The sequence below is a fragment of the Acidovorax sp. LjRoot74 genome (assembly GCF_964254355.1).
Classification (GTDB): domain Bacteria; phylum Pseudomonadota; class Gammaproteobacteria; order Burkholderiales; family Burkholderiaceae_C; genus Acidovorax.
On record NZ_CAXUTI020000001.1, the window covers coordinates 612,872 to 667,709 of the forward strand.

Here is a 54,838-nt window from a genome sequence, read left to right on the forward strand (position 1 = left end):
CCAGGTCAAACGCCAGGTGTGCGGCCGAGGGGTAGCGGCTGGCGGCCTCGGGCTCCAGGCAGCGCAGGATGACCTCTTGCAGCCAGGGCGGGATGTCGGCGCGGTGCTTGCGCGGCGGCGCGGGCGTCATCCACAGGCGCTGGCGCATGCCGCCGCTGGTGGTGGGGGCGCCAAAGGGCAGCTCGCCCGTGGCCAGCTCGTACAGCATCACGCCGATGGCAAAGATGTCGCTGCGCGGGTCGCCGCGCACGCCTACCACCTGTTCGGGCGCAATCCAGGCGGGTGAGCCCACGGCCTGGCGCATTTCCTCGGCCAGCAGGTCGGGGTAGTGGGCGTGGCACGAGAGGCCAAAGTCCAGCAGCACGGCGGTGCCATCGTCTTTGATGAGCACGTTGGCGGGTTTGAGGTCCAGGTGGCACACGTTCTGCTGGTGCAGGCTGTGCGCCGCATGGGCCGTGGCCGCGCCTAGGCGGGCTATGGTTGCGATGTCGCAGCGGCCGGGCGCATCCAGCCAGTGCTGCAGCGTCTCGCCGGGGATGTACTCCATGACCAGATAGGGCAGCCGCACCAGGTCGCCCGCCGCCACAAAACGCGGCACATGCGGGCCGCTGAGCACGGGCAGGATCTGCAGCTCCACCTCGAAGCTCACGATGTTCTCGGCCCCGTCGCCCGCCGTCATGCGCGGGATCTTCATCGCCATGGCAAAGCCGGGGCTGCGGTCGGCCTGGGCGTATTCCACCGCGTAGATGTGGGCCATGCCGCCGGCGTGGATGCAGTCCACCACGCGGAAGCCGTCGATCTCGGTGCCGGGCTCCAGCAGCTTCATGTCACTGGCCCTTTTCCAAGCGGTCGGCATAGAAGCTGGGCAGGCCTGCCGCGCGGATGGCGGCGGCGGCGGCCAGGTGGTCGTAGGGCACGCGGTAGAAGGTGATCTGCTTGGCGGTGTCGTCGAACAGCGCGTACATGGCGCGCGCATCGCCGTCGCGCGGCTGGCCCACCGAGCCCACGATGCCCAGCCACTGGCGGTGCGTTGGCACGGGCACCGGCACGCCGGGCTCGGGCGCAAAGCGCATCAGCTTGGCGGTGGGCGTGAGGAAGTACAGCACCTGCTCGTGCACATGGCCACAGAACACGTAGCGGATGGCGGGGTCCATGCCCTGCGCGGCGGTCATGCTGCGCTCGGCGGCGTTGGAGTCTTCCACGTACCGCCACTGTGCGGGCATGTCGGCGCTGGCGTGCACCAGCAGCGCGCTGGTGCCCAGCCGTGCGGTGAGCGGCAGCGACTGAAAAAAGGCGATGTGGTTGTTGCCGAGCTGGTCGTGTGTCCACTGCGCGCCCAGCTCGCTGCGGTTGCGCGGGTTGGCGGGGGGCGCCAGGGCCATGGCGTCGTGGTTGCCCAGCACGCACAGGGCACCTTGCTGGGCCAGGTCGCGCACTTGTTCTACCACGGCCACGGGCTCGCCACCGTAGCCGACCAGGTCGCCCAGCAACGCAAACTGTTCGGCGCCCTGGGCACGGGCGTGTTGCAGGCAGGCGTCCAGAGCCTGTCGGTTGGCGTGGATGTCGGACAGCAGAGCGATTTTCATGTTGTTGTCTCCAACCCCATCATCGCGCGTGTCGCTGAATGCCAGCTTGCAGGTGGGCAGTGCCTGCGTGGATTCAAAGCAAAAATAGCTGCTACCGCCCCTCTGTAGGGCGGTAGCAGCTATGTATTTGATAGCTCAGAGGCTACGCTGCGTGGCGGGTGCTTTGTCCAGCGCCAGCACCAGGCCCAGCGCGATGATTGCGGGCAGCGCCTGGCTGAAGAAGATCTTGGGCGCTGCGGTGGCGGCGCCAAATACCCCGGCCACGATCACGCAGGCCAGGAAGAAGATCTTGAACACCCGGTTGCCGGTAAACAGCCCAAAGAACAGGCCCGCCGCCAGAAACCCGTTGTACAGCCCCTGGTTGGCCGCCAGCGTGGTGGTGGCGTCGGCCAACTCCTGGGTCAGGTTGAAGGTCTTCATGCCCAGCGGCTTGTTCCAGAAGAACATTTCGAGCACGAGGATGTACACATGCTCGATGGCCACCAGGGCCACCGCGATGCGGGGAAGCAGCTGGCGGCCCATCGCTTAGACGATCGTGATGGTCACGTCGATGTTGCCGCGCGTGGCGTTGGAGTAGGGGCAGACCTGGTGGGCTGCGTCCACCAGCTTCTGGGCCGTGGCCTTGTCCATACCCGGCAGGCTGATGGCCAGGCGGGCAGCGATGCCGTAGGCGTTCGGGATGGGGCCCAGGTCCACTTCGGCGTCGATGGACACGTCTTGTGGCACGGGGATGCCGATCTTGCCGCCCACAGCCTTCATCGCGCCGATGAAGCAGGCTGCGTAGCCGGAGGCAAACAGCTGCTCGGGGTTGGTGCCGGTGCCTGAGGTGCCGGGCGAGGACAGCTTGACTTCCAGGCGGCCGTCATCGGTCTTGGCGGCGCCATCGCGGCCACCGGTCACGTGCGACTTGGCGGTGTACAGGACTTTTTCGAGCTTGGTCATGGTGTCTTCCTTGCGGTTGTTGCCCACGGTGGGCGGTGGAGGGAATCGGTTCTTGCAATGTCGTTGCGTGTTTCTGCAGGCCGTCAGCGTTGCTCGCTGAGCCGGTCCCGCAGTTGCTTGAGTTCGGTGGTCAGGGCGGTCAGCTCGGCAATCGAGCACTGGCTGCTTTGCAGCACGCATTGCGGGATGGCCTCGGCCTGATCGCGCAGCGCACGGCCTTGCGACGTGAGGGTGATGCGCACGCGGCGCTCGTCCTGCACATCGCGCAGCCGGGCAATCTGGCCCTGCGCCTCCAGGCGCTTGAGCAGCGGCGTGAGCGTGCCGGAGTCGAGAAACAGGCGCTCGCCCAGCTCGGACACGGTCACGCCGTCCTGCTCCCACAGCACCAGCATTACGAGGTACTGCGGGTAGGTCAGGCCGATGCGGTCGAGCAGGGGCTTGTACAGCTTGGTCATCGCCAGCGAGGCGGAATACAGCGCAAAGCAGACCTGGTTGTCCAGCCGCAGGATGGCGGGGCTGGGAGTGATAGGGGTGCTGGGGCTGGGCATGGGGTGAATTGTGGCGGGTTATTAAATTGCATGCAATTGAATTTTGTAAAACCTTGTTGCATGCGCGGATGGACTGGATGGGGAAGCGCGGAGGCTCGGCCGGTGATAGACGCGCGCCTGCGCAGGGCCAGGCTTCGCCATGATTGCTATATTTTCAATAGCTTATTAGGCATGATGGACGGGCGGAAACGGCTATTTTTGCTTGAAATTAGCCTCGCCTACGCGCGAGACCCCTGCCGACCCGGCCCGAAAAGATGGGTCCGGGTTGGAGGGGCGGATCGCCTGGCAGGGCCCGCAGCCGCGCCCCGCTCAGCGCCCGCTGAACTGCGCCGGTCGCCGCTCGATAAAAGCGCGCACGCCTTCGGCTGCGTCTTCGCTGTTGGCCAGCTGCTTTTGCACGGGGATGAACTCTGCCACCGCAGCCGCCTGTCCCTGCTCAATGGCCTTGAGCACGTTGAGCCGCGTGGCCACCACAGCCAGCGGCGCCTGGGCTTCGATGCGCTGGGCAATCTGCAGCGCTTCCTGCAGCTCCTGGCCTGCGGGCACCACCTTCTGCACAAAGTTCAGCCGGTACGCCTCGGCGCTGCCGAACTCGTCGGCCGTGAGCAGGTGCAGCAGCGCATTGCCCGTGCCCGCGCGCTCGGCCATGCGCAGCGTGGCGCCGCCCGTGGCCATGATGCCGCGCTGCACCTCCATCTGCGAGAAGCGGCAGTTGTCGGCCGCCACCACGATGTCGGCGCCCAGCATCAACTCGATGCCCACAGTGAAGCAGATGCCCTTGACCGCCACCACCATGGGCTTGGTGCGGCGCCGGTAGCCAGGCAGGCCGTAGTCGTGCGGCTCCACCAGGCCTTCGGGGATGGCTTTTTCGCCGCGCTGCATGTAAGCGCTCACGGCGGGCAGGTCAAGCCCGGCGGTGAAGTGGTCGCCAAACGCATGCAGCACGCCCACGCGCAGGGCGGGGTCGTCGTCGAGCCGGGTGTAGGCCTCGGCCAGCTGGCGGAACATGGGGGGCGTCCAGCCATTGCGCTTGGCAGGCCGGTTGATGCCGATCAGCAGCACATGGCCGATGACCTGGGTGTCGATGTTGCCCTCGGGTGGGGGCGTGGTGGGGGTGATGTTTGTCATGGGCGCAGGTCTCCTGGCCCATGATTGAAAACGCTTCAAGCGCTGCGCGCCGTCTCAATCGAGACAGCGCAGCCGATTAAGGCAAGCGGCCTCCAAAACCGGCGCGGCGACTTACCAGTGCCCCCGCGCAAGGGCCGCCCCGCCGCGCTGGGGGCGTCCCCCTGGGGGGGAGGCGCGAAGCGCCTCAGGGGGGTTAGTAGGAATACACGCCCTGGCCCGTCTTGCGGCCCAGGCGGCCTGCAGCCACCATTTCCTTGAGCAGTGGGCAGGGGCGGTACTTGCTGTCGCCAAACTCGGTCAGGTACACATCCATCACCGCCAGGCACACATCCAGGCCGATCATGTCGGCCAGCGCCAGCGGGCCGATGGGCTGGTTGCAACCCAGCTTCATGCCCGCGTCGATGTCCTCGGGCGTGGCCAGGCCCTCGGCCAACACGAAGAAAGCCTCGTTGATCATGGGCACCAGGATGCGGTTGACCACAAAGCCGGGCGCGTTCTTCACGGTGATGGGGCTCTTGCCCAGCGCCTCGGCCAGGGCCTTCACGGCGTCGTGGGTGGCGTCGCTGGTCTGCAGGCCGCGAATGATCTCCACCAGCGCCATCATGGGCACGGGGTTGAAGAAGTGCATGCCGATGAACTTGTCGGCGCGGCTGGTGGCGGCAGCCAGCTTGGTGATGGAGATCGAAGACGTGTTCGATGCGATCAGCACCTCGGGCGCCACGATGGCATCCACCTGCTTGAGGATCTTGAGCTTGAGTTCGTAGTTTTCGGTGGCGGCTTCTATCACGAGCTGCGCGGTCTTCAGGTCGTCATAGCTGGTGGAGGTCTTGATGCGCGCCAGGGCGGCCGCCTTGTCGGCTTCGCTGATCTTTTCCTTCTTGATCAGGCGGTCCAGGCTGCCGGCCACGGTGGCCAGGCCTTTTTGCACTGCAGCATCCGAGATATCAACCATCACCACGTTGATGCCCGACACCGCACAGGCCTGTGCAATGCCGTTGCCCATGGTGCCTGCGCCGATGATGCCTACGGTCTGAATCGTCATATAGAGAGCCCTCTTCAAAGTGAAACGGATGGACGGAATGGTAAGGGGAATCGCACGACCGTTCGGTTATCGTGCGTCAAACCTGAACCAACAAGCCGCTGCGCAGCATGGCGGAGGAGACACCACAACATGTTCGACTACATCGTGATCGGCGGCGGCTCGGCAGGCTCCGTGCTGGCTGGCCGCCTGACAGAGAACCCCGCCGTGCGCGTGTGCCTGTTGGAGGCGGGGCCTGCCGACAACAGCGTGCTCATCCACTGCCCGGCCGGGCTGGCCGTGATGGCCAAGTTCGAGCTGAACGGCTGGGGCTTCAATACCACTCCGCAGGCGGCGCTGAACAACCGGCGCGGCTACCAACCCCGTGGCAAGGTGCTGGGGGGCTCCAGTTCCATCAACGCCATGGTCTACATCCGGGGCCAGCATGCGGACTACGACCACTGGGCCGCGCAGGGCAACCCGGGCTGGGGCTGGGAAGATGTGAAGCCGTACTTTCTGCGCGCCGAGAACAACGAGCGCGGGGCCAACGACTGGCACGGCCGGGGCGGCCCCTTCAACGTGGCGGATCTGCGTGCGCCCAACCGGTTCAGCCAGTATTTCACCGACGCAGGTGTGCAGGCCGGGCACCCGCACAACACCGACTTCAATGGCGCCACGCAGGAAGGCGTGGGCTTGTACCAGGTCACGCACAAGAACGGCGAGCGCCACAGCGCGGCCAAGGGCTACCTCACGCCCCACCTGGCGCGGCCCAACCTGCAGGTCATTACCGGTGCGCATGCCACGCGCATCCTGTTCGACGGCACGCGCGCCGTGGGTGTGGAATATCGCCAGGGTGGCGCGATCAAGCAGGTCCGCGCCGGGCGCGAGGTGCTGCTGAGTGCGGGCGCGCTGCTGTCGCCGCAACTGCTGATGCTGTCGGGCGTGGGGCCTGCCGCGCATTTGCAGCAACACGGCATCCCGGTGCTGCACGACCTGCCCGGCGTGGGCCAGCATCTTCACGACCACCCCGATGTGGTGCAGGTGCTGGACGCCCCTGAGCTCAAGGACCTGTTCGGCCTCTCGTTGTCGGGCATGGCGCAGACCGTGCGCGGCATCATCGAATGGCGCAAGCACCGCACCGGCATGTTGACCACCAACTTCGCCGAGGCGGGCGGCTTCATCAAGAGCGATCCGTACGAGGCTGCGCCCGATCTGCAATTGCACTTTGTGATCGGCAAGCTGGTGGACCATGGCCGCAAGACCGTGTTCGGCCACGGCTACTCGGCCCATGTGTGCCTGCTGCAGCCCAAGAGCCGGGGCTCGGTCACGCTGGCCAGCCGTGACTCTATGGCCTTGCCTTTGGTCGATCCGAACTTTCTGGCGGACCCCGACGACATGGCGCGCATGGTGCGTGGCTTCAAGCGCACGCGCGAGATCCTGATGCAACCGGCGCTCGCGAAGTTCGGCGCCAAGGAGCTGGCGGCCTCGGCCAGTGCGCGCACCGATGCCGAGATCGAGCAGTTCATCCGCCAGTACGCCGACACCATCTACCACCCCGTGGGCACCTGCCGCATGGGACCTGGGTCCATGGACGTGGTGGATGCCGAACTGCGCGTGCATGGCCTCGCGGGCCTGCGTGTGGTGGATGCGTCCATCATGCCGCGCATCGTGAGCGGCAACACCAATGCGCCCACGGTGATGATTGCGGAAAAAGCGGTGGACCTGCTGCGCGCCGCGCCGTGAACGATTTCACGTTTGGCGCCCGGAACGCGATTTTTAAGGTTTTCAAAGGGTCTGTTTAAGGAGTTTTTAACAGGCAAAAACGCGGCGAATTTCTAGACTTCTTGGCATGGAAGCGGGTGCATGGTGCACCCGGCCCGGCGCCCAAAAAAAAGGCGCTGAAAGAGCCCAACGAGGCCATGAAAGAACGTGATGAAGATTGATGCCCGCGAAATTGCCGCACTGACCCAAGCCCAACCCGCCGCCCCCCGCATGGACATGTACGCCAGCATCCACAAGGCGCTGCGCGCCTTCATGGCCGACACGCTGCTGGGCCTGGGCCGCATGGATGTGGACGACGACCTGGAGTTTGCCCAGACCTGCGACCGTGTGATGCAGCTACTGGACCTGTGCCGCGCGCACCTGCACCACGAGAACCAGTTCGTGCACGCCGCCATGGAGGCGCGCCAGCCTGGCTCCAGCCAGAGCATTGTCGGTGAACATGTGGAGCACGAACAGGCCATCACGGCCCTGGCCGACGGGGTGAACCACCTGATGGCCTGCGCCAAGCCCGCACGCCCGGCCGCCACCCTGGCCCTGTACCGCCAGCTGGCGCTGTTTGTGGCGCACAACTTCGAGCACATGCATGAGGAAGAAACCGCCCACAACCGCGTGCTGTGGCAGTGCTACACCGACGCCGAACTGGCGGGCGTGCACGATGCGCTGGTGGCCTCGATCCCGCCGCACGAAATGATGGTGGTGGCCCGCTGGATGGTGCCCTACATGTCACCCGCCGAGCGCACGGCCATGCTGTCGGACATGCAGCAGCATGCGCCTGCTCCTGTGTTGGCCGCAGTGCTGGCGCAGGTGCAGCCGCACCTCACGCAGCCCGAGTGGACCAAGCTGATGCGCAGCCTGGGCCTGCCGGTGGTGCCGGGTCTGGTGCACTGACTTTGAGAAATCAGTGGCGTGAAGGCGTCAGGCGTCTTCCAGCACCACGGGGCGCAGTACGCACAGCCGAAAGCGCCCGCGCCCTGTTTTTTCGATGTGGATGTGCGGGCAGTTCTCCTGCAGGCGGCGCTGCAGCAACAGCAGGCGGGCCTCCAGGTTGTCGGCCACATCGGGCAGGCGCAGGGCGGGGTCCAGCCGCAATTCGCGGTTGGTGAAGTCCATGCGCCCGGTGTGCTGGTGGTCGCGCAGCAGCTTCCAGACAATGGCGCCCGCCACGCCCTTGATCAGGTAGTCGTCGTTGATGAACACGCTGTCGTTGGCCGCAAAGTGGCGCACCCGCAGCGCGCTGCCGCTCACCGGCGGTGCCGTCGTAGGAGTAGGCAGCGGCTCGGGCGCATCGGGCGCGGCCTGCAGCAGGTCGATGGCGGCGGCCAGCTGGCCCGCAATGGCCACCAGCAGGTCTTCGTCCTCGAAACCAAAGCGCATGTCCTCGGGGCTCTCGGCAAACAGCACGCCCAGCAGACGCCCGGCCGACAGCAGGGGCACCGCCACCTGGCTGTGCGGTTCCGGCAGGCCGGGGTAGGGGATGTCCAGGCCCCGCAGCGGGGGCGCATCGGGCGCGGCATGCGCGTCCATGCTCTCGCGGATGGCGTGGCTGTACAGGGCGGCGTGCGTCATGTGGCTGATGCGCACCGGCGTGCGCTCGCGCGCGGCCATGCCGATCACGCCCTGGCCCAGGCGGATCTCGGAGCCCACCCCTGATGTGGCGTAGCCGCAGCTGGCCACCGTGTAGAGCTGCTGGGCGCTGGCGTCCAGCATCAGCACCATGGCGTGCTCGATGCCCAGTTTGTCCTGCAGGCCCTGCAGCGCGCCTTGCAGCAATTCGTCCAGCCCCGTGCAGCGCGCGATGCCTTCGCTGCACAGGCGCAGCGTGTGCAAGAGCCCGGAGCGCGGCGCGGGTGCTGGCAGGCCTTCGCCCGCTACCGATTCGATGCGCTCCACGGCGTAGATGTCGGCCCCCTTGAGTTCAAACACCTCGGCCATGCCCGCATGCGACGCAATGCCCGCCAGTTGTGCGCGCATGCTCTCGAACACCGGGCCGCTGTCCTCGGTGCGTTCATACAGCAGGTGCAGGCGGTAGAAATGGGCGGTGAGCGGGTCTAGCACCAGCACCGACGCGCGCGGGTTACGCAGGATGTTCTGGCGGGTCTTGTTGAAGAACTGGAACGACAGCGCTACATGCGCCGCATCCACATAGACCACCTGCGAGATGTAGGCCACGTTGGGCGTGCCGTCGGGGTCGCAGGTGGCCATGATGGCGGGAATCGCACCCTCCAGGCAGGGGCGGATGCTGTGCAGGGACGGCGCTGCGGTGCTCATGGCTGCGGCGTAGGTGGTGAGGGTGACGTCGGCGGCGAACACAACTCCGCGCCAGCGCGCGGGCCCGGCGTCTGGTCGAACGCGCTGGTGGGCGTGAAGCTCACGGCCACCACATCGTGCAGCGGCGCTGCCAGCATGGCGCCCACATACTGCGGCCCGTAGCCGACCTGGCCCACCTCCTGCACCATGGACTGCAGGTAGGCCTGCAACACGGGCAAGTCGCCGTCATGGGCCGGGCGCTGCGTGGCCCGGCGGGCCTTGAGCTGCAGCGTCTGGTGGGTGGACGGAACGCTGAAGACCACGGCAATCTCGCCGGTGTGCGCAATGTCCTGCAGCAACTGCTCGGACTGGCTGCGTCGCAGGTACACCGTGACCTCCTGCCCATCGCCGCTGATGTGACTGCCCACCGCCCGCATGATGCTCGGGCGCAGGGCCGCATCGCGGGACGCCACGATGGCCGATACGCCCTTGGCCACCATGGCGATATGGCTGGGGCCGAGCAGCACGGTGGTCATGCCTTGAAGCGCTTGCGTGTCAGGGCCAGGGCCACCCAGAAGGCCACCACGGTGGTCACCACCAGCACCAGGCCATGGCGCAGGGGGTGGGCGGGCCACTGGTCCATGAACAGCGGGCGCACCAGCTCGACCGCGTTGGTCAGCGGCAGCCAGTCGGAGATGGCGCGCACGATGGGCGGCAGCTGCTCGCGCGGGAAGAACACGCCCGAGAGAAACATCATCGGCGTGAGCACCAGCGTGAAGTAGTAAGTAAAAAAGTCATACCCCTTGGCCAGCGCGTTGAAGATGAGCGCAATGCTGGAGAACATGATGCCCACGAACAGCAGCACCGGCCAGGCCACCAGCAGCTTGGGGCTGTGGCTGATGCCCAGTGCCAGCATCACGCCCAGGATGGCGGTGACGGTGAACAGTGCTTTGAACGCCGCCCAGAGCATCTCGGCCAGCACTACGTCGTCCAGGCTCACCGGCGCGTTCATGATGCCGTCCCAGGTCTTTTGCACATGCATGCGCGAGAAGGCCGAGTACAGCGCCTCGAAGCTGGCCGCGTTCATGGCGCTCATGCAGATGGAGCCGCTGGCCAGGAACAGGATGTAGGGCACCTTGGTGTCGCCCGCCGCCCCGCCCACGCTCACTTGCCCCACCAGTGCGCCCATGCCGTAGCCAAAGGCCACCAGCCACATCAGCGGCTCGGCAATGTTGCCCACCAGGCTGGGGATGGCCAGCTTGCGCCAAACCAGCAGGTTGCGCATGAACACGGGCCACCAGCGCACGGACAGGCTGGGCGGGCGCCACACCGACGGCGGGGGCGGGGCCACAGAGGCCACGGAGGACGGGGTAACGGTTTGCATCCGCTTATTGTGCGATGTTGGCGGGCGGACGCACAGCCCCTGGCGTGCCTGCCTGGGTGGGTCGTCCCGCCAGCTGGGCACGCCCATTGCTTGAGCAACGCCATGCCCACTCATGTCCTGAACCTGCCTGCCGGTGCCAGCGCCCTCTGGCAAAACCGCCTCGGGCTGCTGCTGGAGTCCACGGGGGAGGGCGTGTTCGGCATCGACCTGGCCGGCAACTGCGTGTTCATCAACCGGGCGGGCGCACAGATGCTGGGCTTTGCGGCCGAAGAGGTGATGGGGCGCAACATGCACGCGCTCACCCACCACAGCCACCCTGACGGCAGCCCTTACGCCGACAGCGACTGCCCCATCTTCAACGCCTTCCGCCAGGGCCTGCCCTGCCGGGTGGACACCGAGGTGTTCTGGCGCCAAGACGGTTCGGCGTTTGCCGTGGAGTATTCCAGCCACCCCATCCTGGAGGGCGAGCAGGTGCACGGCGCTGTGATCGCGTTTGTGGACATCACCAGCCGCAAGCGCGCCGCCGACGAACTGCAGCGCGCGCACGACGACCTGGCCCGCGCCAATGACGAGCTGGAGCGCCGCGTGGCCGCGCGCACCCAGGAGCTGTCGCAGGCGCTGGCGCAGCTGCGGGAGCTGTCCGCCTACTCAGAGCAGGTGCGGGAGGACGAACGCACCCGCATCGCCCGCGAGGTGCACGATGAGCTGGGCAGCCTGCTGGTGGCGCTGAAGATGGATGTCAACTGGCTGCACAAGCGCCTGGGCGAGCAGGGTGAGCGCACGCCCGAGGCCGCGGGCGACATGCGCACCCAGATGCGGTGCAAATGCCAGAACATGAGCCGCCTGATCGAAAACGCCGTGGACAACGTGGGCCGCATCATCACCGACCTGCGCCCCAGCATCCTGGACCACCAGGGCCTGTGGGCGGCGCTGGAGTGGCAGGCGCAGGAGTTTGTGCAGTCGGCCGAACTGGAGCTGGCGTGGCACATGGACGTGCCCGCCACCCTGCACTTGCCTGAGCCCGCCGCCATCGCCGTGTTCCGCATCTTCCAGGAGATGCTGAGCAATGTGGGCCGCCACGCACAGGCCAGCGCCATCGACATTGCCATCGACGTGCAGGACGATGTGCTGCAACTGCGTGTGCGCGACAACGGCGTGGGCGCTACCCGCCAGGCGCTGGAGGCGCCCACTGCTTATGGGGTGATGGGCATGCGCGAGCGGGCGCGGCAGCTGGGAGGCCAGCTGACCATCACCAGCGAGCTGGGGCAGGGCTCGTGCCTGCAATTGCTGATTCCTCTGGAGCTGTCATGAATTCCGTGGTTCGCGTGTTGATCGGGGATGACCACCGCATCGTGCGGGAGGGGCTCAAGCAGGTGCTGGGCGACCCCGCCAACGGCGCGCCCGAGATCACCGTGGTGGCCGAGGCCACCCAGGGCAGCGAGGTGCTGGAGCAGGTCATTGCACTGCAAGGGCCTACGGGTGCGCTGGGCGTAGACCTGGTGTTGCTGGACATCGCCATGCCGGGCATGGACGGCCTTGAAGTGCTGCAGGCGCTGCGCAAGACCTGGCCCGCGCTGCCGGTGCTGATGCTCAGCACCTACCCCGAGCGGCAATATGCGGTGCGCTGCATCCAGATGGGCGCGGCGGGCTACCTGCACAAAAGCGCCGACCCCGACGACATGGTGGCGGCCGTGCGCAAGGTGGCGGCGGGCGGCCGCTACCTGACCGAGGCCACGGCGCAAGCCCTGGCGGGCGCGGTGGAACGCACCGGCGTGGTGCGCGCAGCGCAACAGGGCGCGCCCGCTGGAGTAGACGCGCTCTCCTATCGAGAGCACCAGGTGTTTCGTCTGCTAACGGCCGGGCAGAGCGTGAGCGAAATTGGTGCGCAGCTCAAGCTCGCGCCCAACACCGTGAGCACCTACCGCGCCCGCATCCTCGAAAAGACCGGCGCGCGCAATGACGTGGAGCTGGCGCTGCTGGCGCGCGGCGCGCCTGCCGAGTGATTTGCGGGCGCTGCATGCCCGATTTGTAGTGCTGGCCCTACACGCTGTAGACACCACACCCACGAATTCATGACAGAGGGCCGGCACCGGCAAAAACTGGCCCGCGCTTTGCGTAACGCCTGGCACCAACTTCTTCGAGGTGTGCCATGTCCGAATTCTTCTCGCCCTACGATGCCGACCGCCCGTTGATGCTGAAATGCAGCTGTGGCCGCGACCACACGGTGGCCGACCACCATGCCGAGGCCTCGGCTGATGCCGCTGCTGCCACCTTGCGCCAGCGCAGCGAGACCCGCGAGTTCGAGCTTTACAGCAACGAGTTCATCGAAGCCACGCTGGTCAAGGCGCTGTTTCCGCAAGACGCGGTGCGACGCCGCTTCATCAAGGCCGTGGGCAAGGGCACGGCCATGGCGGCCATTGCCAGTGTGTTGCCCGTGGCCAGCCTGCAGGCCATGGCGCAAGAGAAGCAAGGCGCGCTGGAGAAGACCAACCTCAAGATCGGCTTCATCCCGATCACCTGCGCCACGCCGCTCATCATGGCCCACCCGCTGGGCTTTTATAGCAAGCAGGGCCTTAACGTGGAGGTCACCAAGACAGCAGGCTGGGCGCTGATCCGCGACAAGATGATGAACAAGGAGTATGACGCCACGCACTTCTTGAGCCCCATGCCGCTGGCGATCTCGATGGGGGTGGGCTCCAACGCCGTGCCGATGAAGGTGGCGACCATCCAGAACACCAACGGGCAGGCGATCACGCTGGCCAACAAGCACAAGGACAAGCGCGATCCCAAGCAGTGGAAGGGGTTCAAGTTTGCAGTGCCGTTCGAGTTCAGCATGCACAACTTTCTGCTGCGTTACTACGTGGCCGAGCATGGTCTGAACCCCGACACCGACATCCAGATCCGTGTGGTGCCACCGCCCGAGATGGTGGCCAACCTGCGCGCGGGCAACATCGACGGCTACCTGGGCCCCGACCCGTTCAACCAGCGCGCAGTGTATGAGGAGATCGGCTTTTTGCACATCCTGACCAAGGAGCTGTGGGATGGCCACCCCTGCTGCGCGTTCGGCACCAGTGCGGAATTCATCCAGCAGAACCCCAACACGTTTGCCGCGTTGTACCGCGCCGTGCTCACGTCGGCCGCCATGGCGCGCAAGCCCGAAAACCGCGAGCTGATCGCCAAGGTGATTGCGCCCGCGCAATACCTCAACCAGCCCGAGACCGTGCTCACACAGGTGCTCACGGGCCGCTTTGCCGATGGGCTGGGCAAGATCCAGTCGGTGCCCGACCGCGCCGACTTCGACCCCATGCCCTGGCAAAGCATGGCCGTGTGGATGCTCACGCAGATGCAGCGCTGGGGTTACGTCAAGGGCGATGTGAACTACCAGCAGATCGCCGAGCAGGTGTTTTTGCTCACCGACGCCAAGAAGCACATGAAGGCGCTGGACCAGAAGGTGCCCGACGGCGCGTACCCCAAGTTCAAGATCATGGGCCGCGAGTTCGATGCGGCGAAGGCGGCCGAGTACGCCAAGAGCTTCCCCATCCGCAAGGCGGCTTGAAATGACTGCCGCCAAGAACCTCAACCTGCGCGCGGGCCTGCTGTCCGTGCTCATCTTCCTCACGCTGCTGGGCATCTGGTACATCGCCACGGCGCCCTCGGGCGCCAGCAGCGGCACCGCAGGCATGACGGTCGAGCAGATCGAGTACGCCAAGATGATGGGCAAGGACCCGGGCGCGCCCAAGAGCGGTGGCTTTCCCACGCTGGGCGCCATGGGCAGCACGGTGTGGGGCCACCTCTCCAACCCGTTCTACGACAACGGTCCCAACGACAAGGGCATCGCCATCCAGCTGGCGCACTCGTTGGGCCGCGTGGCGCTGGGCTTTGGTCTGGCCTGCCTGGTGGCGATTCCGCTGGGGTTTGTCATCGGCATGTCGCCGCTGCTGCGCCGCGCGTTCGACCCGTTCATCCAGGTGCTCAAGCCCATCAGCCCGCTGGCGTGGATGCCGCTCGCGCTCTACACCATCAAGGACTCATCCATCTCGGGCATCTTCGTGATCTTCATCTGCTCGGTGTGGCCCATGCTGGTGAACACGGCGTTTGGTGTGGCCTCGGTCAAGCGAGACTGGCTCAACGTGTCGGCCACGCTGGAGGTGAACCCGCTGCGCAAGGCCTTCCTGGTGATCTTGCCCGCCGCAGCGCCCACCATCCTCACGGGCATGCGCATCAGCATGGGCATTGCGTGGCTGGTGATTGTGGCCGCCGAGATGCTGGTGGGCGGCACCGGCATCGGCTACTTCGTGTGGAACGAGTGGAACAACCTGTCGCTCACCAACGTGATCTTCGCCATCCTGGTGATCGGCGTGGTGGGCATGTTGCTCGACCTGGCGTTTGGCCAGCTGCAGAAGGTGGTGACCTATGTGGAGTGATGTTGCCCAACGCCCGGCTGTTCCAGCCCCTCTTGCCACTGACGCACCGCAACGAAAGGCCTCTGCCGTGACCCAAGGCTTCCTCCAGATCGACCGGCTGAGCAAGGCCTTTGTACCCGCCAAACCGGTGTTTGCTGATGTGTCGTTCATGCTCGACAAGGGCGAATTCGTCTGCATCATCGGTCACTCGGGCTGTGGCAAGACCACCATCCTGAACGTGCTGGCGGGGCTGGACACCGCCACCTCGGGCACCGTCATCATGGACGGGCGCGAAGTGGCCGGCCCCAGCCTGGACCGGGGCGTGGTGTTCCAGAGCCATGCGCTCATGCCCTGGCTCACGGTGCGCCAGAACATCGCGTTTGCCGTGAAGTCGCGCTGGCCCGACTGGAAGAAGGCCCAAGTCGATGCGCACGTGGAGAAGTTCGTGGCGCTGGTGGGCCTGAGCCCTGCCATCGACAAGAAGCCATCGCAACTCTCGGGCGGCATGAAGCAGCGCGTGGGCATTGCGCGCGCGTTCTCCATCCAGCCCAAGATGCTGCTGCTGGACGAGCCCTTTGGCGCGCTGGATGCGCTCACGCGCGGCACCATCCAGGATGAGCTGATGACCATCGTGCGCCAGACGCAGCAGACGGTGTTCATGATCACGCACGATGTGGACGAATCCATCTTGCTGGCCGACCGCATCCTGCTCATGAGCAACGGCAACGAGACGCCCGAGGGCTATCGCCCCGGTGGCATCGCCGAGGTGGTGGTGAACCCGCTGCCGCGCGAACGCACGCGCACCAGCCTGCACCACCTGGACGGCTACTACGCGCTGCGCAACCACATCGTGGACTTCCTGGTGACACGCGCGAAAGCGTGAACACCCCCTGAGTCGCTTCGCGCCTTCCCCCTAAGGGGGACGCCGCCCGTGCGGCGGGGCGGCCCTTGCACGGCGGCCCTGGCCTGGATCGCGCCGGTTTCAATCCCTGTAGGCAAAGCGCAACCGAATCGCGCCCATTTCTAACCTCTCTTTATCAAGGAGCCATCACCATGAACCGCAACGACGTTACCGAAAAGATCATCAGCACCAAGGTCGCCAAGGGCCTGCAATGGGAGGCCATTGCCAAGAAGGTTGGTCAGTCCAAGGAATGGACCACCGCCCTGTGCCTGGGCCAGATGACCGCCACACCCGAGCAGGCCAAGATCGTCGGCAAGATCTTCGGCCTGACTGCCGATGAGCAGAAGTGGCTGCAGGTGGTTCCCTACAAGGGCTCGCTGCCCACACCTGTGCCCACGGACCCGCTGATTTACCGCTGGTACGAGGTGGTGAGCGTGTACGGCACCACCATCAAGGAACTGATCCACGAAGAGTTTGGCGACGGCATCATGAGCGCCATCGACTTCAGCATGGACATCCAGCGCGAAGCCAATCCCAATGGCGACCGCGTGAATGTGGTGCTGTCGGGCAAATTCCTGCCGTATAAACAGTACTAACCCCCTGAGGCGCTTTGCGCCTTCCCCCTTTCTCGCGAATTGCTGCGCAATTCGGGAAGGGGGACACCGCCAGCGCCCGCCAGCGAAGCGCCGCCTGTGCGGCTTGGCGGCCCTTGCGCGGCGGTCGCTGGTATGGGGCGCTCCCCCTCTCGGCGGCGGTCAGAGCACTTTGACGGCGCGGCCGATGAACTGAATGGGCCCCGTGGGCTTGCCAATCGGCGAGCCTGTCGGCGGCTCCAGCGTCAGCTCGAACAATTGGTTGGGCTGCAGCGGCGGCAGCTTGTCCAGCGGGATCTGCAGGGGCTGACCAGGCTGCACCAGGCCCAGCGACACGGGGCCACTCCAGCCGTCGGCCTTGGTCCAGAACTCCAGGGCCTTGTCGGCGGGGACTTCGGCCATACCCAGCGGAATCAGGCTGATCTGCCGGGGCGAGCTGGCCTGCACCACCCAGCCAGGGGCCTTGTCTTGCGGCGCGACCAGCACCACCATGAACTGCGGCGGCGCGGCCACGGGTGCGGTGCGCGTGACGAGCACCGCCGCGAGCACCGCCGCCATGGCAAAGCCCGAGCCGGCGAGGGCCCGCCACAGGCCCAGGTGGTCCCACCAGCGCACAGGCGGCTTGCGCTCGGTGTTGGCGCGGGGTGGTGCGGCAACCGGTGCCGCAGTGTGCTCCAGGCTGGCTGCTTGCAGCGATTGATCGATGCGCGCCCACAAGGCAGCGGGCGGCGTGATGGGCTCGGCCAGCTGGGTCAGCGGCAGCAGGCGGGCGTCCCACTCAGCCACCGCCTGTTGCAGTGCTTGGTCACCGGGCAGGCGTTGCTGCAGGGCTTGGCGCTCAGCAGCGGGCAGGGTGCCCAGCACGTACTCGCCAGCCAGCACATGGAGGTCTTCCGGCGAGGGCGTGGTTGGTGTGTTGCGCACATCGGTCATGCCATGCACTCCCGCAGCGATACCAGGCTGCGCCGGATCCACGCCTTCACGGTGCCCAGCGGGGCGCCCAGGCGCTCGGCAATTTCGCCGTGCGAGCAGCCGTCCACATAGGCGTGCAGCACGCAGCTGCGCCGGGCGGGGTCCAGGGCCTCCAGGCAATGCTGCAGGCGGCCCAGGCTGGCGTTGAGTTCAAAGGTTTCCTCGACCTCGTGGTGGGCCTGCACAGACATGTCGGCCTCCAGGGCTTGGGTGGTGGTGTCGTCCACATCCACGTGGCGGCTACCGTCGCGCACGGCGTTCAGGGCCAGGTTGCGCGCCACGCTGTAGATCCAGCCGCGCGCACTGCCCCGGCTCGCGTCGTAGCTGGCGGCGCGGGTCCAGATGTTCACGCAGGCATCATGCACGATGTCTTCGGCCAGCGCGCGCTGGCGCACGATGCGCAGCGCAATCCCCAGCAGCCGCGCACCCTCCTGTTGGTACAGGCGGTGCATGGCCTGCCGGTCACCTGCTGCGCAGGCGGCCAGAGTGGCTTCGTAGTCGAAATCGCCAGGGGTGTCGGGCACGGTGTGCAGGCAGCGAGGCAGTGGCTGAAGGGTGGGCGCATCGTAGCCGCAAACCCGTCACCGCCCCGGTGGTAGCCCCCGCTGCGCAGGGGATTGCGCGGGCGTGGTTTACGCGGCTTTCCAGAAGATGTAGTCGGCCTGGTACTTCACGATCTGGCGCTCGCCCTTGTTGGCGGTGGTGCAGGCGGCAGCGGGTGCCACGCCGCCCTTGAGGGCCACGCGCTGGATGAAGGTCACGCCGGTCATGGCGCCCGAGCCCATGGCGGGGTTGGCCTTGACGAGCTGGTAGGGCAGGTTGCCCGTGCCCGATGGCGCCACGGCCAGCTGGGTGGCTGTCAGCTTGGACCCATCGCTCGACTCCCAGGTGGCGGGCGGGCCGTAGTAGGTGCCCACTTGTTTGCCGCTGCGGTCATTCAGCACGGCCTTCGGGCCCACGAACACCCATTCGGTCTGGCCGGGGGCATTGGCCTTGTCGCGGCATTCGTAGGTGATCTCGCCCACGCCCACGGTTTCCATCGCGACCTTGTTGCCGGCGGGCACCTTGATGCTGTCGGGCAGGCTGTCCTGCGAGAACGCCGGCTTGGGCGACGACATCATCGAGCCGCAGGCGCTGAGCAGCACGGCGGCGGCAACGGCGCCCGTCAGGGGCAGCAGGCGGGAGATGGGGGACGTGTGGAAGGTCATGGCGTTTCTCTCTGGTCTGTGGGTTGATAGGACAGCAGCAACAAGATGCGCTGCTGGAGGTACTACCCACGAAAACACCGTTTGGATGCAGTGGATGCAAAAAATATTTGGCAGTGCAACCACTGCCCCATGTTGATCCCGTGGTCCGCAGGCCCAGGATGGCTGCCATGAGGGCATGGATCCCGGGGCGGGTTCCGTGCCGGGTTGGATTACAGTCGTCGCCACCTCTTCTTCTTTACGGCTTTTGCAGAAAGCACAACCCATGACCACCCTCGGAACGCCCTTGTCCCCCCACGCCACCAAAGTCATGCTGCTGGGATCGGGCGAGCTGGGCAAGGAAGTACTGATTGCCTTGCAGCGCCTGGGCGTGGAAACCATCGCCGTGGACCGCTACGACAACGCCCCCGGCCAGCAGGTGGCCCACCACGCGCGCACCATCACCATGAGCGACCCGGCCCAGCTCAAGGCGCTGATCGAAGCCGAACGACCCCACCTGGTCGTCCCCGAGATCGAAGCCATCGCCACCCCCATGCTGGAAGAGCTGGAAGCCGCGGGCACCGTGCGCGTGATCCCCACGGCCCGCGCGGCGCGCCTGACCATGGACCGCGAAGGCATCCGCGTGCTGGCCGCCGAAACGCTGGGTCTGCCCACCAGCCCCTACAAATTCTGTAACTCGCTGGAAGAGCTGCAGGCAGCGATTGATAGCGGGATTGGCTATCCCTGCATCGTCAAACCCGTGATGAGCAGCTCGGGCAAAGGCCAGAGCAAGATCGACGGCCCGGACGACGTGCAAAAGGCCTGGGACTACGCCATGGCGGGCGGCCGCGTGAGCCACGGCCGCGTGATCGTCGAGGGCTTTATCGACTTTGACTACGAAATCACCCAGCTCACCGTGCGTTCGGTGGGGGCGGACGGCCAGATCGCCACCAGCTTTTGCGACCCCATCGGCCATGTGCAGGTCAGCGGCGACTATGTGGAAAGCTGGCAGCCCCACCCCATGCACCCCGCCGCGCTGGAGAAGTCTCGCCAGATCGCCAAGGCCGTGACCGATAACCTGGGCGGCCAGGGCCTGTTCGGCGTGGAGCTGTTTGTGAAGGGCGAGAACGTCTGGTTCAGCGAGGTGAGCCCACGCCCGCACGACACCGGCCTGGTCACCTTGTGCACACAGCACCAGAGCGAGTTTGAGCTGCACGCCCGCGCCATCCTGGGCCTGCCGGTGGACACCAGCCTGCGCAACCCCGGCGCCAGCGCCGTGATCTACGGCGGCGTGGAGGCTCAGGGCATTGTGTTCGACGGCGTGGATGAGGCGCTGCGCGTGCCGGGCACCGACCTGCGCCTGTTCGGAAAGCCAGAGAGTTTTGCCAAGCGCCGCATGGGCGTGGCGCTGGCGCGTGCCGAAGATGTGGACACCGCGCGCCGCAACGCCAAGCTCGCGGCGGGCAAGGTCACGCCCCGGAAGGCATAAACTTCAAGTAAAAATGGCCTTCTCCGCCTGATAGGTAAGCGATTTAAGCTATTGTTTTAATAGCGTTTTCGGCTGGCGCTGCCAGTGGGCGGCACGCCAGCAGTCACCAGCGCTCAGCCATCCTCGCGGATCTGGCGGCCTGTGAGTTTGAGGAACAGGTCTTCCAGATTTGCTGGCCGGTGCAAGGTGCGCAGGTGCCCATGCTGGCCCAGGGCCTGCAGCAGCGGCTGGGCGTTCTGGGTGTAGAAGAACACCGTCTCGCCGCTGATCTCTACGCGCGCCGCCAGTGCGCGCAGTGCGGCGTCTCCCGCCAGGGCCTTGGCGCCCACGCCAAACACTTCCACCACATCGGGCTCCAGGTGCTGCGCGATCAGCTCGCGCGGGCGGCCTTCGGCGATTTTTTTGCCATGGTCCAGCACCAGCAGGCGCGAGCACAGGCGCTCGGCCTCGTCCATGAAGTGGGTGGTCAGCAGGATGGACTTGCCTTGCTGCAGCAGCAGTTGCAGCCGCTCCCACATCAGGTGGCGCGCCTGCGGGTCCAGACCGGTGGTGGGTTCGTCCAGTAGCAGCAGGCGCGGGTTGTTGACCAGGGCCCGCGCCAGCGACAGGCGCCGCTTCATGCCGCCTGACAACTCGCCGGGCTTGGCATCGGCCTTGTGGGACAGCGCCGCAAACTCCAGCAACTGCGGCACGCGCTCGTCCATCACCGCGCCCTTGAGGCCAAAGTAGCGGCCAAACACACGCAGGTTCTCGGCGCAGGTGAAGTCCGGGTCCAGCGTGTCGAACTGCGTGACCACGCCCAGCTGTGCCTTGATGGCCAGCGCGTCGCGTGGCATGTGCAGGGGCGGCGTGCCAGGTGTGGGCGTGAAATGCACGGCTCCCCCATCGGGCGCCGTGAGGCCCAGGCACATGCGGATGGTGGTGGTCTTGCCAGCGCCGTTGGGGCCGATGACTCCCAGGCATTCGCCGGGGGCAATGGCAAACGACACGTCATCCACCACGGTGGTCTCGCCGTAGCGCTTGCGCAGGTGCAGGGCTTCAAAAAGTGCGGTCATGGGTTGATTGTGTGCGAATCCATGACCGCCAGTATTTTTTGATAGCTGCTCGTTATATGCGCTGGCGCCGCCAGGTGCTAGCCTTGAGTGGCCATGAACACAAACCCATCCATCCGGTCGATTGCTGGCTATGCCGAATTGCCCCTGGGCACGCTGGACGCCGAAAAAATCGAGGCTGTGTGGTGCTACACCCCACTGGCCGAGGGGCGGCAACTGGTGTTGCCAGACGGGCGCATGGATCTGGTGGTGCACTGCGTGGTGATGCCGCAAGGCATTGCAAAACCCGTCTTGCTGGTGATTGCGGGGCCGACACAGACGCCTACAGTGGTTGCGCTTCGCCCGCAGACGGTCATTCTCGGAGTGCGGTTTCATATCGGTTGGGGCGGTGCGTGCCTGGGCATTGCGCCGAGCGCGGTGCGCAATCGCACGGTGGTCGGCAGCGAGGTGGAGCGGTGTCTGGGCTTCCTGGCGCGGGAGATCCTCGTGCAAAACACGTTGCTCGGTGTGGAGAGTGCTTTGCGCTCCGTGGCTGGGGCGCTGGCGTCGCGTGCGCGTGCAGCGCCAGCCCATGGGCGGGTGCTTCACGTCCTTGACTGCATGCAACGTGGTACCGAAGGCGAGGGAGTGGCCACTTCGTGGGGGCCACCCTCTGCCCGCACGCTACGCCGCGACATGATGGCGGTCGTGGGCCTGCCCTTGCGCACTCTGGCAGGCATATTGCGTTTTCAGCGCGCTATGGCTCTGCTGGTCACCGGCACCGCATCGATTGGCGAGGTCGCCATTGCTGCAGGGTATGCAGACCAATCCCATATGACCCGGGAATTCCGGCGATTTGGCGGTTTCACACCTGCGGTGCCAACGCCAGCGCCCCTGGTCCGCCTGGCACCGTCGCCCGCTTGAGCGTGTCCGAACTGTTCAAGACACCTCTCGGCAGATGGGCCAGACTGCGGCTGTATGTGCAACAGGCATCTTCGGTCCGTCTATGTATACCCAACCCCTTTTTCAGCCAGAAGACTCTGGCGAGTGCCACCGCCTCATGCGTGCCTACCCGCTTGCCACTGTGGTGGCCACGACAGAGCAGGGGCTGGAGGCCAACTTGCTGCCGCTGGAGTGGGTGGCGCACGGCGTCTGCGGTCAATTGAAAGGGCATGTCGCTCGTGCGCACACGCTGCACCGGTCACTGCGTGACGGCGGGCAGGTGCTTGTGGTTTTTCAGAGCCCCAACGCCTATATTTCACCGCGCTGGTACGTCAGCGGCCAGCGGAGCGGGCGCCTTGCCCCGAGCTGGAACTACGCGGCGGTGCAAGCTCGCGGTGCAATTCGCTTCACAGACGACAGCCAGTGGATGCATGCCCATCTACAGGCACTCACCCGTTCACAAGAAGAGCGCCGCACATTGCCCTGGTCTTTGCAGGATGCATCCCCTTCGTTTGTGGAAGACGCAGCCCGCCGACTGGTGGGGTTTGAGATCGACATCGAGCACCTGAGTGGCAAGCGATTTCTGTCACAGCAGCGCACAGCTGAAGATAGACACAGTCTGGTCAAACACCTTCTTCTGGAGCCTGCCGGTGCGGCGCGTGATGTGGGGGCGATGATCGTTCCGTAAGCCCTCAGAACAGGTTCTCAGGGCATCCAGATGCTGGCGAGTGGCGTCAGCTGGCAGCCACCAGCCGCCCCCGGCCTGCCGCCTTGGCTTCGTACAGCGCACGGTCTGCCCGTGCCATCAGCGCCGCCAGATCGGTTTCGCCAAGCTCGGGTGTTGCCAGCCCGGCGCTGTAGTCCAGCGCAAAGCCCAGTTCGGCCACGCTCGCGGCATGCAGCCGCCGGCGCAGTCGCCGGTCAAACGCCATGCCGGCCGGGGCGCTGTTGTGCAGCAGCAGCAGGCCAAACTCCTCGCCACCCAGCCGTCCGATCAGGTCGCCGCTGCGGCAGGTGTCGCCGAGCAGCCGTGCAAACAGCTGCAGCGCACGGTCGCCCGCTTCGTGCCCCCGGGTGTCGTTGATCTGCTTGAAGTGGTCCACATCCAGCATCAATGCCGTCACGGGCAGCTGGTGGCGCGCGGCGTGGGCCAGCAGGCTGGCGCCCTGCTGGGCAAAGCTGCGTTGGTTGAGAAGGCCCGTGAGGCCATCGGTCATGGCCAGGGTGCGCAGTTTCTGTTCGGCCTCGGCGCGCCACGCGACCAGCAGGGCCACAGTGCCCAGCACCAGGCTCACGTTGGTGGCCATGGCTGCGGCCAGGTTCACGGGGTGGGGCGTGCGAAAGCTCGGGTACTGGTCGGTAAAGGCGCCCAGCATGCCGCGCGCCAGAGTGAAGGCGGCCGAAGTGAGCAGGCAGCCCAGCAGCAGGCTGCGCCAGCGCAGGTTGGACGCGACCACAGGCGCCAGGGTAGCGCGCGCCACGATGCACAGGATGGCAGCCATCAGAAAGTTGGCCCAGCCCACGCGCCATGCGTAGTGACCAAAGCCCAGCGTGTAGCCCAGCGGCGCGGCAATCACCAGCGCCAGCAGCACGCGGCGCAGGGGGCGAGGGCCCAGCCATTCCTCCAGCGCGCGGTACAGCATCCACTGCGCGGCCGCATTGCAGGCAATCGACAGGGTGGAGAGGGCTTGGTCCCACAGGGTGGATGAGGCAATGATGGCTGCCCAGGCCACCGCCTGCAGCAGCATGCTGGCCTGCACATGGCGGGCCGCACGGCTCACGTCCCGGCCCATGATCAGCGGCAGCGCGGCCGAGATCATGAACAGGTTGGCCGCCATGACCGTCATCAGGGTGAGGAAATCCAGTGGCATGCGCGGCGGCCCCGGGGGCGGTTTACTGAAACGCGACCTCGGCAAAGCTGCGCAGCTTGCGGCTGTGCAGACGGTCCACGCCGCCATTGCGCAGGATCTCGATGGCGCGCATGCCGATGCGCAGATGCTGGTCCACGCGCTCGCGGTAGAAGTGGTTGGCCATGCCGGGCAGCTTGATTTCGCCATGCAGGGGCTTGTCGCTCACGCACAGCAGGGTGCCGTAGGGCACGCGAAAGCGGAAGCCGTTGGCGGCGATGGTGGCGCTCTCCATGTCCAGCGCCACGGCGCGGCTCTGGCTGAAACGGCGCTGGGGGGTGTTGTCGGGCAGCAGCTCCCAGTTGCGGTTGTCGGTGCTGGCCACGGTGCCGGTGCGCATCACGCGCTTCAGGTCTGCGCCGCTGATCTGCGTGACATCGGCCACGGCCTGCTGCAGCGCGAGCTGGATCTCAGCCAGCGCCGGGATGGGCACCCACAGTGGCAGGTCTTCGTCCAGCACATGGTCTTCGCGCACATAGGCGTGGGCCAGCACGTAGTCGCCCAGCTGCTGGCTGTTGCGCAAGCCCGCGCAGTGGCCCAGCATCATCCAGGCGTGCGGGCGCAGCACGGCGATGTGGTCGGTGATGGTCTTGGCGTTGGCGGGGCCCACGCCGATGTTGACCATGGTGATGCCGCTCGCGTCCTTGCGCACCAGGTGGTAGGCGGGCATCTGCGGCAGGCGGGGGGGGGCGGCGCCCAGCTCGTCGCCGGCCTCGGCGCTCAGGCCCACGCGGCGCGTGACCACGTTGCCGGGCTCGATGAAGGCGATGTATTCGCTGTCGGGCTTGGCCATCTCGGCGTGGCCCAGGCGCACGAATTCGTCGATGTAGAACTGGTAGTTGGTGAACAGCACAAAGTTCTGGAACCACTCGGGCGCTGTGCCCGTGTAGTGGCGCAGGCGGTGCAGCGAGTAGTCCACGCGCGGCGCGGTGAACAGCGACAGCGGCTGCGCCTCGCCCGGCGCGGCCTGCCAGGTGCCGTTGGCGATGCCGTCGTCCATGGCGGCCAGGTCGGGCAGGTCGAACACGTCGCGCATCAGCATGCGGCGGGCCTGGGTCAGCGTGCCTTCGATGTGATCGTGTTCGGCAAACGAGAAGTGGATCGGGATCGGGTGGGTGCTGGTGCCCACTTCCAGCTCCACGTTGTGGCTGGCGCGCAGCAGGCGGAACTGCTCGGCGTAGTAGTTGGCAAACAGGTCGGGCCGGGTCAGCGTCGTTTCATACCGCCCGGGGCCCTCCACAAAACCGTAGGCCAGCTTGGTGTCGGCCCGCGCCACGGTGGTGGTGTGCACCCGCACAAACGGGTAGAAGGCGCGCACAGGGCCCTCGGGCGTCTCGCCCGCCACAAAACGCTGCATGGCGTCGCGCAGGTGTCCGATCTGTTGTTGGTAGATGCGCTGCACCTGGGCCAGGGCGTCGGCGGGGTCGGTGTGGCGGGTGGGTGCGATGAAGTCGGGGATGAGGGGCATTCCCCTATTGTCCACAAGCCAGACGACAAAATCGGACGAAAAGCGCGCTTACCGGCGCAACCAGCGCTCCGTGGCCTCGGCGTCCAAGGGGGCAGACACCACAAACCCCTGGATCAAGTCGCACCCCAGCTCCGCCAGCAGGTCAATCTGCGCCTGTGTCTCCACCCCTTCGGCCACGGTTTTGAGCTGCAGGCTGCGGCCCATCTGGATGATGGCGGTGACGATGGCTACGTCGTCGGAGTTGCCGGGGGTGTCGGCCACGAAGGAGCGGTCGATCTTAAGCTTGTCGATGGGGTAGCGCTTGAGGTAGGCCAGCGATGAATACCCTGTTCCGAAGTCGTCGATGGAGATGCCCACTCCCAAAGCCTTGAGGGCGTTGAGGGTGCCCAGCACCTGGCCGGTCTGGTGCATGAGCACGGACTCCGTCAGCTCGATCTCCAGGTATTGAGGGGCAAGGCCGGTTTCGAGCAGGACGGCGGCGATTTCGGCGGCCACGTCGCGCTGACGGAATTCGAGGGCCGAGAAGTTCACGGCCATGGGCACCAGGGCCAGGCCCTGGTCCTGCCAGGCCTTGAGCTGGCGGCAGGCCTCGCGCATCACCCAGCGGCCGATGGGGGTGATGAGGCCGCGGGACTCCGAGAAGGTGATGAACTCGTCCGGGCCCACCAGTCCCCGTTCGGGGTGGCGCCAGCGCACCAGGGCTTCCAGGCCTTGCAGCGTGCCGTCGGCCAGGCAAATCTGGGGCTGGTAGTGCAGAACGAAGTGGTTGTGGGCAATGGCCTCGCGCAGCTGGCGCTCTTGCTGCAGCACGTCCAGGGCACTGGCGTCCATGCTGGAGACATAGAACTGGCGGTTGCCGCGCCCGCTTTCCTTGGCGTGGTGCATGGCTGCATCGGCGCAGCGCAGCAGCATATCGGCGCTGCCGCCGTGGTCCGGAAACAGGCTGATGCCAATGGAAGGCGAGATGGTGAGCGGCAGCTGGTCTACCGTGAACACCCCGTGCATGGAGGCCAGCAGCTTGTCGGCCACCATGGCCACGTCGTCCTGGTTCTGCACATCGGTCAGCACCACCACAAACTCGTCGCCACCCAGCCGTGCCACCACATCGGCATCGCGCACGCCCTGACGCAAGCGCTCGGCCACGTTGCGCAGCAGCTGGTCGCCCGCGTGGTGGCCCAGCGAGTCGTTCACGGTCTTGAAATGGTCCAGGTTCACAAACAGCACGGCCGCACGGCCGTGGCGCCTGCGCGCGAGCGACAGCACCTGCGACAGCTGCTCCATCAGGAAATGCCGGTTGGGCAACTGCGTGAGGGTGTCGTGCAGCGCGATGAAGGCCTCGCGCTCCTGCGCCTGCTTGCGTGCGGTGATGTCGCGCACCACCACGATGCGGTAGTCCGCATGGTGCAGCGGCATGGTCTTGCCGACCACCTCGACCGGAATGGCGTGGCCGTCCTTGTGGCGGATGGTGACCTCGTAGGGGTCTTCGCGGCCGCTGCGGGTGTATTCGAGCGCCGTGGCGCGCCATTCGGGGCTGATGAAGTTGAAGATCGACAGGCCCAGCACCTCGTGCAGGGCATAGCCCGTGAGCCGGTACAGCGCCTCGTTGCCGTCGGTGATCAGACCGTCGCGGTGGAACACGATGGCCTCGTCCGTGGCCTCGGTGAACTTGCGCATGCGCTCTTCGCTCTGGCGCACCTCGCGTTCAGCGCGCCAGCGCTCGGTGATGTCGGTGATGAGCACGAAGGAGCCAAGCTGTTGCCTTGCGTCGCCAAAATGCGGGATCAGGTTGACCTCGATCATCCGCACCTCTCCATTGGGCAGGGTCTGTTCGCGGGTGTATTTCACGCGCTCGCCCTGCGTACAGCGCTCCACATGCGGCTCGATCGCCTGCCAGGCCTTGTCGCCAATGGCCTGCTGCACGGTCAGGCCCAGGATGGATTCGGTGCTGTGGCCGTTGTAGGCGGCGTAACCCTGGTTGGCGAACTGGCAGCGCAGGCCCGGCAGGTCGTAGTAGGCCATCAGGGCCGGCACCGAGTCGGCAATCAGGCGCAGCAGCGAGTCGCTGGAGCCTCCCTGGCCCGGGGGGTTGGCTGCGTTGGATGAATCTGGCATGTCCCACTCGGTGCGTGTCTGATGGTTATAGCCTATACCCCTGACGGAGCGTAAGGTAGTTGCCCGGATACCCCGGGCCGGATAATCGGGCCATGACCTCCAAAGAAACCCCCGCCAGCACCGATTTCCGCACGCTGGCCCTGAGCCCCGCTACGCTGGCCAATCTGCAGCAGCTGGGCTACACCACGATGACCCCCATCCAGGCCGCCAGCCTGCCGCCCGCCTTGCTGGGCAAGGACCTGATCGCCCAAGCCAGCACCGGCAGCGGTAAGACCGCCGCGTTTGCCCTGGCCCTGCTGGCCAACCTCAACCCCCGCCGTTTTGCCGTGCAGGCCCTGGTGCTGTGCCCCACGCGCGAGCTGGCCGACCAGGTGACCACCGAGATCCGCCGCCTGGCGCGCGCCGAAGAAAACATCAAGGTCGTGACCCTGTGCGGCGGTGTGCCGCTGCGTGGCCAGATGCTGAGCCTGGAGCACGGCGCCCACATCGTGGTGGGCACGCCCGGCCGGGTGATGGACCACCTGGAGCGCCAGCACCTCACGCTCGAAGCGCTCAACACCCTGGTGCTGGATGAAGCCGACCGCATGCTGGACATGGGCTTCTTCGACGACATCGTGACCGTGGCGCGCCAGTGCCCGAAGGAGCGCCAGACCCTGCTGTTCTCGGCCACCTACCCAGAGGGCATCGCCAAGCTCAGTGCGCAGTTCATGAAGTCGCCCGAGCAGATCACGGTGCAGGTGCAGCACGCCGAAGGCAAGATCGAGCAGCGCTGGTATGAGGTGAAGAACAGCGAACGCCTGCATGGGGTGTCGCTGCTGCTCAACCACTTCCGGCCCGATTCGTCGATTGCGTTCTGCAACACCAAGCAGCAGTGCCGCGACCTGGTGGGCGTGCTGCAGGCCCAGGGCTTCAGCGCGCTGGCGCTGTTTGGCGAGCTGGAGCAGCGCGAGCGCGACCAGGTGCTGGTGCAGTTTGCCAACAAGAGCTGCTCGGTGCTGGTGGCCACCGACGTGGCCGCACGCGGCCTCGATATTGCCAACCTGGCCGCCGTCATCAACGTGGACGTGACGCCCGACCCCGAGGTGCACATCCACCGCATCGGCCGCACCGGCCGGGGCGATGCCGAAGGCCTGGCGCTGAACCTGGCGAGCATGGATGAGATGGGCAGCGTGGGCAAGATCGAGCAGCTGCAGGGCCGTGAGTCGCGCTGGTTCCCGCTGGCGGACCTCACGCCCACGGGCAGCGGCCCGCTGGTGCCGCCCATGGTCACCCTCCAGATCATCGGCGGCCGCAAGGAGAAGATCCGCGCGGGCGACGTGCTGGGCGCGCTGACCGGCGACATGGGCTACACCCGCGAGCAGGTCGGCAAGATCAATGTGAACGACTTTTCCACCTACGTCGCGGTGGACCGCGCGATTGGCGCCCAGGCCGTGCAGCGGCTCAACAGCGGGCGCGTCAAAGGCAAGAGCGTGAAAGCGCGGCTGGTGTCGGGTAACGAAGAAAATTTCGAATGAAATTGGCCGTTTCCGCGCATCCAGTAAGCGCGAGTAGCTATTAATTTGATACTGATTGGGTGGGGCACGCAACCCAGCGGTTGACTGGTGGGCTGGACGCGCCCGGGGGCGTGTCGGGTTAGGCCCTGCGGGCAAAGCGACACCCTCGCCAACCCGGACGCCTCATTTGGCCGCGCTAGCCGTCTGCAGCATCTGCACCATGGCGCTGTAGCCGCGCTGGCGCGCCAGCTGCAGGGGCGTGTTGCCCTGCCGGTCGGTCAGTGCCTGGCTGGCGCCGGCCTTGAGCAGGGCCTGCAGCGTGGCCTGGTGGCGCGGGCCGCCATTGCCCAGCACGATGGATTCGATCAGTGCCGTCCAGTGCAGGTTGTTCACATGGTCCAGCGGCGCCCCGGCGGCGATCAGCTGGCGCACCACGCCGTCGTGCCCCAGGTGGGCGGCGGCGATCAGGGCCGTGCCGTCGTAGCGGCTGGTCACCTGTTGGGCGCTGGCGCCCAGTTGCAGCAGCAGGCGCAGCGTGGCCTCGTCATCGGCCACCGCGGCAATGGTGATGGCGTCGTAGCGGTCGTTTTCCAGCGCGTTCAGGTCGGCGCCTGCTTGCGTCAGGGCGCGGATCGCGTCGGCCTGCCGGGCAAAGGTGGCCACATGCAGCGGCGTGCGGCCGTAGCCATCGCGGGCATTCACATCGGCCCGTGCTGCGATCAGTTTGGAGAGTGCTGGCAGCTCGCCCCGCGCCGCAGCCGCATGCAGGCCCTGGTAGGCTGCTGTTTCAGCCGCCGAGGGAGGCACCTGGGCCTGGGCCGGGGTGGCGCAGGCCAGCGCTGCGGCCAGGGCGAAAACAAGGTTCCAGGGCTTCATGGGGCCTCCGATGGCGTGCGTTGCGGGTGAGGATGGGTGATTACTTCAGCAGATCCTGCACCTTGGCGATGCCCGCCACGGCGCATTGCTCGTCCAGGTGGCCGCCGGGCGCACCGCCCACGCCCACGGCGCCGATCACTTCATTGCCCACCTTCACGGGCACGCCGCCGCCCAGCAACAGGTAGCCGGGGATGTTCACCAGGTTGGCGGCAGCGGGGTTCTTCTGTGCGCCTTCCATCATGGCCAGCGTGGTGTTCTTGGCAGATGCCGAGGTGTAGGCCTTGAGGCGGCTGGCTTCCAGCGTGTGGGGGCCGGCGTTGTCGGCGCGCTGCACGGCGCGCACGGTGCCTGCGCGGTCCACCACCGTGGCCGTCACGGCGTAGCCGTTGGCGGTGCAGGTGGCCACGGTCTGGGCGGCGATCTGCGTGGCCAGGTCCAGCGACATGTTCTTCTCGGTGCGCACGCCTTCGGCGCTGGCGGCGGTGGCGATCAGGGACAGGGTGATGGCGGCGGCTTTGACGAGGGTGCTTTGCATGGTGTTCTCCGGTGTTTTGGTTCGGTGCCACCCTTTGTGGCGCCGTGGGAGAACTGTAAAAATTGCCGCCGTTTTCAGCCATTCGGGCGGCTACGCGCGGGCCTCCGTAGAACTACGGAAGGCCTTTGCAGGCCGATTCAAGATGCGGCATCCACCAGCGCCGCATACCGCCGGATCAGTTGCGCCAGCGACTCTGCCCCCAGCTTGGCGAACAGGTTGGCGCGGTGCGTTTCCACCGTGCGCGGGGAGAGTTCGAGCGCCCGGCCGATTTCCTTGTTGGTCAGCCCCTCCACGATCAGCCCCAGCACCTCGCGCTCGCGGGCCGAGAGCTGCGCAAAACGCTCGCGCGCCTGCTGGTCGGCCTGGTGGCGCTCGCGCGAGCGCACATGCTGGCGCACGGCGTTTTGCAGGGCCTCGATCAGTACCTCGTCGTCCACCGGCTTTTCCAGAAACTCGGCCGCGCCGGTCTTGAACGCGCGGCGGCACATCTCCACCGTGCCGTGGCCGGTGAGCAAAATCACGGGCTGGTCAACGCCCTGCGCCAGCAGCTGCTCCAGCACCGTGAGGCCACTGATGCCGGGCATGCGCACATCCAGCACGATGGCGCCGATGCTGGCGCGGTCAAACCCGGCCATGAAGGACTGCGGGTCGGCCCAGGTCTGCACGCGCAGGCCCACGGTGCTGATGAGCAGGGCAAGGCCCTCGCGCACGGCGGCATCGTCGTCCACCAGGTGGATCAGGGGCGAGAGGGAGGGGGCGCTATCGGTCATCGGTGGGTGGTGCGGCTTGCAGGGTCAGCACAAACTCGGCGCCCCGCTGTGCTGCGGACGGGGGCGTGGCTTCGGGCGCCAGGGCGAGCTGCGCGCCCATGGCCTGCGCCAGGCTCTCGCACAGCGTGAGGCCCAGGCCCAGCCCGCCGGTGCGCGTGGTGTAGAAGGGCTCGAACAGGTGCTGGCGCGCCTCGGGCGGGATGCCGGGGCCGTGGTCGCGAACCGACAGGGTCACCCGCCCACTTTCCGCGCGCGCCATGCTCAGGCGCAGCTGGCGTTCTGCGGGCGGCACCTGCTCCAGCGCCTGCAGGGCGTTCATCAGCAGGTTGTGGACGATCTGCTGCAGGGCCACGGGTTCGGCCCGCACCGGGGGCAAGTCTGCTGCGGCAGACACCTCGGGCACCACGCCGCGCTGCGCCAGTTCGGGCTCCAGCAGATGCAGCACGTCTTGCACGGCGGTGGGCAGTGCCAGGGGCTGGGCCTGGCCTGCCAGGTCGGGCCGCTCCACCAGGCGGCGCAGGCGGCCCACCACGGTGGATGCGCGGCGCGCCTGTTCCACGGCGCGGGCCATGGCGGTCTGTGCGGTGTCGAGGTCGGGCGGGTCGTCGGCCAGCAGGCGCTGGGCGGCCTGCGTGCTGGAGAGCAGTGCCGTGAGCGGCTGGTTCAGCTCGTGGGCCATGCCGGCGGCCAGCTCGCCCAGGGTGTTCAGCCGCGCCACCTGGCCCAGGCGCAGCAGCTCTTCAGCCCGCTGGCGCGCCACGCGCTGGCGCCACAGTGCGCGGCCTGCCGCCCACAGCGCTGCGGTCAGCAGGCACCAGCCCAGCATGCGCCACCAGGGTAGTTCGTGCAGGCTCACACTGCGGCGGGCCACCACGTCCAGCGGCTGGCTGGCGGCGGCCAACAGTTTGTGAAAGTCGTAGGCGCGGATGCCGTTGCCCCGGTCGGCCTGGCCGGGCTGCACCACAAAGGCCGTGCCGCTTTGCTCCAGCGTCACGCGCACCGGGCTGGTGGCCATGTCCATGGGCCACTCGTCGATGGGGATGGCGGCGCGCAGGTCGATGTGCAGCGCGTAGCTGGCCGGTGTGCCCGCCAGCACCAGGTAGAAGCGGCCTGCGGGCAGGTTCAGCCCCGCCATCGCGGCGTGGCCGGTGCGCCGTGATGTGGCCTCTGCCGCTGCCAGCTCGGCCTGCAGCGTAGGCGGCCAGTCGCTGTGGGCCGAGCGCTGCAGCACGGTCAGGATCTGCGGGTACACCGACGGGAGGCGGGGCAGGGGCGAGGCCGCGTTGTGTGGGCCATCCGCCGCAGCGGCAGCAGGCTGCAGCAGCGCCAGCGTGGCCATGATGGCGTCGTGCTGCACCACGCGCTGGCTTAGCAGCCGGTGCACGATGCGTGCGTCGGTCTCGAACGCCGCGTGCAGTTGCTGCAGGCGGTCCACCACCAGCCAGCCGCAACCAATGCCGGCCACCAGCACCCACAGCAGCAGGCTGGGCAGGTGCAGGGCGTGTGGGGGCAGAAGGCGGCGCCAGGCGGGGAACATGCGCGGATTCTGGCATGGGGCCCACGCCGGGGCCCGCAGTTAAACCGCGCTTAAGGTGGCTCTGGTGTAATTTCTGATTCGCCTGTTGGCCACTGCTTCGGCTTCTTCACCTACCGCCATGTCCGCCGCCTCCACCACATCCCACCCCTGGCTTTCGCCCCGCAACCTGCTGTGGGCGTCCATTGCTGTGGCGGCAGTCACCATCGCCCTCAAGACGCTGGCCTGGGTGGTCACGGGCTCGGTCGGTTTGCTGTCGGATGCGATGGAGTCGTTTGTGAACCTGGCCAGCGCCATGTTTGCGTTGGCCATGGTGACGGTGGCCCAGCGCCCGGCCGACGATGACCACCCCTACGGCCACCACAAGGCCGAGTATTTCTCCTCGGGCTTCGAGGGCATCCTCATCATCGGCGTCTCGGCCGGCATCTTCTGGGCTGCGGGCCACCGGTTGTTCGACCCGCAACCCATCGAGCAGGTGGGCTGGGGCCTGGGGCTGTCGGTGCTCAGCTCGGCCCTCAACGGGCTGCTGGCCTGGGTGATGTTCCGCTCGGCGCGCGAGCACCGCTCCATCGCACTGGAGGCCGATGCCCGCCACTTGGTCACCGATGTGTGGACCTCGGCTGGCGTGCTGGTGGGCATCGCGGGCGCGGCCCTGACCGGGTGGCTGTGGCTGGATGCGGTGGCGGCCATTGCCGTGGCGCTGAACATTCTGAAAGAGGGCGTGGAGCTGGTGTGGCGCTCGTCCCAGGGCCTCATGGATTCGGCAGTGGAGCCCGAGGTGCAGACCACCATCGACGCCACGCTGCAGCAGTTTGTGGCGGCCCAGGCGCCGGGCGCTGTGCGCTTCGACCATGTCTCCACCCGCCGCGCGGGCCAGCGCCAGTTTGTGGACATGCACCTGCACATGCCTGCGCACTGGACCCTGCGCCACGCCGCCGAGCTGCGCGGCCAGGTCGAGCGCGCGCTGATGACCGCCGTGCCCGGCCTGCGTGCCACCATCGAGCTGCTGCCCACCGATGTGGAGGCGCATTTCGACGACCCCCGTGACGATGTGAAGGATGCCGTGAAGTGATCAGCGTATTGCAACGTGTGCGCGAAGCGCGTGTGGATGTGGACGGGCAGACCGTGGGCGCCATCGGCGCGGGCCTGCTGGTTCTGGTGTGCGCCGAGCGCGGCGACACCGATGCCGAGGCCGACAAGCTGCTGGCCAAGATCCTCAAGCTGCGCATCTTTTCGGACGCAGCGGGCAAGATGAACCAGAGCGTGCAGGACATCGGTGGCGGTCTTTTGTTGGTCAGTCAGTTCACCCTGGCGGCCGACACCACCGGCGGCAACCGCCCGAGCTTTACCCAGGCGGCAGCGCCCGACGAAGGGCGGCGCCTGTATGACTACCTGGTGGCCCAGGCCCGCCAAGTCCACCCCGTGGTGGCCACCGGCCAGTTCGCCGCCGACATGCAGGTGCACCTGATCAACGACGGGCCGGTGACGATACCGCTGCGGATGGCACCTGCAATGCATCAAAATTGATAGCTGCTAGCGCTTGATGGACGGGCGGTAGGGGCTATTTTGGTTCTGATTGTTGCGAAGAGACCAGTGGCGACACAGGCAGCACCCGAAACGCCATCGATGCCAGCGCCAGCCAGGCCGCAATTGCCAGCATGACGGCCGTGTGCGCATCCCAGCCCAGGCGCTGGGCGCCGGTGGCCACGATGCCGGTGAACCACTGCATCAGCGCCACGCCCAGAAACATCGCCATCGTGTAGGCCGACAGGGCCCGGCCCGTGAGCGCGGGCGGGTACGAGGCGCGCACATCGGCGTACTGCAGCACGCCGTAGCCCGACAGAAGCCCCATCAACAAAACCAGCACCACGCTGGCCGCAGGGTGCACCCGCAAAAAGGCCAGCAGCGCGAACAGCCCGGCCATCAGCAGCGAGGCATTGCCAATCCACCATCGGCGGCGGCCGACGCCCGGGTCCAGCCGACCTGCCAGCCCGGGGGCAAACAGCGCAATCAGCGACAGGCCCAGCGCGACGTTGCCGCTGTCCACCAGGGTGAGGTGGTAGCGGTCCATCAGCAGCGGCGCCAGCCACAGGCCCCGCAGCGACAAAAATGCAGCGTAGCCCGACATGCCCAGCAGCAGAATGCCCCAGGTGTGCGGCACCGTGAGCAACTGGCCAAAGCCCAGCAGCGCCTGGCCCCAGGTTTCGCGCTGCGCCGGGGGCGGCACCAGCGGGGCGGGCTCGTGCACCCGCAGCCAGATCAGCAGCCACGACAGCGCGCTGAGCACTGCCAGCACGGCATAGCCAGTGCGCCAGCCGCCGCCGTGCTGCACCAGCCAGGCCAGCGGTGTGCCAGTGAACAGCAGGCCCAGCCCACCCACACCCATGGCCACGCCCGACAGGTAGGCAAACCGGTCGGCCGGGAAATGCCGCGCAATGAACAGCGTGCAGGCCAGAAACGCGGGTGAGCAGCCCACGCCAATCATCAGCTGGCCCACCATCAACCACGCATAGCCGGGCGCTGCCGCCGAGAGCGCGGCCCCGCCAATCGCCAGCGGGAAGGCGGTGAGCACCGTGCGCCGCAGGCCCCACAGGTCCAACCCCACACCCATCAGCAACTGGGCCACGCCGAACGACAGGCCGAACAGCCCGGCAAACGCGCCCAGCGAGCTCGGCGAGAGCCCGAACTCCGCCATCAGCCCCTGCGCCACCATGCCCGTCGTGGTGCGAAACGCCTGGCTCAGCGCAAAGCCGGTGAGCAGCGCCAGCAGCATGGCCCACAGCACGCGCTTTGGCGGGCGGGCGCTGCCCGCCGCGCCGTGCGTAGGCGCCTGCGTGGGAGATGGGGCGGGGGCGTTGTTACTCACTGCCGCCAGAAGAACACCGCTGCCATCACCAGCCCGGTGGCCACGATGCCCCAGCGCAGCACGTTGGCAGGCAGCTTGCGCGCCACGCGTGCGCCGCCGTAGCCGCCTGCGGTGGCGGCCACCATCATCATCAGGGCCTGGGGCCATAGCACGATGCCGCCCGCCGCGTAGATGGCCACCGCAATCGCGGTGAGCAGGGCCGAGACCAGGTTCTTCATGCCGTTCATGGCGTTGAGCTGGGTTTGCCCCAGCAGGCCAAACAGCGCCAGCAGCAAGATGCCCAGCCCGCCGTTGAAGTAGCCGCCATACCCTGCCACGGCCAGCATGCCCAGGGCTGCCTTCCACGGCGCGGCAGGGCCATGGGCCGACGCACCGGCCCACTGGCGCAGCCGGGGGCCCAGCGCAAACATCGCCGTGGCCGCCAGCAGCAGCCAGGGCACGACCTTGCGGAAGGTGGCGTCGGGCGTGATGAGCAGCAGCGCAGCCCCGGCCGATCCGCCAATGAGGGCCAGCAGCACCACTGCCCGCATGGACAGGCCGGGCGGCGGTTGCATGTCTTCCCGAAACCCCCAGGCCCCCGCCATGTAGCCCGGCAGCAGCGCCACCGTGCCCGTGGCATTGGCCACCACGGGCGGCACACCGGTGAAGACGAGAGCAGGCAGGGTCAGAAAGCTGCCGCCTCCGGCAACGGCATTAAGGGCGCCGGCGATGAAGGCGGCGGTGAGCAGCAAAGATGTGTCGAGCATGCACCGATGGTAGGGGGTGGCGCCACCGCCATTGGCGACGGCGCAGGTGCAACACTTTTTCCTTCCCCGGCGCCTGTCAGGTGCTGGGGCTGGTCAATATGAAAGGGCTACCCTCCGCGCAATCAGTACAGATAGGCTGCATTGGGCGCGGCGGGTGTTACGCCATCCGTAGCGCTGCTGGTGCCTACGGCCAGGGTGCTGGCATCACCAGACAGCGCCACGCCAGCGCCAAAGCGCGCAAGTGCGCGCGGTTGGGGCGCCTTGAGGTAGGCCCTGTGCGCCCAGGTGGCGCTGTCACGGCGATAGATGTTGACGGCCCCGGCCGCGTAGGCGGCCTGGTTGATGGCGTCGCCATTGATACCGGGGGCGTTGCTGGCGTCCTTCAGGTCACCCAGGGCGAGCGTGCGGCCATCCGAGGAAAGCGACAACATGACGCTTGTTGCGCCCGATTGGCCATCCGCCTTGACCTGCAGCGCAGGCTGTTGCGTCCAGGTGTCCCCCGCGCGGGTGAAGGTTTGCAGCTCAACGCTGGAGAATCCAGCACCGTCCAGGACGGCCAGCGTGCTTCCGTCCCCGGACAGTGCAAAGGGGTGCTCCCCATCCAGCACGTCGGTGGTCTTGCTCCACACTTGCTTGGGGGAACTCCACGTACCACTGAGTTGTGTCAGGACAGACACGTCATGCTGGCTGTTCGCTGCGAGGAGTGTGCCATCGCTGGACAGGGCTACTACCGCCCCGAAGCGGGCCACACGCCGGTCGGTGCTGCTGCGCGGCAGATGCGCCTGCTCCGCCCAGGCACCGTTGTTGCGGACAAAGGTGTGAATGGCGCCCAAGCCACCGCCAAAAATGGTATCGGATCCGGAGGACATGCTGCCGACCGGGGTTCCCCCACTCCCCGGCGTGAAGTTTGCGCCTTCTTCAGGTGCTCCCACCGCCAGCAGGTTTCCGTCGGCTGACAGAGCCACGCTGAAGCCAAAGTGTTGGGGGGTGCACGGAAAAACAAACGTGCCCATGACGTCGAGGCGGCTGCATGATTCGACTTTCTGCGGAGTGTTGCGTGCCTTGATGTAAGCCTGCTGGCTCCAGGTGCCGCTGCTGCGGGTGAGCAGATAGACCGCTCCTGCGCCATACGCATCGCGATTGGATGCATCACCATTGATGCCTCGCGCGTTGCTTCTTTCCTCCGGTGCGCCCACAGCCAGCGTATTACCGTCAGCAGACAAAGCCAAGCTGGCGCCAAAGGCCATTTTGGCGGCGGAGTTGGTGCTTTCAATGCGCACCTGCTGGTTCCAGGTGCCGCCCACCGTATTGCGACTGAAGACATACACAGCGCCTGCCCCGGCCAACCCGCCTGAGCTGCCCTCGCTCGGAGATCCAACAACCATTGTTGCACCGTCCGCCGACAGGGCAATCACATTTGTATAGCTGCCAAATCGCGTGGCATTGCCGCCGGCGAGTTCGAACTTGCCGATGGCCTGCGTGAGGTCGGGGGTGACGGTGGCCGTGAACGGGCCACAGCCATTCGCATCGCAGGCGCGCAGTCGGTAACTGGCGTTCACGCGCTCGTGCAGTAGCTGAGGGGCGAGGCTATGGGCGTAAGAGGTGCTGCTCAGTGCGCCGCCGAGCTGTGTCTCGGGCAGGGGGCCTGTCGGTCCGTCGGGGTCCTCAAACAATTCATAGCGTGTGGCTCCGGCGCTGGCATTCCAGCTGAAGTTGTAGCCCTTGACCCCGTAGCCTACGGTGAGGCTGAAAGGTGAAGGGGAGGTCGAGCTTCCGGAGCCGCCGCCGCAGGCTGTCAGTACCAGCGGGATAGCGAGAAACAAGCCATTCAGGGGTTGAAGAATGCGAGGCATGAAGGTTTTCCTCAGAGTGTTGGGTTTTGACGCGTGGAATTGGAGGGCGTGCCCAGTATCAATAGTCAGTACAGATACACCGCCCCGACGCTGACGGGAAGCGGTATTGCTGGGTAGGCGGGGCTGCCCGAGTTGTCCGCCTGGTTGCCTTGGATGTCTTTGGCCAGACTGTCTTCGCCCGTGGCGCCCACTGCCAGGGTGGTGCCATCGCCTGACAAGGCGATGCTGGCGCCAAAGAGGTCCCCCGCATCGGTGTTGCTGGCCTTCAGGTAGGCGCGTTGACTCCAGGTACCGCCACTTCGCTGGTATACGTAGGCGGCGCCCGCGCCGCCCGCAGAACTGTCCGCCTGCTTGCCATTGATGCCCCTGGCGCTGCTGGCTTCAGCCATGGCGCCCACGGCCAGCGTATTGCCGTCGGCAGACAGTGCGAGGCTGGATCCATACCAGTGGTCCTGGCCGGTGTTGCTAGCCTTCAGATAGGCCTGCTGGCTCCACGAGCCGCTGCTGCGGGTGAACAGATAGGCAGCGCCTGCACGTACCAGGGTGCGAGCGCCCGGTGGGTTGTTGATGCCCGTGCCGGACGCTGTCTCATTCTGGGCGCCTACGGCCAGGGTATTGCCATCTGCCGAAAGTGCGAGCTTGAGGCCGAATCGGTCGTTAGCGGCAGTATTCGATGTCTTGACATAGGCCTGCTGGCTCCAGCCTTTGTTGTCCTGGGTGAAGACGTAGACCGCACCGGAGCCGCTGGCCGATTGGTCCTGCTGGTTGCCATTGACGCCGGTGGCGCCGCTGCTCTCCTGCGGAGCCCCCACTGCCAGCGTGCTCCCATCACCCGAGAGCGCAATGGATTCGCCAAAGTATTGCCAACCTGCGCTGTTGGTGTTGCTGGCTTTGAGGTAGGCCTGATGGGCCCAGGTGCTGCCCCCTCCAGCGCCGCTGCTGCTGCGGGAGTAGGTGTACACCGCGCCTGCGCGGATGGCCGAGTGGTCACTCTGATCGCCATTGATGCCGGTGGCTTTACTGCCTTCGCCAGGTGCGCCAACGGCCACCAGGTTGCCATCGGAAGAAACCGCCACGCTGCTACCGAAGCTTTGGGGGTCGCGTACGTAGTAGCCCATGATGTCAACGCTGTAGTCGGCCTTGGGGCGCGTATTGCTTGCCTTGATGTAGGCCTCCTGCACCCACTGAATAGAAAGCCCGTGAGGCAGGGGGCTCCCGATAGCCTTGAAGACGTATGCGGCACCTGCACCCTGGGTCTGGGTGTCGGATGCGTCGCCGTTCACCCCTTTGGCACTGCTGGTCTCGCCGGGGGCTCCTACGACCAGTGTGGATCCGTCGGCAGACAGGGCCAGGCTGGCGCCAAAGCGGGGCCCGTTGTCCAGGTAGCGTCCGTTGTCGTAGGCCCGGTTATTGCCAGCCTTGAGATAGGACGCCAGTGTCCACAGGCCGTAGCTATTGTTGCGCGAGAAAACATAGACGGCGCCTGCGTTCGCGATGGAGTTGTCGGCTTGGTCGCAGGAGGATGTGGTGGGGCAGGTTGCGTTGCTGCGTTCGCCGGTTGCGCTCACAGCCATTACCCTGCCATCGGCCGACAGGGCCACGGCACTGCCAAATGCGTCGATAGCCTCGCCGTTGCTTGCTTTGAAGTAGCCAATGGCCTGGGTCACATCGGGGGTGATGGCGGCAGTGAATGCTCCGCAGCCAGTGCCGTCGCAGGCGCGCAGGCGGTAGGTAGCGTTTACTCGCTCATGCAGCTGCGCGGACTTTATCTGGTGGAAGAAGGCGGTGATGGTGTGATCATTGGCGCCGCCCACTATCACCTCCGGCTGAGGGCCGGCGGGGCCATCAGGGTCTTCGAACAACTCGTAGCGGGAGGCACCCACGCTGGCGCTCCATTGGAAGGTGTACCCCTTGGTGCCATATCCCACGGTGAAACCTGCTGGGGCCGCAATGCCAGTGGATGGTGCATCTGAGCCTGAGCCTCCGCCGCAGGCCGCCAGCATCACGGGGACGGCCATCATCAGCGCCCGCGCCAGGTGAGTCGGCCTCTGGGTGATAGGTGTCCTGCAAGGTGTGGAGTGTCCGATCATGGGCAATGTCCTGTGGTCCTAAAGTGGGAAAGGAGGCGGTGCAAACGGAGGAGGGCGGGGCGGGTGAGATGTCAGATGTGCGCCCCCCAAGTAATGGGGCCAGGGCCGTGCAGCGTTTCAAACGCTTATCCCGAACCTGATCCTTTGCCTTCCCTCGGGTCGAGGTTTTTATACCATTCAGTAAAAAATAAACAGCAAGAGATACGGTTTGTTTCCGAATCTCTGTACGGGGCTGGGCGGGCAAGATGTGACCCGCGAGGCACGCGCAGGGCTGGTGCGCAGCGCCAAGCCCTAGGCGCCCTATGCCTTTGTCGCTTTCTTGGGCGGCGTTATTCAGATGCGTACGGGTCCGCAAACCCCAGTTCTTGCAGGATGGTCGTCTCGTACGCTTCCATCTCCTCGGCGTCGGCCTCGCTCGTTTCATGGTCCCAGCCCTGGGCATGTAGCGTGCCATGTACCAGCATGTGGGCGTAGTGTTCTTCCAGGCTCTTGTTCTGCTCCTGGGCTTCCCGCTCGATCACGGGGGCGCACAGCACCAGGTCGGCGGTCACCACGGGCTCTTGCGTGTAGTCAAAGGTGAGCACGTTGGTGGCGTAGTCCTTCTTGCGGTACTCGCGGTTGAGCTGCTGGCCTTCTTTGGCGCCCACGATGCGCACGGTGATCTCCGCGTCGGTGGCCAGGGCGTGTCGAATCCAGCGCGTGACCTTGTGGCGCGGAAGCACGGCGCGGTGGGCGGCGACTCCATCAAAAGAGCCGAACTGCAGCGACAGGGAGAGTTGGTTCAGAGGCATAGGAGTATTTTTAGCTGCTGTCGCCTGATGGGCTTTGTTTTATTGCTATAAGAATGAAAGCACTAGTCTCGGCTGCGGGCCGTCACGGCGCGGCGCGGGGCGTCGTAGGCATCCACGATGCGGGCGACCAGTGGGTGGCGCACCACGTCGGCGCTGGTGAAGTGGGTGATGGCAATGCCTTTCACGCGTTTCAGCACACGTTCGGCGTCCACCAGCCCGCTCATCGCGCCTTTGGGCAGGTCGATCTGGCTCACATCGCCCGTGACCACGGCGCGCGATCCGAAGCCGATGCGGGTGAGGAACATCTTCATCTGCTCGGGGGTGGTGTTCTGGGCTTCGTCCAGGATCACGAAGGCGTTGTTCAGTGTGCGCCCGCGCATGAAGGCCAGCGGCGCGATCTCAATGGCGTTGCGCTCAAACGCTTTCTGCACCTTGTCATGCCCCATCAGTTCGTAGAGCGCGTCGTACAGCGGCCGCAGGTACGGGTCCACCTTCTGGGCCAGGTCGCCAGGCAGAAAGCCCAGGCGCTCGCCCGCCTCCACGGCCGGGCGGGTCAGCACGATGCGCTGCACGCTGCTGCGCTCCAGCGCATCCACAGCGCTGGCCACGGCGAGATACGTCTTACCCGTGCCGGCGGGGCCGATGCCGAAGGTGATGTCGTGCGTGGCGATGTTCTGCAGGTACAGGCTCTGGGTGGCAGTCCGTCCGCGCAGGTCGGCCCGGCGGGTGTTGAGCACGATGGCGTCGTCCGGCGCTTCCAGCAACCCGCTGTCGCCTGCCAGCATGAGCTGGATATGGTCTTCCGGGATGGGGCGCTCTGCGATCTCGTACAAGGCCTGCAGCAGTTCCATCGCCTGGGTGGCCTTGGCCTTGGGACCGTCCACCTTGAACTGCTCGTGCCGGTGCGCAATGCTGACCTGCAGCGCCTCTTCGATGGTGCGCAGGTGGATGTCGGCCGGGCCACACAGGTGGGTCAGCCGGGTGTTGTTGTGGGGAGTGAAGGTGTGGCGCAGGATCACGCTGATAATTCCCGTCAGGCAAAGGAAATGGCCACATGGCGCATGCCGTGTGGCAATGCCGCGCGGCTCGCCAGCGTCGGCAAAAGGACATCAATGATAGGCAAATTGACCGGCACCCTGCTGGAGAAGAATCCCCCCGAGGTGCTACTGGACTGCCACGGCGTCGGTTACGAGGTGAATGTGCCCATGAGCACGTTCTACAACCTGCCCGCCGTGGGCGAGCGCGTGAGCCTGCTCACGCAGTTCATCGTGCGCGAGGATGCACAGCTGTTGTATGGCTTTGCGACCGCCCCCGAGCGCCAGGCGTTTCGCGAGCTGATAAAGATATCGGGCGTGGGGCCGCGCACCGCGCTGTCGATCCTGAGCGGCATGGGTGTGGGCGACCTGGCCCAGGCGATTTCGCTGCAGGAGGCGGGGCGTCTGGTCAAGGTGCCGGGCATTGGCAAGAAGACCGCTGAGCGCCTGCTGTTGGAACTCAAGGGCAAGCTCGGGGCGGACATGGGAGCCGTGCGCGGCGCTGCCACCAGCGATGCGCAGGCCGACATCCTGCAGGCACTGTTGGCTTTGGGCTACAACGACAAGGAGGCGGCGGCGGCACTCAAGGCGCTGCCTGCAGAGGTGGGGGTGAGTGAGGGGATCAAGATGGCGCTGAAGGCGTTGGCGAAGTAGCATCGCGGGGACTTCAACTCAGGGGAGGCCTCCAAAAATGGCTTGTTTCAGTTTCATACACCGGGGGAAAGAATGAAAAGCATGAAGCTTCTGATTTCTCGGGGCTGGTTGGTGGCAGGTGTTGTCTCCGCACTGCTGGGGTGCGGTGGCGGCAGCCAGGACGTCAGCGAGGCGCCTCGGACAACCCGCGTGGATGGGTGGACGCAGCCCGCCAGCACTGACCAAGGGGTTTCCCACGTCCGGCTGCGTGCCGCTTCGGCGCCCCCAGTTGCGGTGTCCTCTACTATCCGCCTTGGAGCGATTGGGCAAGAGCGAACCTTGTCTGCAGGGATGGGAGTGGGCCCTCGCCTGATCGGGGTGGCGCGCAACGTGAGTGAGACGGCTGCCACCGCGCAGACCCTTGAGCAGTTTCAGTGGAAGCCGAGTCCGGCCGGTGGGCTGATCGCAGCCATCAGCTTTGATGCGGAAGGCGCCCATGGCTTGCGTCTGGGCGTGGTGGCCAAACAGCTCCCAGGCAGCGCCACGTTGCGCCTGTACAGCCAGGCCGATCCCGGCACGGTTTTCCAGATTTCCGGCCAGGAGGTGCTGCAGCGCATTCAGCGGCTGGCGGGGGCGGGTGGCACTGGCCTGGATGCCCAGACCTGGTGGACACCCGATCTGGGCTCGAACGAGGTGACTCTGGAAGTGGAACTGCCGCCTGGCACTGCGGTGGCCGCCCTGGATATCTCGATTCCACGCCTGTCGCATATTTTCGAGAACCTGTCCCTTCCCCAAGAGGACGAGATCACCACCAAGATCAATGAGGCAGCGGCTTGCCATCTGGATGCCACCTGCTACGACGCTTATGCCAATCAGCGCGATGCTGTGGCACGGATGATGTTCACGTCGGAGGGCAACAGCTACCTGTGCACGGGAACGCTGCTCAATGACAGTTCTTCATCGGGGACCCCGTACTTTCTGACGGCCAACCACTGCATCTCGTCGGCAGCCGAGGCCGACTCGCTTCAGACCGACTGGTTCTACAGGACGCCTACCTGCAACAGTCGCACGCTCTCGCCATCGATGACCCGACGTCTGGGCGGTGCGACGCTTCTGTTTGCGTCCAGCAGCTTCGACATGACGCTGCTCAAGCTCAACGAGGCGCCGCCTGCGGGTGCCTACTTTGCTGGCTGGGATGCGAGTCCTCAAGCGCTGGGTTCTGCGGTTGTCGGCCTGCACCACCCTCGCGGCGATATGCTCAAGTTCAGCCAAGGCACCTTGCTTAGTCAGACACAGTGCACCACCCCCAGTGAGGGCACGGTGTTTCAGTGCCAAGGGAGTAGCGGCAACTACTACCAGGTGAACTGGAGCCAGGGAATCACAGAGGGGGGTAGCAGTGGATCAGCGCTCTTCAATCCTGCGAACCAGGTTATCGGAACGCTTTATGGCGGAAGTTCGAGATGCTCTGCGGTGGCGTCATCTGATTTTTATGGCCGTTTTGACAAGGCTTTCGACGCTTCGTTGAAAAATTGGCTTGCGCCCACTGGAGCAGTCCCGTCTGGCACTGCGCGTGTCGCCGTGTATCGGTTTTTCAATGGGGTGACAGGGGCGCACTTTTTCACTGCCAGTTTGGCTGAACGGGACAACACCCTGCTGAATGCCCCCAGTTTTGCCTACGAGGGTGTCGCGTTTTATACGCAAGGAAGCGCGCAGCTCTCCAACATGCCGGTGTTCCGTTTTTATGGCACGACCGGTGGTGCGCACTTCTACACCAGCAGTGCCCAGGAACGTGACAACGTGCTCAGCACCCAGCCAGCATTCCGTTACGAAGGGATTTCGTGGTATGCATCCCCCGCCGCAACTTCTGGGGCGTCGGCTGTGTACCGCTTCTACAGGCCGTCCAAGCAAGTCCACTTCTACACCATCGGCCTTGCCGAGCGCGACTACATCATCGCCAACAACCCCGAGTACGTGTACGAGGGCGTGGCCTATTACGCATGGATCAGTCCGTAAGCACTGCATGACCATCCAAACCGACGATTTCGCCCCCGCCCCCACCAAGCGCGTTGTCTCCGCAGCGCCCAGCTCCCCCCAAGAGGAGGCCATTGAGCGGGCCCTGCGGCCCAAGCTGCTGCAGGAGTACGTGGGCCAGGCCAAGGCGCGGGAGCAGCTTGAAATCTTCATCGGTGCGGCCAAAAAGCGTGAAGAGGCGCTGGACCATGTGCTGCTGTTTGGCCCGCCGGGCCTGGGCAAGACCACGCTGTCGCACATCATCGCGGCCGAGCTGGGGGTCAACCTGCGCCAGACCAGTGGGCCCGTGCTCGAAAAGCCCAAGGACCTGGCGGCGCTGCTGACCAACCTCGAAAAGAACGACGTTCTTTTCATCGACGAGATCCACCGCCTGTCGCCCGTGGTCGAGGAAATCCTTTACCCGGCGCTGGAGGACTACCAGATCGACATCATGATCGGCGAAGGGCCCGCCGCGCGCAGCATCAAGCTCGACCTGCAGCCCTTCACCCTGGTGGGCGCTACCACGCGTGCGGGCATGTTGACCAACCCGCTGCGCGACCGTTTCGGCATCGTCGCGCGGCTAGAGTTCTACACGGCCGAAGAGCTGGCACGCATCGTCAAGCGCAGCGCGGGCCTGCTCAACGCGCCCATGGATGACGACGGCGGCTTTGAAATCGCCCGACGCTCGCGTGGCACGCCACGCATTGCCAACCGGCTGCTGCGCCGCGTGCGCGACTATGCCGAGGTCAAGGGCGATGGCCGCATCACCAAGACCATCGCCGACAAGGCGCTGGCCATGCTCGACGTGGACCCACAGGGTTTTGACGTGATGGACCGCAAGCTGCTTGAAGCCGTGATCCACCGCTTTGACGGTGGCCCCGTAGGGCTGGACAACATCGCCGCCAGCATTGGCGAAGAGGCGGGCACCATCGAGGATGTGATCGAGCCCTACCTGATCCAGCAGGGCTTTTTGCAGCGCACGCCCCGTGGGCGCATTGCCACGCTCGCGGCCTTCCGCCACCTGGGGCTGCAGCCCCCGGCGCAGCGCAGCAACCCCGATCTGTTCGGGGCCTGATCCCTCTGGGCACAGGCTGGCAGCGCAGGCGATGGCGCGGCAACGGCGGCGTGGCCGCAAACACCTTTCTCCCCGCAAAAAGTCCGGCCCCCCGCTGCAGGACGAAGACTTCGCGGCCCTGATCGGCCTGAACCCCTTTCAATGGACCGTGCAGCAGTTGGCGTTGGTGCTGGCGTGCGCCAGCGTGGTGTTGCACGCCTTCATCACGCTGTGCTACGGCGTGGCGCCTGTGTTCGTCGGCGCGCCCGTGAGCCTGGTGGGCTTGCCTGCACTGGTCTGGCTGGTGGCCGACGGGGTCTGGGCCTGGGCCCTGGTGTGCACGCTGCGCAGGCGCTGGGGCCCGCCGCGCGATCTGCCCGTGGACCCACGATCCGCCTGGCGCTATGGCAGCGGGTTCTGCCTGGCGGCCGTGTCTGCGGGGCTGGCGGTGGCGGGCGCATGGCAGCCCATGTGGCGCGGTCTGGCGGGAGCGGGGGCTTCTTGGCCGTTGTGGCCGGTGCAGGTGGCACTGCCGGTGTGCCTGCCGCTGGCGCAGGAGCCTTTGGCGGGCACAGCCATCGCAGTGGCGTTTGGTGCGCTGGTGGTCAGTGTGGTGGTGCTCAAGTGGCTGGGGCTGGCCCGGCTGTTCCTGCTGCTGGTGGCCGTGAGCCTGGTGGCGTTTGCCGCGTGGGTCTGGGGCGAAGCCTGCGTGCGGTTCGCGGGCGCCCGGGGGCTGGCGGGTGTGGCCCTGCCTGCCATCCAGGCAGAGGCCCTGGCGGCACCCGCTGACTTCAACGCCTGGGTCTGGGCCCTGTGGTGGATCGGCGTGTTGCTCTGGCTGGCTGCGGCCTCGGCCGTGGCGGGTATCTTCCACCTGCCGCGCGTGGCCCTGGAGGCCATGCGGCACCGGGCATGATGCACGCAGGGCCGCTGCAGCGGCGGGGTGCCCTCAGGCCGTGGCGGCTGCCGAGGGGGTTGCCTGGTGCGAACGGCCTCGGGCGCTGCTGCCCGCTTTCTGCCCCAGCAGCCAGCCCCCCACGATGAGCGCCTGCGCCGCGTAGTACGTGGACAGCACCCACACCTGCGACAAGGGCAGGGGCTGCACAAAACGGTTGGTGGCCAGCAGCGAATCGCTCAGCATGAAGAACCCCGCGCCGAGGGCGACCAGCAGCGCAGGCCCATCGCGCAGCACGGTGGCCCGCCCGATGGCCTGGGCCGCCATCAGCGCAATCACCAGCACGTAGGCCGCCACGGGTGCTCGCAGCGCGGGCGGCAGGCCACCCGTCCACAAAAACGCGTACATCGCCACGCCAATGCCCAGTGTGGCCACCAGCGCGCCCCGGTGCGGAAACCAGCACTGCCCGCGTTTGAACAGGGCCACATAAAACAGGTGCGCCACCAGAAAGCTCACCAGCCCCGGGATGAAGAAACCCGGAACCATCAAAAACACATCGCCTGCCAGCGACCCGGCCAGCGCAGCCGCCATCAGCCACCAGTTCTTGTGGTCAAAACGGCCTTCTCCGCGCAATGGGTAAGCGCTAAAAGCTATTAAAACAATAGCAATCACCATCGTCAGAGGCTTGAAGATCCAGTGCCATTCGGTCAGCCCCAGCGCACTGGTGGCGGTGGCAAGGGCGGCGCTCTGCAGCATCAGCGCCATCCACATGCCGATGCGCCCCTGCATCACGGCGCCCAGCGCCCACTGGCTGACCAGCAGCACTGAAAACCAGATCGCGTTGTGCGTCAGCGGCGCCGCGTCAGCCTGCCACAGGAAGGCCGCCACTCCGGCCAGCAAGATGCCAAACTGCACCAGCGCAAACCCCTGCACGGTGCGCGACATGGGCGGGTGGTACAGCTGCATCTGCGCCATGCTGAAGGCGGGCTTGGGAAAACGCTCCGCCACATCCGCAGGCCGCCAGCCCGGTGGTTTGATCCAGACCTTGAGCTTGTCGAGCCAGCTGCGCGCGTGCCAGCTGTCGTGCGCCAGGCCCGCGTAAACCTGGGCGTTGGCCCACAGCGGGTCCCAGCTGTTGAGCAGGCCGCGCGTGCCATACACGCACCGCTCCTGGTCGTCTTCATCCTTGAAGGTGCCGAACATCCGGTCCCACACGATCAGGACGCCGCCATAGTTTTTGTCCAGGTAGGCGTCGTTCACCGCGTGGTGCACGCGGTGGTTGCTCGGGCTGCAGAACCAGCGGTCAAACCAGCCCAGGCGCCCCACCTGCTCGGTGTGTACCCAGAACTGGTACAGCAGGTCGATGAGCGCCACTATGGCAAACACCAGCGGTGGCACACCGGCCAGCGCCATGGGCACATAAAAGATCCAGCCCAGCAGCGCGCCCGAACTCGTCTGGCGCAGCGCGGTGCTGAGGTTGTAGTCCTGGCTCTGGTGGTGCACCGCGTGCGCGGCCCACAGCACGGCCGACTCATGCCCCATGCGGTGCAGCCAGTAGTAGCAGAAGTCATAGAACACCAGTGCCAACAGCCAGCCCGGCAGGCTGGTCCAGAAGGCATCGTTGCGCCACAGCGCCACATGCTCGAACAGAGCCATGTAAATGCCAATGCGCAAGAGCCGCGTGAACACCGCGCTGGTCTGGCTGAGCATGCCCAGACTGATGCTGCTCACGGCATCGGCCAGCCGGTAGGTGTTGCGCTGGCGCTTGTAGCCAACGGCCAGCTCAATGGCGATCAGCAGGAAGAAGACCGGGGTGGCAAAGACAATGATCTGGCTGGGGCTCATGGCGCTGGATTGTGGTCCAGCAGCCAGCCCACACTGGAGCAGGCGAACCCCTAGATCCCTGCCGTTTAGAGGGCTGCGCCTATGTCAGCGCACCCCTGGCATCCACCTTGATGATGCGCTCCACCGTGCCCGTCGCCAGGCCGCCGCGCACGCCGATCAGGAAGTCGTGCAGGTTCACCGTCGGGTCGCAGTGGCCGGGGATGAGCCAGAGCATGCGGCCGAGCGTGGGCAGGCGGGCCTCGGGGCCGTCGGCATACAGCAAGCCATGTTCGTCGCCGCCATTGGCGTAGCGCAGCGCATGCCCGGGGGGCAGCAGGGCCACGGTGGGCAGGCCGGAGTCGATGGCATGGCTCTTGTGGCCCGCATCGCACACTGCGTGGGTGTCGCGCACCGACACCACCTGGGTTTTGACGAACAGCGCGTGTTCAAACGCGGGCTGCGCGGGCTCGCGTTCGTTGCGGGCGTAGTCCGCGTCCATGAACATGAAGGAGCCCGCCTGCAGCTCGCCGAACACGCCGCTGGCGGCCTCGTGCACCAGGGTGCCGGTGCCCGACCCGGTGATCAGTGGCACGGTCAGGCCCTCGGCCTCGATGAGCTGGCGTGTATGGTTGGCAGCGCGCACTACCTGGGCAATGGCCTCGCGGCGGCCCACGCTGCTGCCCAGGTGCTGGGCACGGCCATGGTAGGCCTGCAGGCCCGCAAACCGCAGGCGCGGGCTGCGCGAGACGGCCAGCGCCAGCGGCACGGCGGCCTCGCCTGGCGGCACACCGCAGCGGCCCTGGCCCACGTCGATCTCCACCAGCACGTCGATGCCCGCATCGCTGCCATGCTGCGCCATGGCTTCGGCCAGGCGGGTGATGCCCTCAGGGTGGTCCACCGCCACGCCCAGGCGCCCGCCGCGCGCCGCCAGCTGGGCGGCCAGCCGCGCCACGCGGTGCAGCTTGGGCATGGCGATCACCTGGTTGGTGATGGTGATGTCTCGCACGCCACCGGCGGCCAGGGCCTCGGCCTCGGCCACCTTCTGCACACACACGCCTTGGGCACCCGCCTGCTGTTGGAGCAGGGCCAGCTCGGCGCTTTTGTGCATCTTGGCGTGGGGGCGCCAGCGCACATGGTGCTTGCGCGCAAAGTCGGCCATGCGCTGGATGTTGCGGTCCATGGCGTCCAGGTCCACCACCAGGGCCGGGGTGTCGATCAGATCCACGCGTTGGCCGATGGTGGACTGCAGGGCTTCAGGAATGGGTTTCATCGCGTGCGGCTTGTTGGTCCAGGTGCTGCGTGTCGGCCCAGCCCACCAGGCTCAGGCCGTCGGGTGTCCACAGCAGGCGGTTGATGGCCGCATTGGAGAGTTGCCAGGTACGGGGCGCCTGGATGTCCTGGCGCGTGGCCAGGCGGTACAGCACATCGAGCACGCCGCCGTGCGCCACCATCACCACCTGCTCGCCCAGGTGTTGCTGCGCCAGCAGGGCCACGGTGCGTTCGATGCGTTCTCGCAGCGTAACCAGCGACTCGCCGCCCTCGGGCGCGTAGTGCGGGTCGCGCTTGCGCCAGCGGTGGGCGTCCTCGGGCAGCTCTGCCTCGATCTCGGCAAAGGTGCGGCCCTGGAAATGGCCAAAGCTGCGCTCGCGCAGGCCGGTGTGGGTGGTGAGCGGCGCGCCCGTGGCGCTCGCCACGGCCTGGGCCGTGGCATGGGCGCGCTGCAGGTCGCTGGTGTAGATCGCTGCAATGGGCTCGTCGGCGAGCGCACGGGCCACCTGGTCGGCCTGCCACAGGCCGGTGGTGTTGAGCGGAATGTCCAGGTGGCCCTGGATGCGGGTGTCCACGTTCCAGGCGGTTTCGCCATGGCGGATGGCAACGATGCGGGTGGCTTGCATGCGGTGGGGGAGGGCTGTGCTTTTCAGTGAGCGGGCGGGGCCAGGGGCAGGCGCACCTGCCGGGGGCCCTGGGGTGGCTTCGGAAAGCCGTTGAGCGCGGCGTCGAATAGCACGCCATACACGGCCGGGTCGCTCACCCACACGTCTTCGTGCACGGCCGAGGTTTCGTACACCACGGCCTGGCTGGCTGCGTCGCGCATCACGATGCTGACCGCGCGGCGGTGCAGGGGCGCGGGCTCGCCAAAACGCCAGAGGCCATGCACGCCCCAGCCACCCCGGCCATACCAGCCGCCCATGCCCCAGGGGCCGGGGCCATATGCGCCATAGGGGCCATAAGGCCGGAAGGGGTCATAGCGCGGCACCGCATCGGCTTGCACGCCCAGCTGCACCAGCAGGCGGGGCGCGGCATCGTCGCGCTGCAGGCCTGCGCGGGCCAGGGCCTGCTCGGCCAGCGTGGCAATGGCGTCAAACGAGGGCGCCTGCTGGGAAGGCAGGCGCTCGATGCGGTAGGTGGCGGGCGCAGGCGCGGCTGCCAGCGTCGAGAAGCTCTGTACCTGGCCTTCGACCACGCGCGTGGTGCTGCAGCCTGCGAGCAGGGCGGTGACCAGGCCGAGTGCAAGAAGGGGAATCCATCGGCGTTGGGCTGTCATGGTCAGAGGCTCCAGAAAAAGAGATCTCTGTGGGAGTGCCGCAGCGCGCCAGGGTTCACGACAGCTGCACCACCTGCACGCCGGGCAACGAGGGCGAGGGCGCCACGAACTCTTCCTTGTCAAACGCCTTGTCGCCATCTTCGCTGGCAATGCCCGTGGCCTTGGCGTTCTTGAAGTCGTACAAACCGCCGTCCAGCAGGTGCGAAGGCACCACGTTCTGCAGCGCGGTGAACATGTTCTCCACGCGGCCGGGGAATTTCTTCTCCCACTCGCGCAGCATCTCGCCCACCTGCTTGCGCTGCAGGTTCTCCTGGCTGCCGCACAGGTTGCAGGGGATGATGGGGAAGTCGCGGTGCGCGGACCAGCGCGCGGTGTCCTTCTCGGCCACATAGGCCAGCGGGCGGATCACCACATGCTTGCCGTCGTCGCTCACCAGCTTGGGCGGCATGCTTTTCATCTTGCCGCCGAAGAACATGTTGAGCAGCAGGGTTTGCAGGATGTCGTCGCGGTGGTGGCCCAGCGCAATTTTTGTGCAGCCCAGCTCGTCGGCCACGCGGTACAGGATGCCCCGGCGCAGGCGGCTGCACAGGCTGCAGGTGGTCTTGCCTTCGGGGATCAGCTTCTTGACGATGCTGTAGGTGTCTTCGTTCTCAATGTGGAAGGGCACACCGGTGCTGGCCAGGTATTCGGGCAGCACATGCTCGGGAAAACCGGGCTGCTTCTGGTCCAGGTTGACGGCCACCAGATCAAAGTGGATGGGCGCGCGGGCCTTGAGCTTGAGCAGGATGTCCAGCAGCGTGTAGCTGTCCTTGCCGCCGGACATGCACACCATGACCTTGTCGCCCTCTTCAATCATGTTGAAGTCCACGATCGCCTTGCCGACCTCGCGGCACAGGCGCTTTTCGAGCTTGTGGGTCTCGCGCTCGATCTTGATCTCAGGGCGTGGTGCGGTGGCGGGCGCGGGGGCGGCCACGGCGGGGGCTTCGGCTTCTGTCCAGACGGTACTCATCCCCCGATTGTCTCATTCCCGCTGTTTTTTGCGGTGCAGGCGGCTGTTCAGGGGGCGCCGCCGCAAGGGGCTCACCACTGCCCGGTTTCCACCCGGATCGCCACTTCGCAGTCGTCAAAGATCTCCAGCTTGGCGATCTTCACGCGCACGCCCAGCACGCCGGGCAGCTGCATCAGGCGGTTGGCCAGCTTGCCGATCAGGCTCTCCAGCAGGTTCACATGCTCGGCGCGGCACTCGTCGATGATGATCTGGCGCACCTTGCGGTAGTCCAGCACATGCAGGATGTCGTCGTCGCGTGGGGTGAGCGGCTGCACACCCAGGCTCAGCTCGGCATCGACCTGGATGGGCTGCGGGTCGGTCTTTTCGTGGTCGAGGATGCCCAGGTTGGCGTCAAAGCGCAGCCCGGTGAGCGTGAGGATCTGGGTGCCTGCAGCGTAGGTCATGAATAGGTCCTGGCGTGAGCAGGTGCTCACATCAAAGAAAAATCGCGGTCAAACTTCATCAGGTGCTGGCCGCCATCGACCAGCAGCGTGGTGCCGGTGATCGACCGGTTCTCCAGCGCAAACTTCACGGTGGCCGCCACATCCTCGGCGGTGGACGAGCGCCCCAGGGGCGAGAGCGCGTGCAGCTGGGCGAACTTGTCGTCGCTGAGCATGTGGCTGGTGAGCGTGAGGCCCGGCGCCACGCCCACCACCCGCACGCGCGGTGCCAGCGCCAGCGCCAGCATGGTGCCGGCGGCTTCCAGCGCGGACTTCGACAGCGTGTAGCTCACAAAATCGGGGTTCTGGTTCCAGAGCTTCTGGTCCAGCAGGTTGACCACTGCGCCCTGCGCGTCGGCCTCGCCCGCCGCCACGCGGTCGGCCACATGCTGGTGCAGTGCCTGGGCCAGCAGCACCGGGGCGGCGGTGTTGCTGCGCAGGTGCTTCTCCAGCGCAGCAAAACCAAAGGTGGTGGCGTTGTCGTGCTCGAACAGCGAGGCACTGTTGACCACCGCATCGACGCAGCCAAAGTGCTCCACCACGCGGGGCAACAGGCCACGCACGGCGGCCTCGTCTTCAAAATCTGCATCAAAAAGGGCACTGCCGCGCGTCAATTGTGCGCAGGATGCTACGGTATCCATAGCATCCTGCTGCGACGAGCGGTAGTGCACCGCCACCTGCCAGCCACCCGCCGCCAGCGCCAGCGCAATGCTGCGGCCCAGGCGCTTGGCAGCGCCGGTGACCAGCACGGTGCGGGGGCGGGAGGGCGGGGAAGAGAGAGGCATGTGGGAGACAATGCGGGCCGTGACCCAAAGACCCGACAGTTTAACGACCGCCCTGCACCAGCACATCGCCCAGGCCATTGCCGCCGAAGGCGGCTGGCTGGGGTTTGACCGCTTCATGGCGCTGGCCCTCTACACCCCCGGCCTGGGCTACTACGCCAACGACTCCACCAAGTTCGGCGCCATGCCCGAGTCGGGCAGCGACTTTGTGACCGCGCCCGAGATGACCCCCTTGTTCGGCCAGACCCTGGCTGCGCAGGTGGGCGAGGCGCTGGCGCAGACCGGGACCGACGAGGTGTGGGAGTTCGGCGCGGGCTCCGGCGCGCTGGCCCTGCAACTGCTCGATACCTTGGGCGACCAGGTGCAGCGCTACACCATCGTCGATCTGTCAGGCAGCCTGCGCGCGCGCCAGCAGGCCAGGCTGGTGGCCCACGCGCACAAGCTGCGCTGGGTGGATGCGCTGCCCGAGCACATCGAAGGCGTGGTGGTGGGCAACGAGGTGCTGGATGCCATGCCCGTGCAGCTGCTCGCGCGCCACGGTGGCCAGCAGGGCGGCGTGTGGCACGAGCGCGGCGTGGTGGTGGAGGGCGACGGCCGCTTCGCCTGGGCCGACCGCCCCACGGCCCTGCGCCCACCCCTCGACATCGAAGGCCCGCAGGACTACCTGACCGAGATCCACGCCCAGGGCGAAGGCTTCATGCGCATGCTGGCCGACCGGCTCACGCGCGGCGCAGCCTTTTTGCTGGACTACGGTTTTGGCGAAAGCGAGTACTACCACCCCCAGCGCCACATGGGCACGGTGATGTGCCACCAGGGGCACCTGGCCGATGGTGACCCGCTGGTGGCGGTGGGCTTGAAGGACATCACCGCCCACGTCAACTTCACCGCCATGGCGCTGGCCGCGCAGGAGTCGGGCCTGAACGTGCTGGGCTACACCACGCAGGCGCATTTCCTCATCAACTGCGGTTTGCTCCCAAAAATGGAGCAGCTACCGCAAGAGGGACGGGCGACAGCGGCCAAATTGATCATGGAGCACGAAATGGGCGAGCTGTTCAAGGTGCTGGCCGTGGGCGCGGGCGAGGCCTGGGAGCCCATGGGCTTCAGCCACGGCGACCGCAGCCACCGGCTGTAGCCCACCGTCTTCACACGCAGCGCGCAATGGCCTGCCCCAGCAGGTCCAGCCCCTGGTCGATCTCGGCATCGCTCACCGTGAGCGGCGGGGCAATGCGGAACACACCGCCCATGCCGGGCAGCTGCACCACGTTCATCGACAGGCCAAGCGCCATGCATTCGCGCGTGATGGCCGCGCCCAGGCCGTCGGCGGGTTCCTTGGTTGCGCGGTTTTTCACGATCTCCATGCCCAGCAGCAGGCCACGCCCGCG

54 protein-coding genes (2 of these 54 cut by a window edge) are annotated in these 54,838 nt (G+C 66.4%); 19 read left to right on the forward strand and 35 right to left on the reverse strand.

Features of this window, described 5'->3' with window-relative positions; translation table 11 throughout:
* The 7 genes from ACSQ3O_RS02855 to ACSQ3O_RS02885 form a co-directional block, all read right to left on the reverse strand.
* Window positions 1-826, reverse strand: the 5' portion of a protein-coding gene (locus tag ACSQ3O_RS02855; protein WP_436137780.1) for a protein kinase domain-containing protein. The gene continues 611 nt to the left of window position 1, outside the view; 826 of the gene's 1,437 nt are visible here — the first part of the coding sequence; it begins with the start codon at window positions 824-826; its stop codon lies off the left edge, out of view.
* 1 nt (window position 827) lies between these two features.
* Window positions 828-1,586 (reverse strand): metallophosphoesterase family protein, encoded by a 759-nt coding sequence (locus ACSQ3O_RS02860; RefSeq protein WP_436137781.1) that lies wholly within the window; start codon window positions 1,584-1,586, stop codon window positions 828-830.
* 135 nt (window positions 1,587-1,721) lie between these two features.
* Window positions 1,722-2,108, reverse strand: coding sequence for a DUF1304 domain-containing protein (locus ACSQ3O_RS02865; RefSeq protein WP_298452711.1), 387 nt, complete (start codon window positions 2,106-2,108; stop codon window positions 1,722-1,724).
* Window positions 2,109-2,111: 3 nt separating this feature from the next.
* Window positions 2,112-2,528 carry an organic hydroperoxide resistance protein gene (locus ACSQ3O_RS02870; protein WP_298453020.1) on the reverse strand — a complete coding sequence of 139 codons (417 nt, stop codon included), beginning with the start codon at window positions 2,526-2,528 and terminating at the stop codon, window positions 2,112-2,114.
* Window positions 2,529-2,611: 83 nt separating this feature from the next.
* Complete coding sequence (locus tag ACSQ3O_RS02875; protein ID WP_436137782.1) at window positions 2,612-3,076, reverse strand: MarR family winged helix-turn-helix transcriptional regulator; 465 nt, start codon at window positions 3,074-3,076, stop codon at window positions 2,612-2,614.
* A 309-nt stretch (window positions 3,077-3,385) separates the two neighbouring features.
* A complete protein-coding gene (locus tag ACSQ3O_RS02880) occupies window positions 3,386-4,204 on the reverse strand; it encodes a crotonase/enoyl-CoA hydratase family protein (protein ID WP_137748746.1) in 819 nt (272 codons plus the stop codon).
* A gap of 193 nt (window positions 4,205-4,397) precedes the next feature.
* On the reverse strand, window positions 4,398-5,246 hold the full coding sequence (locus tag ACSQ3O_RS02885) for a 3-hydroxybutyryl-CoA dehydrogenase (RefSeq protein ID WP_137748745.1): 849 nt from the start codon (window positions 5,244-5,246) through the stop codon (window positions 4,398-4,400).
* 129 nt (window positions 5,247-5,375) lie between these two features.
* Here ACSQ3O_RS02885 and ACSQ3O_RS02890 point away from each other — a divergent pair, with 129 nt between their 5' ends.
* Together ACSQ3O_RS02890 and ACSQ3O_RS02895 are read left to right on the forward strand one after the other, a co-directional pair.
* The gene (locus ACSQ3O_RS02890; protein WP_436137783.1) at window positions 5,376-6,965 is read left to right on the forward strand and encodes a GMC family oxidoreductase; all 1,590 of its coding nucleotides are present in this window, start codon (window positions 5,376-5,378) and stop codon (window positions 6,963-6,965) included.
* 189 nt (window positions 6,966-7,154) lie between these two features.
* Window positions 7,155-7,892, forward strand: coding sequence for a hypothetical protein (locus tag ACSQ3O_RS02895; RefSeq protein ID WP_436137784.1), 738 nt, complete (start codon window positions 7,155-7,157; stop codon window positions 7,890-7,892).
* Window positions 7,893-7,919: 27 nt separating this feature from the next.
* On the opposite strand, the gene ACSQ3O_RS02900 is transcribed toward ACSQ3O_RS02895, so the two are convergent.
* Genes ACSQ3O_RS02900 through ACSQ3O_RS02910 form a run of 3 tightly spaced genes read right to left on the reverse strand, consistent with a single transcriptional unit; the run spans window position 7,920 to window position 10,635 of the window.
* Window positions 7,920-9,272, reverse strand: coding sequence for a GAF domain-containing protein (locus tag ACSQ3O_RS02900; protein ID WP_436141062.1), 1,353 nt, complete (start codon window positions 9,270-9,272; stop codon window positions 7,920-7,922).
* Window positions 9,269-9,787, reverse strand: coding sequence for a hypothetical protein (locus tag ACSQ3O_RS02905; RefSeq protein WP_137748742.1), 519 nt, complete (start codon window positions 9,785-9,787; stop codon window positions 9,269-9,271). The genes ACSQ3O_RS02900 and ACSQ3O_RS02905 overlap by 4 nt, the downstream gene beginning before the upstream one ends.
* Window positions 9,784-10,635, reverse strand: a complete 852-nt coding sequence (locus ACSQ3O_RS02910) for an ABC transporter permease (protein WP_110961581.1) — start codon at window positions 10,633-10,635, stop codon at window positions 9,784-9,786. Before ACSQ3O_RS02910 ends, ACSQ3O_RS02905 begins: the two co-directional genes overlap by 4 nt.
* Window positions 10,636-10,737: 102 nt before the next feature.
* On the opposite strand from ACSQ3O_RS02910, the gene ACSQ3O_RS02915 reads away from it, so the two are divergent.
* The 6 genes from ACSQ3O_RS02915 to cynS all read left to right on the forward strand — a co-directional run bounded on the left by ACSQ3O_RS02915 (window position 10,738) and on the right by cynS (window position 16,535).
* Window positions 10,738-11,946, forward strand: a complete 1,209-nt coding sequence (locus ACSQ3O_RS02915; protein ID WP_436137785.1) for a PAS domain S-box protein — start codon at window positions 10,738-10,740, stop codon at window positions 11,944-11,946.
* Window positions 11,943-12,638, forward strand: coding sequence for a response regulator (locus ACSQ3O_RS02920; protein ID WP_436137786.1), 696 nt, complete (start codon window positions 11,943-11,945; stop codon window positions 12,636-12,638). The genes ACSQ3O_RS02915 and ACSQ3O_RS02920 overlap by 4 nt, the downstream gene beginning before the upstream one ends.
* Before the next feature lie 146 nt (window positions 12,639-12,784).
* On the forward strand, window positions 12,785-14,191 hold the full coding sequence (locus ACSQ3O_RS02925; RefSeq protein ID WP_436137787.1) for a CmpA/NrtA family ABC transporter substrate-binding protein: 1,407 nt from the start codon (window positions 12,785-12,787) through the stop codon (window positions 14,189-14,191).
* 1 nt (window position 14,192) lies between these two features.
* Window positions 14,193-15,059: a nitrate ABC transporter permease gene (gene ntrB / locus ACSQ3O_RS02930; RefSeq protein WP_436137788.1), complete on the forward strand. Its 867-nt coding sequence runs from the start codon at window positions 14,193-14,195 to the stop codon at window positions 15,057-15,059.
* Window positions 15,049-15,921 carry an ABC transporter ATP-binding protein gene (locus ACSQ3O_RS02935; protein WP_436137789.1) on the forward strand — a complete coding sequence of 291 codons (873 nt, stop codon included), beginning with the start codon at window positions 15,049-15,051 and terminating at the stop codon, window positions 15,919-15,921. The genes ntrB and ACSQ3O_RS02935 overlap by 11 nt, the downstream gene beginning before the upstream one ends.
* A 170-nt stretch (window positions 15,922-16,091) precedes the next feature.
* The gene (cynS, locus tag ACSQ3O_RS02940) at window positions 16,092-16,535 is read left to right on the forward strand and encodes a cyanase (protein ID WP_436137790.1); all 444 of its coding nucleotides are present in this window, start codon (window positions 16,092-16,094) and stop codon (window positions 16,533-16,535) included.
* A 159-nt stretch (window positions 16,536-16,694) separates the two neighbouring features.
* On the opposite strand, the gene ACSQ3O_RS02945 is transcribed toward cynS, so the two are convergent.
* The 3 genes from ACSQ3O_RS02945 to ACSQ3O_RS02955 form a co-directional block, all read right to left on the reverse strand.
* Window positions 16,695-17,465: an anti-sigma factor gene (locus ACSQ3O_RS02945; protein WP_436137791.1), complete on the reverse strand. Its 771-nt coding sequence runs from the start codon at window positions 17,463-17,465 to the stop codon at window positions 16,695-16,697.
* Window positions 17,462-18,028 carry a sigma-70 family RNA polymerase sigma factor gene (locus ACSQ3O_RS02950; protein WP_436137792.1) on the reverse strand — a complete coding sequence of 189 codons (567 nt, stop codon included), beginning with the start codon at window positions 18,026-18,028 and terminating at the stop codon, window positions 17,462-17,464. The genes ACSQ3O_RS02945 and ACSQ3O_RS02950 overlap by 4 nt, the downstream gene beginning before the upstream one ends.
* 108 nt (window positions 18,029-18,136) lie before the next feature.
* On the reverse strand, window positions 18,137-18,712 hold the full coding sequence (locus ACSQ3O_RS02955) for a DUF3455 domain-containing protein (protein ID WP_436137793.1): 576 nt from the start codon (window positions 18,710-18,712) through the stop codon (window positions 18,137-18,139).
* 262 nt (window positions 18,713-18,974) lie between these two features.
* Between ACSQ3O_RS02955 and purT the strand changes: the two genes are divergently transcribed.
* Complete coding sequence (gene purT / locus ACSQ3O_RS02960) at window positions 18,975-20,177, forward strand: formate-dependent phosphoribosylglycinamide formyltransferase (RefSeq protein ID WP_436137794.1); 1,203 nt, start codon at window positions 18,975-18,977, stop codon at window positions 20,175-20,177.
* Window positions 20,178-20,290: 113 nt separating this feature from the next.
* On the opposite strand, the gene ACSQ3O_RS02965 is transcribed toward purT, so the two are convergent.
* Complete coding sequence (locus tag ACSQ3O_RS02965; protein WP_436137795.1) at window positions 20,291-21,232, reverse strand: ATP-binding cassette domain-containing protein; 942 nt, start codon at window positions 21,230-21,232, stop codon at window positions 20,291-20,293.
* A 93-nt stretch (window positions 21,233-21,325) separates the two neighbouring features.
* Between ACSQ3O_RS02965 and ACSQ3O_RS02970 the strand changes: the two genes are divergently transcribed.
* Both ACSQ3O_RS02970 and ACSQ3O_RS02975 read left to right on the forward strand, forming a co-directional pair.
* On the forward strand, window positions 21,326-22,132 hold the full coding sequence (locus tag ACSQ3O_RS02970) for a helix-turn-helix domain-containing protein (protein ID WP_436137796.1): 807 nt from the start codon (window positions 21,326-21,328) through the stop codon (window positions 22,130-22,132).
* 82 nt (window positions 22,133-22,214) lie between these two features.
* Window positions 22,215-22,838, forward strand: a complete 624-nt coding sequence (locus ACSQ3O_RS02975; protein WP_436137797.1) for an FMN-binding negative transcriptional regulator — start codon at window positions 22,215-22,217, stop codon at window positions 22,836-22,838.
* 46 nt (window positions 22,839-22,884) lie between these two features.
* Here the strand turns inward: ACSQ3O_RS02975 and ACSQ3O_RS02980 are convergent, their stop codons facing one another.
* From ACSQ3O_RS02980 to ACSQ3O_RS02990, 3 genes are read right to left on the reverse strand one after another with little or no spacing between them, the layout of a single operon-like run.
* Complete coding sequence (locus ACSQ3O_RS02980; RefSeq protein WP_436137798.1) at window positions 22,885-24,021, reverse strand: GGDEF domain-containing protein; 1,137 nt, start codon at window positions 24,019-24,021, stop codon at window positions 22,885-22,887.
* Window positions 24,022-24,043: 22 nt separating this feature from the next.
* Window positions 24,044-25,525: an AMP nucleosidase gene (locus ACSQ3O_RS02985; protein WP_436137799.1), complete on the reverse strand. Its 1,482-nt coding sequence runs from the start codon at window positions 25,523-25,525 to the stop codon at window positions 24,044-24,046.
* Between the two features lie 48 nt (window positions 25,526-25,573).
* Window positions 25,574-27,637 (reverse strand): putative bifunctional diguanylate cyclase/phosphodiesterase, encoded by a 2,064-nt coding sequence (locus ACSQ3O_RS02990; RefSeq protein WP_436137800.1) that lies wholly within the window; start codon window positions 27,635-27,637, stop codon window positions 25,574-25,576.
* A 92-nt stretch (window positions 27,638-27,729) separates the two neighbouring features.
* On the opposite strand from ACSQ3O_RS02990, the gene dbpA reads away from it, so the two are divergent.
* On the forward strand, window positions 27,730-29,151 hold the full coding sequence (gene dbpA, locus ACSQ3O_RS02995) for an ATP-dependent RNA helicase DbpA (RefSeq protein ID WP_436137801.1): 1,422 nt from the start codon (window positions 27,730-27,732) through the stop codon (window positions 29,149-29,151).
* Between the two features lie 162 nt (window positions 29,152-29,313).
* Here dbpA and ACSQ3O_RS03000 read toward each other — a convergent pair whose 3' ends face one another.
* The 4 genes from ACSQ3O_RS03000 to ACSQ3O_RS03015 form a co-directional block, all read right to left on the reverse strand.
* Window positions 29,314-30,006 (reverse strand): ankyrin repeat domain-containing protein, encoded by a 693-nt coding sequence (locus ACSQ3O_RS03000; protein ID WP_436137802.1) that lies wholly within the window; start codon window positions 30,004-30,006, stop codon window positions 29,314-29,316.
* Window positions 30,007-30,046: 40 nt separating this feature from the next.
* Window positions 30,047-30,541, reverse strand: a complete 495-nt coding sequence (locus ACSQ3O_RS03005) for a GlcG/HbpS family heme-binding protein (protein WP_436137803.1) — start codon at window positions 30,539-30,541, stop codon at window positions 30,047-30,049.
* Window positions 30,542-30,678: 137 nt separating this feature from the next.
* A complete protein-coding gene (locus ACSQ3O_RS03010; protein ID WP_060985321.1) occupies window positions 30,679-31,311 on the reverse strand; it encodes a response regulator transcription factor in 633 nt (210 codons plus the stop codon).
* Complete coding sequence (locus ACSQ3O_RS03015; protein WP_436137804.1) at window positions 31,301-32,848, reverse strand: sensor histidine kinase; 1,548 nt, start codon at window positions 32,846-32,848, stop codon at window positions 31,301-31,303. The genes ACSQ3O_RS03010 and ACSQ3O_RS03015 overlap by 11 nt, the downstream gene beginning before the upstream one ends.
* Window positions 32,849-32,966: 118 nt before the next feature.
* Here ACSQ3O_RS03015 and ACSQ3O_RS03020 point away from each other — a divergent pair, with 118 nt between their 5' ends.
* Window positions 32,967-33,917, forward strand: a complete 951-nt coding sequence (locus ACSQ3O_RS03020) for a cation diffusion facilitator family transporter (RefSeq protein WP_137748721.1) — start codon at window positions 32,967-32,969, stop codon at window positions 33,915-33,917.
* Window positions 33,914-34,372 carry a D-aminoacyl-tRNA deacylase gene (gene dtd, locus ACSQ3O_RS03025; protein WP_436137805.1) on the forward strand — a complete coding sequence of 153 codons (459 nt, stop codon included), beginning with the start codon at window positions 33,914-33,916 and terminating at the stop codon, window positions 34,370-34,372. Before ACSQ3O_RS03020 ends, dtd begins: the two co-directional genes overlap by 4 nt.
* A gap of 34 nt (window positions 34,373-34,406) precedes the next feature.
* Here the strand turns inward: dtd and ACSQ3O_RS03030 are convergent, their stop codons facing one another.
* The 6 genes from ACSQ3O_RS03030 to ACSQ3O_RS03055 all read right to left on the reverse strand — a co-directional run bounded on the left by ACSQ3O_RS03030 (window position 34,407) and on the right by ACSQ3O_RS03055 (window position 42,210).
* Window positions 34,407-35,711: an MFS transporter gene (locus ACSQ3O_RS03030; protein ID WP_436137806.1), complete on the reverse strand. Its 1,305-nt coding sequence runs from the start codon at window positions 35,709-35,711 to the stop codon at window positions 34,407-34,409.
* The gene (locus ACSQ3O_RS03035; RefSeq protein ID WP_436137807.1) at window positions 35,708-36,457 is read right to left on the reverse strand and encodes a sulfite exporter TauE/SafE family protein; all 750 of its coding nucleotides are present in this window, start codon (window positions 36,455-36,457) and stop codon (window positions 35,708-35,710) included. Before ACSQ3O_RS03035 ends, ACSQ3O_RS03030 begins: the two co-directional genes overlap by 4 nt.
* 122 nt (window positions 36,458-36,579) lie before the next feature.
* Window positions 36,580-38,310, reverse strand: coding sequence for a hypothetical protein (locus ACSQ3O_RS03040; RefSeq protein WP_436137808.1), 1,731 nt, complete (start codon window positions 38,308-38,310; stop codon window positions 36,580-36,582).
* Window positions 38,311-38,375: 65 nt separating this feature from the next.
* Complete coding sequence (locus tag ACSQ3O_RS03045) at window positions 38,376-40,331, reverse strand: FG-GAP repeat protein (protein WP_436137809.1); 1,956 nt, start codon at window positions 40,329-40,331, stop codon at window positions 38,376-38,378.
* A gap of 398 nt (window positions 40,332-40,729) precedes the next feature.
* Window positions 40,730-41,191, reverse strand: coding sequence for an rRNA maturation RNase YbeY (gene ybeY, locus ACSQ3O_RS03050; protein WP_436137810.1), 462 nt, complete (start codon window positions 41,189-41,191; stop codon window positions 40,730-40,732).
* A gap of 62 nt (window positions 41,192-41,253) precedes the next feature.
* The gene (locus ACSQ3O_RS03055; RefSeq protein ID WP_436137811.1) at window positions 41,254-42,210 is read right to left on the reverse strand and encodes a PhoH family protein; all 957 of its coding nucleotides are present in this window, start codon (window positions 42,208-42,210) and stop codon (window positions 41,254-41,256) included.
* A gap of 93 nt (window positions 42,211-42,303) precedes the next feature.
* Here ACSQ3O_RS03055 and ruvA point away from each other — a divergent pair, with 93 nt between their 5' ends.
* The 4 genes from ruvA (at window position 42,304) to ACSQ3O_RS03075 (ending at window position 46,838) form a co-directional block, all read left to right on the forward strand.
* Complete coding sequence (ruvA, locus tag ACSQ3O_RS03060; protein ID WP_298452616.1) at window positions 42,304-42,879, forward strand: Holliday junction branch migration protein RuvA; 576 nt, start codon at window positions 42,304-42,306, stop codon at window positions 42,877-42,879.
* An 81-nt stretch (window positions 42,880-42,960) separates the two neighbouring features.
* Window positions 42,961-44,871 carry a trypsin-like peptidase domain-containing protein gene (locus tag ACSQ3O_RS03065; protein WP_436137812.1) on the forward strand — a complete coding sequence of 637 codons (1,911 nt, stop codon included), beginning with the start codon at window positions 42,961-42,963 and terminating at the stop codon, window positions 44,869-44,871.
* Window positions 44,872-44,878: 7 nt separating this feature from the next.
* Window positions 44,879-45,943: a Holliday junction branch migration DNA helicase RuvB gene (gene ruvB, locus ACSQ3O_RS03070; RefSeq protein ID WP_298452610.1), complete on the forward strand. Its 1,065-nt coding sequence runs from the start codon at window positions 44,879-44,881 to the stop codon at window positions 45,941-45,943.
* Between the two features lie 31 nt (window positions 45,944-45,974).
* On the forward strand, window positions 45,975-46,838 hold the full coding sequence (locus tag ACSQ3O_RS03075; protein ID WP_436137813.1) for a hypothetical protein: 864 nt from the start codon (window positions 45,975-45,977) through the stop codon (window positions 46,836-46,838).
* Window positions 46,839-46,871: 33 nt separating this feature from the next.
* Here the strand turns inward: ACSQ3O_RS03075 and ACSQ3O_RS03080 are convergent, their stop codons facing one another.
* The 7 genes from ACSQ3O_RS03080 to ACSQ3O_RS03110 all read right to left on the reverse strand — a co-directional run bounded on the left by ACSQ3O_RS03080 (window position 46,872) and on the right by ACSQ3O_RS03110 (window position 53,459).
* Window positions 46,872-48,662, reverse strand: coding sequence for a lysoplasmalogenase family protein (locus tag ACSQ3O_RS03080; RefSeq protein WP_436137814.1), 1,791 nt, complete (start codon window positions 48,660-48,662; stop codon window positions 46,872-46,874).
* A 79-nt stretch (window positions 48,663-48,741) separates the two neighbouring features.
* Window positions 48,742-49,911, reverse strand: a complete 1,170-nt coding sequence (locus ACSQ3O_RS03085; protein ID WP_436137815.1) for a DSD1 family PLP-dependent enzyme — start codon at window positions 49,909-49,911, stop codon at window positions 48,742-48,744.
* Entirely contained in the window at window positions 49,895-50,536 is a 642-nt protein-coding gene (locus ACSQ3O_RS03090) for a histidine phosphatase family protein (protein WP_436137816.1), read from the reverse strand. The genes ACSQ3O_RS03085 and ACSQ3O_RS03090 overlap by 17 nt, the downstream gene beginning before the upstream one ends.
* 23 nt (window positions 50,537-50,559) lie before the next feature.
* Window positions 50,560-51,186, reverse strand: coding sequence for a DUF4136 domain-containing protein (locus ACSQ3O_RS03095; RefSeq protein WP_436137817.1), 627 nt, complete (start codon window positions 51,184-51,186; stop codon window positions 50,560-50,562).
* A gap of 55 nt (window positions 51,187-51,241) precedes the next feature.
* A complete protein-coding gene (gene ttcA, locus ACSQ3O_RS03100) occupies window positions 51,242-52,195 on the reverse strand; it encodes a tRNA 2-thiocytidine(32) synthetase TtcA (RefSeq protein WP_436137818.1) in 954 nt (317 codons plus the stop codon).
* Between the two features lie 71 nt (window positions 52,196-52,266).
* The gene (locus ACSQ3O_RS03105; protein WP_124512601.1) at window positions 52,267-52,638 is read right to left on the reverse strand and encodes a dihydroneopterin aldolase; all 372 of its coding nucleotides are present in this window, start codon (window positions 52,636-52,638) and stop codon (window positions 52,267-52,269) included.
* 26 nt (window positions 52,639-52,664) lie between these two features.
* Window positions 52,665-53,459 (reverse strand): SDR family oxidoreductase, encoded by a 795-nt coding sequence (locus ACSQ3O_RS03110; RefSeq protein WP_436137819.1) that lies wholly within the window; start codon window positions 53,457-53,459, stop codon window positions 52,665-52,667.
* A gap of 10 nt (window positions 53,460-53,469) precedes the next feature.
* Here ACSQ3O_RS03110 and ACSQ3O_RS03115 point away from each other — a divergent pair, with 10 nt between their 5' ends.
* Window positions 53,470-54,588, forward strand: coding sequence for a class I SAM-dependent methyltransferase (locus ACSQ3O_RS03115; protein ID WP_436141063.1), 1,119 nt, complete (start codon window positions 53,470-53,472; stop codon window positions 54,586-54,588).
* A gap of 10 nt (window positions 54,589-54,598) precedes the next feature.
* Here ACSQ3O_RS03115 and ACSQ3O_RS03120 read toward each other — a convergent pair whose 3' ends face one another.
* Window positions 54,599-54,838, reverse strand: partial view of an aspartate aminotransferase family protein gene (locus ACSQ3O_RS03120; protein WP_436137820.1) — the 3' portion only. 1,065 nt of this gene lie beyond the right edge of the window; the window shows 240 of its 1,305 coding nt (coding positions 1,066-1,305); its start codon lies beyond the right edge, outside the window; the stop codon is at window positions 54,599-54,601.

Coding starts and splice junctions, on each gene's coding strand:
- ACSQ3O_RS02860 (WP_436137781.1), bottom strand. CDS start 1,586: ATGAAAATCGCTCTGCTGTCCGACATCCACGCCAACCGACAGGCTCTG.
- ACSQ3O_RS02865 (WP_298452711.1), bottom strand. CDS start 2,108: ATGGGCCGCCAGCTGCTTCCCCGCATCGCGGTGGCCCTGGTGGCCATC.
- ACSQ3O_RS02870 (WP_298453020.1), bottom strand. CDS start 2,528: ATGACCAAGCTCGAAAAAGTCCTGTACACCGCCAAGTCGCACGTGACC.
- ACSQ3O_RS02875 (WP_436137782.1), bottom strand. CDS start 3,076: ATGCCCAGCCCCAGCACCCCTATCACTCCCAGCCCCGCCATCCTGCGG.
- ACSQ3O_RS02880 (WP_137748746.1), bottom strand. CDS start 4,204: ATGACAAACATCACCCCCACCACGCCCCCACCCGAGGGCAACATCGAC.
- ACSQ3O_RS02885 (WP_137748745.1), bottom strand. CDS start 5,246: ATGACGATTCAGACCGTAGGCATCATCGGCGCAGGCACCATGGGCAAC.
- ACSQ3O_RS02890 (WP_436137783.1), top strand. CDS start 5,376: ATGTTCGACTACATCGTGATCGGCGGCGGCTCGGCAGGCTCCGTGCTG.
- ACSQ3O_RS02895 (WP_436137784.1), top strand. CDS start 7,155: ATGAAGATTGATGCCCGCGAAATTGCCGCACTGACCCAAGCCCAACCC.
- ACSQ3O_RS02900 (WP_436141062.1), bottom strand. CDS start 9,272: ATGAGCACCGCAGCGCCGTCCCTGCACAGCATCCGCCCCTGCCTGGAG.
- ACSQ3O_RS02905 (WP_137748742.1), bottom strand. CDS start 9,787: ATGACCACCGTGCTGCTCGGCCCCAGCCATATCGCCATGGTGGCCAAG.
- ACSQ3O_RS02910 (WP_110961581.1), bottom strand. CDS start 10,635: ATGCAAACCGTTACCCCGTCCTCCGTGGCCTCTGTGGCCCCGCCCCCG.
- ACSQ3O_RS02915 (WP_436137785.1), top strand. CDS start 10,738: ATGCCCACTCATGTCCTGAACCTGCCTGCCGGTGCCAGCGCCCTCTGG.
- ACSQ3O_RS02920 (WP_436137786.1), top strand. CDS start 11,943: ATGAATTCCGTGGTTCGCGTGTTGATCGGGGATGACCACCGCATCGTG.
- ACSQ3O_RS02925 (WP_436137787.1), top strand. CDS start 12,785: ATGTCCGAATTCTTCTCGCCCTACGATGCCGACCGCCCGTTGATGCTG.
- ntrB (WP_436137788.1), top strand. CDS start 14,193: ATGACTGCCGCCAAGAACCTCAACCTGCGCGCGGGCCTGCTGTCCGTG.
- ACSQ3O_RS02935 (WP_436137789.1), top strand. CDS start 15,049: ATGTGGAGTGATGTTGCCCAACGCCCGGCTGTTCCAGCCCCTCTTGCC.
- cynS (WP_436137790.1), top strand. CDS start 16,092: ATGAACCGCAACGACGTTACCGAAAAGATCATCAGCACCAAGGTCGCC.
- ACSQ3O_RS02945 (WP_436137791.1), bottom strand. CDS start 17,465: ATGACCGATGTGCGCAACACACCAACCACGCCCTCGCCGGAAGACCTC.
- ACSQ3O_RS02955 (WP_436137793.1), bottom strand. CDS start 18,712: ATGACCTTCCACACGTCCCCCATCTCCCGCCTGCTGCCCCTGACGGGC.
- purT (WP_436137794.1), top strand. CDS start 18,975: ATGACCACCCTCGGAACGCCCTTGTCCCCCCACGCCACCAAAGTCATG.
- ACSQ3O_RS02965 (WP_436137795.1), bottom strand. CDS start 21,232: ATGACCGCACTTTTTGAAGCCCTGCACCTGCGCAAGCGCTACGGCGAG.
- ACSQ3O_RS02970 (WP_436137796.1), top strand. CDS start 21,326: ATGAACACAAACCCATCCATCCGGTCGATTGCTGGCTATGCCGAATTG.
- ACSQ3O_RS02975 (WP_436137797.1), top strand. CDS start 22,215: ATGTATACCCAACCCCTTTTTCAGCCAGAAGACTCTGGCGAGTGCCAC.
- ACSQ3O_RS02980 (WP_436137798.1), bottom strand. CDS start 24,021: ATGCCACTGGATTTCCTCACCCTGATGACGGTCATGGCGGCCAACCTG.
- ACSQ3O_RS02985 (WP_436137799.1), bottom strand. CDS start 25,525: ATGCCCCTCATCCCCGACTTCATCGCACCCACCCGCCACACCGACCCC.
- ACSQ3O_RS02990 (WP_436137800.1), bottom strand. CDS start 27,637: ATGCCAGATTCATCCAACGCAGCCAACCCCCCGGGCCAGGGAGGCTCC.
- dbpA (WP_436137801.1), top strand. CDS start 27,730: ATGACCTCCAAAGAAACCCCCGCCAGCACCGATTTCCGCACGCTGGCC.
- ACSQ3O_RS03000 (WP_436137802.1), bottom strand. CDS start 30,006: ATGAAGCCCTGGAACCTTGTTTTCGCCCTGGCCGCAGCGCTGGCCTGC.
- ACSQ3O_RS03005 (WP_436137803.1), bottom strand. CDS start 30,541: ATGCAAAGCACCCTCGTCAAAGCCGCCGCCATCACCCTGTCCCTGATC.
- ACSQ3O_RS03010 (WP_060985321.1), bottom strand. CDS start 31,311: ATGACCGATAGCGCCCCCTCCCTCTCGCCCCTGATCCACCTGGTGGAC.
- ACSQ3O_RS03015 (WP_436137804.1), bottom strand. CDS start 32,848: ATGTTCCCCGCCTGGCGCCGCCTTCTGCCCCCACACGCCCTGCACCTG.
- ACSQ3O_RS03020 (WP_137748721.1), top strand. CDS start 32,967: ATGTCCGCCGCCTCCACCACATCCCACCCCTGGCTTTCGCCCCGCAAC.
- ACSQ3O_RS03035 (WP_436137807.1), bottom strand. CDS start 36,457: ATGCTCGACACATCTTTGCTGCTCACCGCCGCCTTCATCGCCGGCGCC.
- ACSQ3O_RS03040 (WP_436137808.1), bottom strand. CDS start 38,310: ATGCCTCGCATTCTTCAACCCCTGAATGGCTTGTTTCTCGCTATCCCG.
- ACSQ3O_RS03045 (WP_436137809.1), bottom strand. CDS start 40,331: ATGATGGCCGTCCCCGTGATGCTGGCGGCCTGCGGCGGAGGCTCAGGC.
- ybeY (WP_436137810.1), bottom strand. CDS start 41,191: ATGCCTCTGAACCAACTCTCCCTGTCGCTGCAGTTCGGCTCTTTTGAT.
- ruvA (WP_298452616.1), top strand. CDS start 42,304: ATGATAGGCAAATTGACCGGCACCCTGCTGGAGAAGAATCCCCCCGAG.
- ACSQ3O_RS03065 (WP_436137812.1), top strand. CDS start 42,961: ATGAAGCTTCTGATTTCTCGGGGCTGGTTGGTGGCAGGTGTTGTCTCC.
- ruvB (WP_298452610.1), top strand. CDS start 44,879: ATGACCATCCAAACCGACGATTTCGCCCCCGCCCCCACCAAGCGCGTT.
- ACSQ3O_RS03075 (WP_436137813.1), top strand. CDS start 45,975: ATGGCGCGGCAACGGCGGCGTGGCCGCAAACACCTTTCTCCCCGCAAA.
- ACSQ3O_RS03080 (WP_436137814.1), bottom strand. CDS start 48,662: ATGAGCCCCAGCCAGATCATTGTCTTTGCCACCCCGGTCTTCTTCCTG.
- ACSQ3O_RS03085 (WP_436137815.1), bottom strand. CDS start 49,911: ATGAAACCCATTCCTGAAGCCCTGCAGTCCACCATCGGCCAACGCGTG.
- ACSQ3O_RS03090 (WP_436137816.1), bottom strand. CDS start 50,536: ATGCAAGCCACCCGCATCGTTGCCATCCGCCATGGCGAAACCGCCTGG.
- ACSQ3O_RS03095 (WP_436137817.1), bottom strand. CDS start 51,186: ATGACAGCCCAACGCCGATGGATTCCCCTTCTTGCACTCGGCCTGGTC.
- ttcA (WP_436137818.1), bottom strand. CDS start 52,195: ATGAGTACCGTCTGGACAGAAGCCGAAGCCCCCGCCGTGGCCGCCCCC.
- ACSQ3O_RS03105 (WP_124512601.1), bottom strand. CDS start 52,638: ATGACCTACGCTGCAGGCACCCAGATCCTCACGCTCACCGGGCTGCGC.
- ACSQ3O_RS03110 (WP_436137819.1), bottom strand. CDS start 53,459: ATGCCTCTCTCTTCCCCGCCCTCCCGCCCCCGCACCGTGCTGGTCACC.
- ACSQ3O_RS03115 (WP_436141063.1), top strand. CDS start 53,470: ATGCGGGCCGTGACCCAAAGACCCGACAGTTTAACGACCGCCCTGCAC.